General features: G+C 39.3%; 58 protein-coding genes, 1 other RNA gene and 2 pseudogenes (2 of these 61 running past the window's edge). 32 read left to right on the plus strand and 29 right to left on the minus strand.

Translation table 11 applies throughout. The annotated features are described in order from the left end of the window. The 14 genes from murE to pheA form a co-directional block, all read left to right on the plus strand. A protein-coding gene (murE, locus tag QQS40_RS06185; protein ID WP_329504330.1) for a UDP-N-acetylmuramoyl-L-alanyl-D-glutamate--2,6-diaminopimelate ligase crosses the window boundary here: on the plus strand, nt 1-363 show its end. The gene continues 1,107 nt to the left of window position 1, outside the view; only the last 363 of its 1,470 coding nucleotides appear in the window; its start codon lies beyond the left edge, outside the window; it ends in the stop codon at nt 361-363. A 9-nt stretch (nt 364-372) separates the two neighbouring features. Next, nucleotides 373-1,743: a UDP-N-acetylmuramoyl-tripeptide--D-alanyl-D-alanine ligase gene (murF, locus tag QQS40_RS06190; RefSeq protein WP_297569998.1), complete on the plus strand. Its 1,371-nt coding sequence runs from the start codon at nt 373-375 to the stop codon at nt 1,741-1,743. Continuing rightward, nucleotides 1,737-2,819: a phospho-N-acetylmuramoyl-pentapeptide-transferase gene (gene mraY / locus QQS40_RS06195; RefSeq protein WP_329504333.1), complete on the plus strand. Its 1,083-nt coding sequence runs from the start codon at nt 1,737-1,739 to the stop codon at nt 2,817-2,819. The genes murF and mraY overlap by 7 nt, the downstream gene beginning before the upstream one ends. A 62-nt stretch (nt 2,820-2,881) precedes the next feature. Then, entirely contained in the window at nt 2,882-4,195 is a 1,314-nt protein-coding gene (gene murD / locus QQS40_RS06200) for a UDP-N-acetylmuramoyl-L-alanine--D-glutamate ligase (protein ID WP_289901310.1), read from the plus strand. A 15-nt stretch (nt 4,196-4,210) separates the two neighbouring features. Continuing rightward, complete coding sequence (gene ftsW / locus QQS40_RS06205; RefSeq protein WP_049356601.1) at nt 4,211-5,395, plus strand: putative lipid II flippase FtsW; 1,185 nt, start codon at nt 4,211-4,213, stop codon at nt 5,393-5,395. An 8-nt stretch (nt 5,396-5,403) separates the two neighbouring features. After that, complete coding sequence (gene murG / locus QQS40_RS06210) at nt 5,404-6,456, plus strand: undecaprenyldiphospho-muramoylpentapeptide beta-N-acetylglucosaminyltransferase (RefSeq protein WP_329504336.1); 1,053 nt, start codon at nt 5,404-5,406, stop codon at nt 6,454-6,456. Between the two features lie 72 nt (nt 6,457-6,528). After that, a complete protein-coding gene (gene murC, locus QQS40_RS06215; RefSeq protein ID WP_289901308.1) occupies nt 6,529-7,956 on the plus strand; it encodes a UDP-N-acetylmuramate--L-alanine ligase in 1,428 nt (475 codons plus the stop codon). A 57-nt stretch (nt 7,957-8,013) separates the two neighbouring features. Further along, a complete protein-coding gene (locus tag QQS40_RS06220) occupies nt 8,014-8,934 on the plus strand; it encodes a D-alanine--D-alanine ligase (RefSeq protein ID WP_289901307.1) in 921 nt (306 codons plus the stop codon). Further along, nucleotides 8,934-9,719, plus strand: a complete 786-nt coding sequence (locus QQS40_RS06225) for a cell division protein FtsQ/DivIB (RefSeq protein ID WP_289901306.1) — start codon at nt 8,934-8,936, stop codon at nt 9,717-9,719. The genes QQS40_RS06220 and QQS40_RS06225 overlap by 1 nt, the downstream gene beginning before the upstream one ends. 27 nt (nt 9,720-9,746) lie before the next feature. Beyond that, on the plus strand, nt 9,747-11,021 hold the full coding sequence (ftsA, locus tag QQS40_RS06230) for a cell division protein FtsA (RefSeq protein ID WP_289901305.1): 1,275 nt from the start codon (nt 9,747-9,749) through the stop codon (nt 11,019-11,021). Nucleotides 11,022-11,106: 85 nt separating this feature from the next. Then, nucleotides 11,107-12,399, plus strand: a complete 1,293-nt coding sequence (gene ftsZ / locus QQS40_RS06235) for a cell division protein FtsZ (protein WP_289901304.1) — start codon at nt 11,107-11,109, stop codon at nt 12,397-12,399. Between the two features lie 46 nt (nt 12,400-12,445). Next, nucleotides 12,446-13,363, plus strand: coding sequence for a UDP-3-O-acyl-N-acetylglucosamine deacetylase (gene lpxC / locus QQS40_RS06240; protein ID WP_289901303.1), 918 nt, complete (start codon nt 12,446-12,448; stop codon nt 13,361-13,363). Nucleotides 13,364-13,484: 121 nt separating this feature from the next. Further along, the gene (gene ushA / locus QQS40_RS06245; RefSeq protein WP_289901302.1) at nt 13,485-15,125 is read left to right on the plus strand and encodes a bifunctional UDP-sugar hydrolase/5'-nucleotidase UshA; all 1,641 of its coding nucleotides are present in this window, start codon (nt 13,485-13,487) and stop codon (nt 15,123-15,125) included. Between the two features lie 8 nt (nt 15,126-15,133). After that, complete coding sequence (pheA, locus tag QQS40_RS06250) at nt 15,134-16,291, plus strand: prephenate dehydratase (protein WP_289901301.1); 1,158 nt, start codon at nt 15,134-15,136, stop codon at nt 16,289-16,291. Between the two features lie 67 nt (nt 16,292-16,358). Here the strand turns inward: pheA and QQS40_RS06255 are convergent, their stop codons facing one another. After that, nucleotides 16,359-16,685 (minus strand): zinc ribbon domain-containing protein YjdM, encoded by a 327-nt coding sequence (locus tag QQS40_RS06255; protein WP_005699889.1) that lies wholly within the window; start codon nt 16,683-16,685, stop codon nt 16,359-16,361. 110 nt (nt 16,686-16,795) lie between these two features. On the opposite strand from QQS40_RS06255, the gene QQS40_RS06260 reads away from it, so the two are divergent. Then, nucleotides 16,796-17,356, plus strand: a complete 561-nt coding sequence (locus tag QQS40_RS06260) for a YtfJ family protein (protein WP_289901300.1) — start codon at nt 16,796-16,798, stop codon at nt 17,354-17,356. A 33-nt stretch (nt 17,357-17,389) separates the two neighbouring features. On the opposite strand, the gene QQS40_RS06265 is transcribed toward QQS40_RS06260, so the two are convergent. Both QQS40_RS06265 and QQS40_RS06270 read right to left on the minus strand, forming a co-directional pair. Beyond that, nucleotides 17,390-17,557, minus strand: coding sequence for an anti-sigma factor family protein (locus QQS40_RS06265; RefSeq protein ID WP_289901299.1), 168 nt, complete (start codon nt 17,555-17,557; stop codon nt 17,390-17,392). An 11-nt stretch (nt 17,558-17,568) separates the two neighbouring features. Further along, nucleotides 17,569-18,117: a sigma-70 family RNA polymerase sigma factor gene (locus QQS40_RS06270; RefSeq protein WP_289901298.1), complete on the minus strand. Its 549-nt coding sequence runs from the start codon at nt 18,115-18,117 to the stop codon at nt 17,569-17,571. Between the two features lie 113 nt (nt 18,118-18,230). Between QQS40_RS06270 and QQS40_RS06275 the strand changes: the two genes are divergently transcribed. Next, entirely contained in the window at nt 18,231-18,536 is a 306-nt protein-coding gene (locus tag QQS40_RS06275) for a hypothetical protein (protein WP_289901297.1), read from the plus strand. Nucleotides 18,537-18,598: 62 nt separating this feature from the next. Here QQS40_RS06275 and cysS read toward each other — a convergent pair whose 3' ends face one another. Further along, on the minus strand, nt 18,599-19,978 hold the full coding sequence (gene cysS / locus QQS40_RS06280; protein WP_289901296.1) for a cysteine--tRNA ligase: 1,380 nt from the start codon (nt 19,976-19,978) through the stop codon (nt 18,599-18,601). A gap of 107 nt (nt 19,979-20,085) precedes the next feature. On the opposite strand from cysS, the gene QQS40_RS06285 reads away from it, so the two are divergent. Further along, nucleotides 20,086-20,595 carry a peptidylprolyl isomerase gene (locus QQS40_RS06285; protein WP_289901295.1) on the plus strand — a complete coding sequence of 170 codons (510 nt, stop codon included), beginning with the start codon at nt 20,086-20,088 and terminating at the stop codon, nt 20,593-20,595. Between the two features lie 59 nt (nt 20,596-20,654). After that, entirely contained in the window at nt 20,655-21,443 is a 789-nt protein-coding gene (locus tag QQS40_RS06290) for a TatD family hydrolase (protein ID WP_329504345.1), read from the plus strand. Here the strand turns inward: QQS40_RS06290 and nrdG are convergent. Then, nucleotides 21,440-21,907 carry an anaerobic ribonucleoside-triphosphate reductase-activating protein gene (gene nrdG, locus QQS40_RS06295; protein WP_329504347.1) on the minus strand — a complete coding sequence of 156 codons (468 nt, stop codon included), beginning with the start codon at nt 21,905-21,907 and terminating at the stop codon, nt 21,440-21,442. The genes QQS40_RS06290 and nrdG overlap by 4 nt on opposite strands. A 127-nt stretch (nt 21,908-22,034) precedes the next feature. Between nrdG and ffs the strand changes: the two genes are divergently transcribed. Then, nucleotides 22,035-22,133: signal recognition particle sRNA small type (gene ffs, locus QQS40_RS06300), an RNA gene on the plus strand. Between the two features lie 26 nt (nt 22,134-22,159). Here ffs and cydC read toward each other — a convergent pair. From cydC to grpE, 9 genes are all read right to left on the minus strand, one after another. Beyond that, a complete protein-coding gene (gene cydC / locus QQS40_RS06305; protein WP_329504349.1) occupies nt 22,160-23,890 on the minus strand; it encodes a heme ABC transporter ATP-binding protein/permease CydC in 1,731 nt (576 codons plus the stop codon). Continuing rightward, a complete protein-coding gene (gene cydD / locus QQS40_RS06310) occupies nt 23,890-25,650 on the minus strand; it encodes a heme ABC transporter permease/ATP-binding protein CydD (RefSeq protein WP_329504351.1) in 1,761 nt (586 codons plus the stop codon). The genes cydC and cydD overlap by 1 nt, the downstream gene beginning before the upstream one ends. Before the next feature lie 117 nt (nt 25,651-25,767). After that, complete coding sequence (gene trxB, locus QQS40_RS06315) at nt 25,768-26,721, minus strand: thioredoxin-disulfide reductase (RefSeq protein ID WP_329504353.1); 954 nt, start codon at nt 26,719-26,721, stop codon at nt 25,768-25,770. 89 nt (nt 26,722-26,810) lie between these two features. Then, the gene (locus QQS40_RS06320; protein WP_329504356.1) at nt 26,811-27,668 is read right to left on the minus strand and encodes a co-chaperone YbbN; all 858 of its coding nucleotides are present in this window, start codon (nt 27,666-27,668) and stop codon (nt 26,811-26,813) included. Nucleotides 27,669-27,787: 119 nt separating this feature from the next. Then, a complete protein-coding gene (locus QQS40_RS06325) occupies nt 27,788-29,098 on the minus strand; it encodes a nucleobase:cation symporter-2 family protein (protein WP_329504358.1) in 1,311 nt (436 codons plus the stop codon). 135 nt (nt 29,099-29,233) lie between these two features. Continuing rightward, nucleotides 29,234-30,631, minus strand: coding sequence for a DASS family sodium-coupled anion symporter (locus QQS40_RS06330; protein WP_329504360.1), 1,398 nt, complete (start codon nt 30,629-30,631; stop codon nt 29,234-29,236). A gap of 153 nt (nt 30,632-30,784) precedes the next feature. Then, entirely contained in the window at nt 30,785-31,366 is a 582-nt protein-coding gene (locus QQS40_RS06335) for a uracil-DNA glycosylase family protein (protein WP_289901288.1), read from the minus strand. 74 nt (nt 31,367-31,440) lie between these two features. Next, complete coding sequence (gene nrdD / locus QQS40_RS06340; protein ID WP_329504363.1) at nt 31,441-33,567, minus strand: anaerobic ribonucleoside-triphosphate reductase; 2,127 nt, start codon at nt 33,565-33,567, stop codon at nt 31,441-31,443. Between the two features lie 264 nt (nt 33,568-33,831). After that, nucleotides 33,832-34,407, minus strand: a complete 576-nt coding sequence (grpE, locus tag QQS40_RS06345) for a nucleotide exchange factor GrpE (RefSeq protein WP_329504365.1) — start codon at nt 34,405-34,407, stop codon at nt 33,832-33,834. 130 nt (nt 34,408-34,537) lie between these two features. Here grpE and QQS40_RS06350 point away from each other — a divergent pair, with 130 nt between their 5' ends. Both QQS40_RS06350 and recN read left to right on the plus strand, forming a co-directional pair. Beyond that, nucleotides 34,538-35,428 carry an NAD(+) kinase gene (locus QQS40_RS06350; RefSeq protein ID WP_329504367.1) on the plus strand — a complete coding sequence of 297 codons (891 nt, stop codon included), beginning with the start codon at nt 34,538-34,540 and terminating at the stop codon, nt 35,426-35,428. 75 nt (nt 35,429-35,503) lie between these two features. Continuing rightward, on the plus strand, nt 35,504-37,180 hold the full coding sequence (recN, locus tag QQS40_RS06355; RefSeq protein ID WP_329504369.1) for a DNA repair protein RecN: 1,677 nt from the start codon (nt 35,504-35,506) through the stop codon (nt 37,178-37,180). Between the two features lie 23 nt (nt 37,181-37,203). Here the strand turns inward: recN and QQS40_RS06360 are convergent, their stop codons facing one another. Both QQS40_RS06360 and QQS40_RS06365 read right to left on the minus strand, forming a co-directional pair. Next, entirely contained in the window at nt 37,204-37,770 is a 567-nt protein-coding gene (locus QQS40_RS06360; RefSeq protein ID WP_329504371.1) for an aminotransferase class IV family protein, read from the minus strand. Beyond that, the gene (locus QQS40_RS06365) at nt 37,770-38,744 is read right to left on the minus strand and encodes an aminodeoxychorismate synthase component I (protein WP_329504373.1); all 975 of its coding nucleotides are present in this window, start codon (nt 38,742-38,744) and stop codon (nt 37,770-37,772) included. Before QQS40_RS06365 ends, QQS40_RS06360 begins: the two co-directional genes overlap by 1 nt. Nucleotides 38,745-38,835: 91 nt before the next feature. Here QQS40_RS06365 and QQS40_RS06370 point away from each other — a divergent pair, with 91 nt between their 5' ends. From QQS40_RS06370 to htpG, 5 genes are all read left to right on the plus strand, one after another. Continuing rightward, nucleotides 38,836-39,411: an anthranilate synthase component II gene (locus QQS40_RS06370; RefSeq protein WP_521705704.1), complete on the plus strand. Its 576-nt coding sequence runs from the start codon at nt 38,836-38,838 to the stop codon at nt 39,409-39,411. A gap of 78 nt (nt 39,412-39,489) precedes the next feature. Further along, on the plus strand, nt 39,490-40,644 hold the full coding sequence (gene metK / locus QQS40_RS06375; protein WP_049356667.1) for a methionine adenosyltransferase: 1,155 nt from the start codon (nt 39,490-39,492) through the stop codon (nt 40,642-40,644). 56 nt (nt 40,645-40,700) lie between these two features. Continuing rightward, nucleotides 40,701-41,225, plus strand: coding sequence for a SprT family zinc-dependent metalloprotease (locus QQS40_RS06380; protein ID WP_329504378.1), 525 nt, complete (start codon nt 40,701-40,703; stop codon nt 41,223-41,225). Between the two features lie 42 nt (nt 41,226-41,267). Next, nucleotides 41,268-41,786 carry an opacity family porin gene (locus QQS40_RS06385; protein ID WP_329504380.1) on the plus strand — a complete coding sequence of 173 codons (519 nt, stop codon included), beginning with the start codon at nt 41,268-41,270 and terminating at the stop codon, nt 41,784-41,786. Between the two features lie 212 nt (nt 41,787-41,998). Beyond that, nucleotides 41,999-43,879 carry a molecular chaperone HtpG gene (htpG, locus tag QQS40_RS06390; protein WP_329504382.1) on the plus strand — a complete coding sequence of 627 codons (1,881 nt, stop codon included), beginning with the start codon at nt 41,999-42,001 and terminating at the stop codon, nt 43,877-43,879. A gap of 31 nt (nt 43,880-43,910) precedes the next feature. On the opposite strand, the gene QQS40_RS06395 is transcribed toward htpG, so the two are convergent. Both QQS40_RS06395 and QQS40_RS06400 read right to left on the minus strand, forming a co-directional pair. Then, the gene (locus QQS40_RS06395; RefSeq protein ID WP_128787560.1) at nt 43,911-44,267 is read right to left on the minus strand and encodes a hypothetical protein; all 357 of its coding nucleotides are present in this window, start codon (nt 44,265-44,267) and stop codon (nt 43,911-43,913) included. An 8-nt stretch (nt 44,268-44,275) separates the two neighbouring features. Further along, nucleotides 44,276-44,443: a hypothetical protein gene (locus QQS40_RS06400; protein ID WP_329504385.1), complete on the minus strand. Its 168-nt coding sequence runs from the start codon at nt 44,441-44,443 to the stop codon at nt 44,276-44,278. A 134-nt stretch (nt 44,444-44,577) separates the two neighbouring features. On the opposite strand from QQS40_RS06400, the gene QQS40_RS06405 reads away from it, so the two are divergent. From QQS40_RS06405 to QQS40_RS06415, 3 genes are read left to right on the plus strand one after another with little or no spacing between them, the layout of a single operon-like run. Next, nucleotides 44,578-44,922, plus strand: coding sequence for an ArsC family reductase (locus tag QQS40_RS06405; protein ID WP_329504387.1), 345 nt, complete (start codon nt 44,578-44,580; stop codon nt 44,920-44,922). A gap of 27 nt (nt 44,923-44,949) precedes the next feature. After that, nucleotides 44,950-46,083, plus strand: coding sequence for a succinyl-diaminopimelate desuccinylase (gene dapE, locus QQS40_RS06410; protein ID WP_329504389.1), 1,134 nt, complete (start codon nt 44,950-44,952; stop codon nt 46,081-46,083). Between the two features lies 1 nt (nt 46,084). Continuing rightward, complete coding sequence (locus tag QQS40_RS06415; protein WP_329504391.1) at nt 46,085-46,765, plus strand: M15 family metallopeptidase; 681 nt, start codon at nt 46,085-46,087, stop codon at nt 46,763-46,765. A gap of 40 nt (nt 46,766-46,805) precedes the next feature. Here the strand turns inward: QQS40_RS06415 and rapZ are convergent, their stop codons facing one another. The 6 genes from rapZ to yjgA all read right to left on the minus strand — a co-directional run bounded on the left by rapZ (nt 46,806) and on the right by yjgA (nt 50,673). After that, complete coding sequence (gene rapZ / locus QQS40_RS06420; RefSeq protein WP_329504393.1) at nt 46,806-47,663, minus strand: RNase adapter RapZ; 858 nt, start codon at nt 47,661-47,663, stop codon at nt 46,806-46,808. Between the two features lie 34 nt (nt 47,664-47,697). Then, a complete protein-coding gene (gene ptsN, locus QQS40_RS06425) occupies nt 47,698-48,216 on the minus strand; it encodes a PTS IIA-like nitrogen regulatory protein PtsN (RefSeq protein WP_049356693.1) in 519 nt (172 codons plus the stop codon). Nucleotides 48,217-48,218: 2 nt separating this feature from the next. Then, complete coding sequence (lptB, locus tag QQS40_RS06430) at nt 48,219-48,944, minus strand: LPS export ABC transporter ATP-binding protein (protein WP_049356696.1); 726 nt, start codon at nt 48,942-48,944, stop codon at nt 48,219-48,221. A 3-nt stretch (nt 48,945-48,947) separates the two neighbouring features. Continuing rightward, nucleotides 48,948-49,466 carry a lipopolysaccharide transport periplasmic protein LptA gene (gene lptA / locus QQS40_RS06435; protein ID WP_049356699.1) on the minus strand — a complete coding sequence of 173 codons (519 nt, stop codon included), beginning with the start codon at nt 49,464-49,466 and terminating at the stop codon, nt 48,948-48,950. Continuing rightward, nucleotides 49,447-50,055 carry an LPS export ABC transporter periplasmic protein LptC gene (gene lptC / locus QQS40_RS06440; RefSeq protein WP_126470920.1) on the minus strand — a complete coding sequence of 203 codons (609 nt, stop codon included), beginning with the start codon at nt 50,053-50,055 and terminating at the stop codon, nt 49,447-49,449. Before lptC ends, lptA begins: the two co-directional genes overlap by 20 nt. A gap of 81 nt (nt 50,056-50,136) precedes the next feature. Continuing rightward, complete coding sequence (yjgA, locus tag QQS40_RS06445; RefSeq protein WP_014065072.1) at nt 50,137-50,673, minus strand: ribosome biogenesis factor YjgA; 537 nt, start codon at nt 50,671-50,673, stop codon at nt 50,137-50,139. A gap of 88 nt (nt 50,674-50,761) precedes the next feature. On the opposite strand from yjgA, the gene pmbA reads away from it, so the two are divergent. The 3 genes and pseudogenes from pmbA to QQS40_RS06460 all read left to right on the plus strand — a co-directional run bounded on the left by pmbA (nt 50,762) and on the right by QQS40_RS06460 (nt 53,545). Continuing rightward, the gene (gene pmbA / locus QQS40_RS06450; protein ID WP_329504399.1) at nt 50,762-52,117 is read left to right on the plus strand and encodes a metalloprotease PmbA; all 1,356 of its coding nucleotides are present in this window, start codon (nt 50,762-50,764) and stop codon (nt 52,115-52,117) included. 203 nt (nt 52,118-52,320) lie between these two features. Further along, nucleotides 52,321-52,860: a hypoxanthine phosphoribosyltransferase gene (gene hpt, locus QQS40_RS06455; RefSeq protein ID WP_329504401.1), complete on the plus strand. Its 540-nt coding sequence runs from the start codon at nt 52,321-52,323 to the stop codon at nt 52,858-52,860. A gap of 47 nt (nt 52,861-52,907) precedes the next feature. Then, nucleotides 52,908-53,545, plus strand: a pseudogene (locus QQS40_RS06460) (IS1595 family transposase). A gap of 106 nt (nt 53,546-53,651) precedes the next feature. Here QQS40_RS06460 and QQS40_RS06465 read toward each other — a convergent pair. The 5 genes and pseudogenes from QQS40_RS06465 to rbsC all read right to left on the minus strand — a co-directional run. Next, nucleotides 53,652-54,301, minus strand: a pseudogene (locus QQS40_RS06465) (pseudouridine synthase). 38 nt (nt 54,302-54,339) lie between these two features. Then, nucleotides 54,340-55,341 (minus strand): substrate-binding domain-containing protein, encoded by a 1,002-nt coding sequence (locus QQS40_RS06470; protein ID WP_289901269.1) that lies wholly within the window; start codon nt 55,339-55,341, stop codon nt 54,340-54,342. Nucleotides 55,342-55,353: 12 nt separating this feature from the next. After that, nucleotides 55,354-56,289: a ribokinase gene (gene rbsK / locus QQS40_RS06475; RefSeq protein ID WP_285266989.1), complete on the minus strand. Its 936-nt coding sequence runs from the start codon at nt 56,287-56,289 to the stop codon at nt 55,354-55,356. A 52-nt stretch (nt 56,290-56,341) separates the two neighbouring features. Continuing rightward, nucleotides 56,342-57,220: a ribose ABC transporter substrate-binding protein RbsB gene (gene rbsB / locus QQS40_RS06480; protein WP_285266988.1), complete on the minus strand. Its 879-nt coding sequence runs from the start codon at nt 57,218-57,220 to the stop codon at nt 56,342-56,344. Nucleotides 57,221-57,238: 18 nt separating this feature from the next. Next, nucleotides 57,239-57,671, minus strand: the 3' portion of a protein-coding gene (rbsC, locus tag QQS40_RS06485; protein ID WP_273403741.1) for a ribose ABC transporter permease. The gene runs 533 nt beyond the window's last position; the window shows 433 of its 966 coding nt (coding positions 534-966); its start codon lies beyond the right edge, outside the window; it ends in the stop codon at nt 57,239-57,241.

A 57,671-nucleotide genomic window follows, 5' to 3' on the forward strand; every position in this document is an offset into this window, starting at 1 on the left:
CATTGCAAAGGTAAACTTTGGTGTATCTTTGGCTGCGGCGGTGATCGTGATGCAGGCAAGCGTCCATTGATGGCAAAAGCTGCAGAACAATTTGCTGATTTAGTGATCGTAACCCAAGATAATCCACGCACAGAAGAGCCAAATAAAATTGAGGCAGATATTCTTACGGGTTTTAGTCGAATGGAAGATGTTGGTGTCATTCCGGATCGCGAAGAGGCCATCAGATTTACGATTGAAAATGCCGTTGAAAACGATGTGATTGTGATTGCCGGTAAAGGCCATGAAAACTATCAGATCATTGGTGATAAGACACTTCATTTCTCCGATCAAGAAGTGGCGGAAGCCTATTTAATGAAAAAATAAAAAAACAGAATGATTAAACTTACTACCCAACAGCTTGCCCAAATATTCAATGCCAAACTGATTGGTGATGGGCAGGCCGTTGTTGAAAATATCAATACTGATACGCGCAAAGCGGTATCTAACTCGCTTTTCTTTGCGTTAAAAGGTGAGCATTTTGATGCCCATCAATACTTAGATAAAGCCGTTGAGCAAGGTGCAACAGCCTTAGTTGTGCAACAAGCCAATACTGAAATAGTAACGCCTCAATTAGTTGTTGCAGATACGCGTTTAGCGCTTGGTCAATTAGCAAAATGGTTACGTGAAAAAATTAATCCTCGTACCGTAGCGATGACGGGTTCATCAGGTAAAACCACGGTGAAAGAGATGACAGCATCCATTTTGCAACAAACGGCAGGTAATGCAGAAGCAGTGCTATTCACTAATGGTAATTTCAACAACGATATTGGGGTACCACTCACATTATTACGCTTAACCGAACAACATAAATTTGCCGTTATTGAATTAGGTGCAAATCATCAAGGTGAAATTGATTACACGACGCATCTTGCTCAGCCAGAAGCAGCACTAGTGAATAACGTGGCAGCTGCACATTTAGAGGGTTTTGGTTCCATTGAAGGTGTAGCACGTGCAAAAGGTGAAATCTACCGCGGTTTAACTCAAAATGGCGTGGCGATTATTAACAGCGAACATAATTATATTGAATTATGGCAAAAAGAAATTGGTTCCCATGCTATTCAATATTTCAATGGGCGTGATTACAAAGCTGAAAATGTCAAACATGCACCTAATGGCTCGATGTTTACGTTAGTTTCGCCAAAAGGTAGTATTGAAATTAATTTGCCTTATTTAGGTGAGCATAATGTAAAAAATGCCTTGGCTGCGACCGCACTTGCTATGAATGTGGGCGCGAGTCTTGCTGATGTAAAAGCAGGTCTTGAACATCGCTCTCAAGTAAAAGGACGCTTATTCCCGATTCAAGTGAATGAAAATCTACTTTTATTAGATGATACTTACAATGCGAATGTTGATTCTTTACAAGCTGCGATTGATGTTTTAAAAGGTTATGATGCTTTCCGTATTCTACTTGTGGGCGATATGAAAGAATTAGGCGAGGATAGCCTAAAATGTCATCAACAAGTGGGCGAACATGCAAAACAAGCTAAATTAGATTTAGTGCTTTCTTACGGAATAGAAAGTGCGGTCATTTCTGAAGCTGTTTTTGGAAAACATTTTAAAGATAAAGCTGAATTGAAAGCTTATGCGTTAGATATTATTAAACAGAAATTACAAGAAAACCAAAAAGTCGTCGTATTAGCGAAAGGCTCGCGCTCAATGAAAATGGAAGAGACGATTTATTCATTAAAGGATAGCTTATGTTAGTTTGGCTTGCTGAATACTTAGTTCACTATGAAACGGCATTCAATGCCATTTCCTATATTACCGTACGTGCGATTTTGGCATTATTGACCGCACTTTTCATTTCTTTATGGATTGGTCCGAAAGTGATCAAACGCCTTCAAATTTTAAAATTTGGCCAAGAAGTGCGTAATGATGGTCCTGAAAGTCATTTTGCGAAAAAAGGTACACCAACCATGGGCGGTGTGATGATTTTATTCTCCATCGGCGTAAGTACGTTATTATGGGCCAACTTAACGAATCCTTATGTTTGGATTTGTTTATTTGTGCTATTTGGCTATGGTGCAATTGGCTTTGTGGATGATTTCCGTAAAATCACGCGTAAAAATACCGATGGTTTAATTGCGCGTTGGAAATATTTCTGGATGTCAGTCGTCGCATTAGTGGCGATCATTTGGTTGTATTGGTTAGGTCATGATACAGATGCAACTCGTTTAGTGATTCCATTCTTCAAAGATATCATGCCACAATTAGGCCTATTCTATATTGTGTTGTCTTACTTTGTAATTGTGGGTACAGGTAATGCGGTAAACTTGACCGACGGTTTAGATGGTCTTGCCATCATGCCAACAGCATTAGTGGCTGGTGCATTTGCTTTGATTGCATGGGCGACCGGTAACGTTAATTTTGCAGAATACTTACATATTCCTTACATCAAATATAGTTCAGAAGTCGTGGTATTCTGTACTGCAATCGTAGGGGCAGGCTTAGGATTCTTATGGTTTAACACTTATCCGGCTCAAGTCTTTATGGGCGATGTGGGGTCTCTAGCACTTGGTGGCGCACTTGGTGTTGTTGCCATCCTTGTTCGCCAAGAATTCTTATTAGTGATTATGGGCGGGGTATTTGTTGTTGAAGCCTTGTCTGTGATTTTGCAAGTGGGTTCTTACAAATTAAGAAAACAACGTATTTTCAGAATGGCACCAATTCATCACCACTTTGAATTGAAAGGTTGGCCAGAACCAAGAGTGATTATTCGGTTTTGGATTATATCCTTGATGTTAGTGTTGATGGGGCTTGTAACGCTCAAACTAAGATAATTTTTGTAGGGTGCACTTGTTGCACCCTGCGTGATCCCAGAATACTAGAGAAGAAAAACAACATGACAACTCTATATCAAAATAAAACTATCACCATCATAGGCCTCGGAAAAACAGGCCTTTCTTGCGTTGAATATCTTCAATCTCAACAAGCTAATATCCGTGTGATTGATACACGTCAACATCCAGCAGGAGCAGAGCAATTACCTAAAAATGTTCCTTTACACACAGGTAGTCTAAATCAACAATGGTTACTTGAAAGCGATATTATTGTCATTAGCCCAGGACTCGCGGTAAAAACACCTGAAATTCAGACCGCACTTTCAGCTGGCGTGGAAGTAATAGGAGATATCGAATTATTCTGCCGAGCAGCAACGAAGCCAATTGTAGGAATTACTGGTTCTAACGGTAAAAGCACCGTGACAACATTGGTCTATGAAATGGCGAAAGCGGCCGGAATAAAAGTGGGAATGGGTGGAAACATTGGCATTCCTGCGTTGTCATTATTAAATGAAGATTGTGATCTTTATGTCTTAGAACTTTCCAGTTTCCAACTTGAAACCACTTATAGTTTGAAAGCGGCTGCAGCGACAGTGCTTAATGTGACTGAAGATCACATGGATCGCTATGTTGATTTAGAAGATTATCGCCAAGCCAAATTGCGTATTTACCACAATGCGGAAACAGCAGTAGTGAATTTAGAAGATAAACTCACGTTTGGCGAAGGTGAAAATCAAGCTAAGAAGGTGGTGTCTTTTGCTGAAAATCAAGCGGATTACTGGCTAAAAACCGAAAACGGTAAACAGTACTTAATGGCGAAAGAGGAAGTCATTTTACCTTGTGATGAAGCGACCTTAGTTGGCCGTCATAATTACATGAATATTTTAGCGGCGACAGCGTTAGCACAAGCAGTAGGTATAAATTTAGAGGCAATTCGTACCGCACTTCGTCAATTTAAAGGCTTAGATCATCGTTTCCAATTAGCCCATCAAGCGAATGGTGTTCGTTGGATTAATGATTCTAAAGCCACTAATGTAGGTAGCACCGTTGCAGCATTGGCAGGGTTATATGTTGAGGGAACATTACACCTTTTATTAGGTGGTGATGGTAAAGGTGCAGATTTTTCTGAACTCGCTGATTTAATCAACCAACCTTATATTTCAACCTATTGCTTTGGTCGTGATGGCAAACAACTCGCTGCACTTTCAAGTCAAAGTCATTTGTTTGAAACTATGGAACAAGCTATTTCATTTTTACGTCCACATTTAAAAGCAGGCGATATGGTGTTATTATCTCCTGCTTGTGCAAGTTTGGATCAATTTGCCTCTTTTGAAAAACGCGGCGAAGAGTTTACTCGTTTAGCAAAATTAGCTTAAAGAATTAGGGCAGTAATGGAATTTATCAATAAAATTAAACAAAATTATGAACAATGGGCGAGAGTGACGCCACAAGGGTTACTTTACGATCGCGCATTGTTTTGGCTTTTTGTCGTGCTATTGCTGATTGGTTTAGTCGCGGTAACTTCTGCTTCAATGCCTTACAGTGCACGCGTATTTAATGATACATTCTATTTTGCTAAACGTGATGCCGTTTATGTCTTACTTTCTTTAGCAACTTGCTATTTAACGCTCCAAATTTCTTCTTCTCAATGGGAAAAGTGGCACGCTAAAATTTTCTTATTAGCCATTGTTTTATTAATACTGGTTCTCGGTATCGGGACTTCTGTTAATGGTGCAAAACGTTGGATTTCTTTAGGGATTTTAAATTTCCAGCCTGCGGAATTTGCGAAGTTAGCTTTAACCTGTTTTCTCGCGAGCTATTTTACGCGTCGTTATGATGAAGTTCGAGGTAAAAAATTCAGTGCAGCTAAGCCTTTCATTGTGATGGGAGTATTAGGGGTATTCTTACTCGCTCAGCCTGACTTAGGGAGTACCGTTGTACTGTTTATTATTACTTTCGGTATGCTTTTTATTGTCGGTGCAAATTTTTGGCAATTTATTTTGCTAATTGGTACAGGCATACTTCTCTTTGTTTGGTTGGTCCTTTCAGCCTCTTATCGTTTAAAACGGTTTACCGGTTTCTTAGAACCGTTTAAAGATCCTTATGGAACAGGATTTCAGCTGACTAACTCTTTGATGGCGTTTGGTCGTGGTGAAATTAGTGGGGAAGGACTGGGTAACTCCATTCAAAAACTTGATTATCTTCCTGAAGCTCATACTGACTTTATCATGGCGATTATTGGTGAAGAGTTTGGTTTTATTGGTATTTTGGTGGTGGTGATTCTCTTAGGTTTATTGATTTTTCGTGCAATGAAAATTGGACGTGAGTCACTTATGTTAGAACAACGTTTCCGAGGTTTTTTTGCTTTAGGTATTAGCTTCTGGATTTTCTTCCAAGGTTTCGTCAATCTGGGCATGGCCTTAGGGATGTTACCGACAAAAGGTTTAACTTTCCCATTAGTGAGTTACGGTGGTTCAAGTATCATTATTATGTCGGCAACAGTAGGAATTTTATTGCGTATTGACCATGAAAATAGATTACAACGTGGTGGTCAAGCTCGTCTGAGAGATGATTAGGGATATTTATGAGTAAAAAATTATTAGTTATGGCAGGTGGTACTGGTGGACATGTTTTCCCCGCCATCGCTGTTGCTCAAACCTTACAAAAAGAAGGTTGGGAAATTTGCTGGTTAGGTACAAAAGATCGCATGGAAGCACAGCTTGTACCAAAACATGGCATTCCTATTCGTTTTATTCAAATTTCAGGGTTGCGTGGTAAAGGCATTAAAGCATTACTAGGCGCACCTTTTGCTATTTTTAGAGCAGTATTGCAAGCTCGTAAAATTATTCAAGAATATCAACCTAATGCTGTATTAGGCATGGGTGGTTATGTGTCCGGCCCAGGTGGTATTGCTGCAAAACTTTGCGGTGTGCCAGTTATTTTACATGAACAAAATGCGGTGGCAGGTTTAACTAATGAATGGTTAGCAAAAATTGCGACACGTGTGTTGCAAGCTTTCCCAACGGCATTCAAAGATGCTGAAGTTGTAGGAAACCCAGTTCGCCAAGATTTATTTGAAATGCCATCACCACAAGCACGTTTTTCAGAAAGAAGCGGAAAATTGAGAGTACTTGTCGTGGGGGGAAGCCAAGGGGCTCGCGTACTCAATCAAACAATTCCACAAGTAGTAGCGCGTTTGGCAGATAAACTAGAAGTGCGTCATCAAGTGGGGAAAGGTTCTGTTGAAAGTGTGACTGCACTTTATGGTGAACATGCAAATTCGGTCAAAATTACAGAATTTATTGATGATATGGCAGAAGCCTACGCTTGGGCTGATGTGGTGATTTGTCGCTCTGGAGCTTTAACGGTATGTGAATTAGCAGCAGTGGGGACACCAGCAATTTTTGTACCATTCCAGCATAAAGATCAACAACAATATTTAAATGCGAAATATCTTGCCGATGTAGGTGCAGCAAAAATTATTCAGCAAAATGAATTAAATGCGGATGTGTTAGTCGATTTCTTAGAAAAAACAGATCGTGAAACTTTGCTAGCGATGGCGATTAAGGCAAAAGAAATGTCGGCCCCATTGGCAGCTAAACGTGTAGCTGATGTTATTGTAGAAAACGCGAAATAAGAACAGAGAGGTTGAGAGGGTGGTAATAAACTCGCAACCTAAAAGTGCGGCTAAAAATAAAGGTGAAATAATATGAAACATATTTCGGACGAAATTAGAAAGATTATCCCTGAGATGCGTCGGGTTCAACAAATTCATTTCATTGGTATCGGCGGCGCCGGTATGAGTGGGATTGCCGAAATTTTATTAAATGAAGGTTATGATATCTCTGGTTCGGATATTGCAGATGGTGTTGTGACTCAGCGTCTTGCTCAAGCTGGCGCAAAAATTTTCATTGGTCACCAAGCGGAAAATGTGCAAGGGGCAAGTGTCGTTGTTGTATCAAGCGCGATCCATGAAGATAATCCAGAATTAATTGCCGCTAAACAAAATCGTATTCCCGTGATTCAACGAGCACAAATGTTGGCTGAAATTATGCGTTTCCGTCATGGTATTGCAGTAGCGGGTACTCACGGTAAAACCACAACTACAGCCATGATTTCGATGATTTATACTCAAGCGAAACTGGATCCAACTTTCGTTAATGGTGGTTTGGTTAAATCAGCAGGTAAAAATGCGCATTTAGGCGCAAGCCGTTATTTAATCGCAGAAGCAGATGAAAGTGATGCGTCTTTCTTACACTTGCAGCCGATGGTTTCTGTGGTGACCAATATTGAACCGGATCATATGGATACGTACGGTGGTGATTTTGAGAAGATGAAAGCCACTTACGTGAAGTTCTTACATAACTTACCGTTCTACGGTTTAGCGGTGATGTGCGCAGATGATGCAGTATTAATGGAACTTGTTCCTCAAGTTGGACGTCAAGTATTAACGTATGGTTTCAGTGAACACGCTGACTATCGTATCGAAGATTATGAACAAACGGGTTTCCAAGGTCATTACACCGTAGTTTGCCCAAGTGGTGAACTCATCAATGTATTATTGAATGTGCCAGGTAAACACAATGCGTTAAATGCGACGGCAGCACTTGCAGTCGCAAAAGAAGAAGGTATTGGCAATGAAGCAATTTTAGAAGCGCTTGCTGATTTCCAAGGTGCGGGAAGACGTTTTGACCAATTAGGTGAGTTTATCCGTCCAAATGGTAAAGTACGCTTAGTGGATGATTATGGCCATCACCCAACAGAAGTTGATGTAACAATTAAAGCGGCTCGTGAAGGCTGGGGAGATAAACGTATTGTGATGATTTTCCAGCCTCACCGTTATTCACGTACTCGAGATTTATTTGATGAGTTTGTGCAAGTATTATCTCAAGTGGATGCATTGATTATGTTAGACGTGTACGCAGCAGGCGAAACACCAATTGTTGGAGCTGACAGCAAAGCACTTTGCCGTTCCATTCGTAATCTAGGGAAAGTCGATCCGATCTTAGTTTCTGATACAGAGCAACTTGGCAATGTATTAGATCAAATTATTCAAGATGGTGATTTAATTCTAGCCCAAGGTGCGGGAAGTGTAAGTAAAATCTCCCGAGGGTTAGCTGAGTCTTGGAAAGCATAAAAAATATTTGTTAAATTTCCAAGTATTGCAATTAGTGATAATAAAATAGGATAAAAAATGAATTTAAAACAAGAAAAAATTGCGGTGTTATTTGGTGGCACATCAGCTGAACGTGAGGTTTCGCTTAATTCAGGTGCAGCCGTGTTAAATGCCTTAGTAAGCCAAGGTTATAATGCTCATGGTATTGATCCTAAAGAATATAATGTTGCGAATTTAAAAGCAGATGGTTTTGATCGCGTCTTTAACATTCTACATGGTCGCGGTGGTGAAGATGGCACTATGCAAGGTTTATTGGAACAAATCGGTTTGCCTTACACGGGTTGTGGCGTGATGGCTTCTGCGTTAACCATGGATAAAATGCGTACTAAAATGTTATGGAAAGCTTTTGGTTTACCTGTCGCGGATATGGAGATCGTGACGAAAGAAAATGCTCACGAACTAAACCCAGAAGTAGTGGTCAAAAAGCTAGGTTTACCTTTGATGGTTAAGCCATCTCTTGAAGGTTCAAGTGTGGGTTTGACAAAAGTAAAAGCAGTAGAAGAATTAAAAAGTGCGGTCGATTATGCGCTTAAATTTGATAACACCATTTTGATTGAAGAATGGTTAGCAGGGGATGAATTAACGGTGCCTGTTTTAGGTGGCAAAGTATTGCCTGCTGTTCGCATTGTGCCAGAAGGTGAGTTTTATGATTATGATGCGAAATATATTTCCGATAATACCCAATATTTTTGTCCAGCAGGACTTCCTACGGAACGTGAACAAGAGCTATCGAAATTAGTGAAACGAGCCTATGATGTGGTGGGTTGTCGAGGTTGGAGCCGTATTGATGTCATGACGGATGCTCAAGGTAATTTCCGTTTAGTGGAAGTAAACACTAACCCAGGAATGACAAGTCACAGTTTATTCCCTAAATCTGCGTCAACAGTCGGTATTTCATTTGAACAACTCGTCGTGAAAATTTTGGAGTTGAGTGCGTAATGAATGTAATCAAGCGCAAAAATACATCACCAATAAAATTGGGACGTTCATCTAACGGAGAGAGGAAATTCCGTTTTATGTTTCAGATTAAACTTGTGCTGGTGTTACTTTGTGCGGGGCTAGGTTATTTCGTTTATTCAAATTGGCAAAGTTGGCTTGAAAGCTTAGACGGTGATAGAAAAATTACAGCTTATGCATTGGTTGGACAAAATGAGTTTACCACTTATCCTGATGTGCAAGATGTGCTGCTAAAAATGGGTGAGCTTAAAGGCTTTTGGGCGCAAGACGTGAAGCAAATTCGGGAGCAACTTGAAACGATCCCTTGGGTAAAAGGTGCTGTCGTTCGAAAAGTTTGGCCAAACCGTTTAAGTATTTGGTTATCTGAATATCAACCAGTTGCAATTTGGAATAAGACGGAATTTGTTACGAAAGATGGCATAGTTTTCCAATTGCCCATGGATAAGTTAAAAGAAAAAACCTTCCCGTATTTAGGAGGACCAGATTACCAAAATCTAAAAGTGTTAGAAGCTTGGGGGCAAATTTATGCTGATTTTAAGGCCAAAAATTTAATGGTCAAGGGAGTCACGATTGACGAGCGCGGTGCATGGCAAGTTACGTTAGATAACGATATAATACTAAAACTTGGGCGGGGTGATTGGAAGCCTAAGTTGGATCGGTTTGTAACGATTTTTCCACAAATTGAAGTTCCAGAAGGAAAGCGCATTAATTATGTGGATTTGCGTTATGCGTCTTTATCTGCAGCGGTCGGATTAATAGATAAATAAGAATAATTTATTGGGTGTAATGAGAAAATGACAAAAGAATTGGAACCGAAAGTAATTGTAGGCCTTGAAGTAGGGACATCAAAAGTGGTTGCTGTTGTCGGGGAAGTACTTCCTGATGGCGTTGTGAATGTTCTTGGGGTCGGCAGTTGTCCTTCCAAAGGAATTGATCGCGGAAGCATTACTGATTTAGATGCCGTAGTTAATTCTATTCAACGAGCAATTGAAGCCGCCGAGTCAATGGCGGATTGTCAGATAATGAGTGTTACACTAGCTATTACAGGTGAACATATTCAAAGCTTAAATGAAAGTGGTTTTGTTGCTATTTCTGAAAATGAAGTCACCCAGGATCAGATCGATGATGCTTTACATACTGCAAGTTCGGTGAAATTATCAGAAGGTCTTTCTTTATTACATATTATTCCACAAGAATATGCAGTAGATAAACAGATTAATATAAAAAATCCATTAGGCTTGCGAGGCGTTCGTTTAAAAGCAAATGTACATTTAATTGCTTGTCATCAAGATTGGCAAAATAATTTGAAAAAAGCGGTTGAGCGTTGTGGGTTACAAGTGGATAAAGTTGTATTTTCAGGCTTTGCCGCTACTCATTCTGTTTTGACAGAGGATGAAAAAGATCTCGGCGTTTGTCTTGTCGATTTTGGTGCGGGCACAATGAATATGATGGTTTATACCAGTGGTTCGTTACGTTTTAGTAAAGTGATTCCATATGCTGGCAATATTGTGACCAATGATATAGCTCACGCTTGTACGATTTCTCGGGTGGAAGCAGAGCGCATAAAAGTGAATTATGCCAGCGCTTTGTATCCAGCGCGTTTACACGGTGATAAGAAAATTGAAGTGGCGAGTATTGGAGGAAGAGCGCCGCGTGCTTTAACCAAGAGTGATTTATCTTTAATTACTTCAGCAAGATATATTGAATTACTCGGAGTGGTTAAAGATGAATTAGATAAACTTAAAGCAGAATTAGAAACTAGACATATTAAATTTGAACTTATCGCAGGTATAGTGATTACAGGTGGTGGCGCACAGATGGAAGATCTGAAAAGTTGTGCCGCAAGCGTTTTTGGTTGCCAAGTGCGTATCGGCAGTCCGCTAAATATTACTGGATTAACTGATTATGTCAATCGTCCACAATATTCTACTGTTGTAGGCTTATTACAATATCATCATCAAAATAGTGATAATGATCCGATCGATAATGATTATTCCGATGAATCGATTGGTACAAAATTTTGGAAATTGCTCAAAAATATTTTTAATAAAGTGAAGTCAGAATTTTGAAAAATTTAGATTTTTAATTTAGAATAGAAACAATTCAACTTTTTTAATGTGCTAGCAAAGTATTAGCAGTAACGGAGAACAGCAAATGTTATACCCAGAGTATGGTGATTTTGAAGAGCAAACAGGAGCGCTGATAAAGGTTGTCGGTGTCGGTGGAGGCGGCGGTAACGCAGTTAACCACATGGTTGCTAATATGGTGCAACAAGAATTTAATGGTAATTTCTTGGGCGAGAATGCAATTGATAGTGATGAACACGGTAAGATCGTATTCTATGCGGTAAATACCGATGCACAAGCATTACGTAAAAGCCAGGTTCAACAAACTGTACAAATCGGTGGGGCAACAACGAAAGGTCTTGGGGCGGGAGCGAATCCTAATATAGGTCGTAAGGCGGCTGAAGACGATCAAGAAGAAATCCGTAAAATGCTTGAAGGTGCAGACATGGTTTTCATCGCTGCAGGTATGGGAGGCGGAACGGGTACGGGAGCTGCACCTGTTGTCGCTAAAGTCGCAAAGGAATTAGGTATATTAACTGTTGCTATCGTGACCAAACCATTTAACTTCGAAGGCAAAAAACGTATGCAATTTGCTGAGCTTGGTATCAAGGATCTTTCCCAATATGTGGATTCAATGATCATCATTCCTAATCAACAAATTCAAAAAGTTCTCCCGAAAAATGCAACGTTAATTGATGCTTTTGCTGCGGCTAATGATGTTTTACGTAATTCTGTTATGGGGATCTCCGATATGATCACCTCTCCTGGCTTAATTAACGTGGACTTTGCAGACGTAAGAACCGTTATGTCAGAGATGGGGCAGGCGATGATTGGTTTTGGCTCGGCTCAAAGTGAACCTGGTGCAGGTCGAGCAGAAGAAGCGGCACGTCTTGCGATCAAAAATGATTTACTAGAGAAAGTTGAGCTTTCTGATGCTAAAGGTATACTTGTTAATATTACCGCTGGGATGGATCTTGGCTTTGATGAGTTTACCGTAGTAGGGAGCACTGTTGGTAGTTTTGCTTCAGATGATGCGACTATCGTCGTTGGTACCAGCTTAGTCCCTGAAATGAGCAATGAAATCCGTGTAACTATCGTAGCAACAGGTTTAGGTGATGTAGTTGATGCAGAGCCGGTTGTAATTACTCGCCCTCAATCGGCAGTACAACAATCGGCAGCGCAAGAAACGATTCAACCAAAACCACCCGTTGGTTTACATGGCTTGGATGCATTAAGACACAATCCTCAATCAGAGCCTGCACAGGAACAGAATTCTCAATACGGCAATTTGAATAAGCCGCTTGATCCAAGTCGTTTAGAACAGTTGAGAAATAACCCTAATTTCTTTAATCCAGCATCATTTAATCGTGATGAGAAATAAATAAGAATAGTACATAATCTTGTTGTGAAACAATAAGGTAAAAAAGATGATTAAACAAAGAACATTAAAACAAAGCATTAAAGTCACAGGTGTTGGCTTACATAGCGGTAAAAAAGTAACATTAACGTTGCGTCCGGCTATGCCGAATACTGGCGTGATTTACTGCCGTACTGATCTTAATCCGCCGGTGACTTTCCCTGCAAATGCAAATTCAGTGCGTGATACCATGCTTTGTACTGCACTGGTGAATGAACAAGGTGTGCGTGTTTCAACCGTAGAACACTTAAACGCAGCATTAGCGGGTTTAGGTATTGATAATATTATCATTGAAGTTGATGCACCTGAAATTCCAATCATGGACGGTAGTGCAAGCCCATTTATTTATTTGCTTTTAGATGCAGGTATTGAAGAACAAAATGCACCGAAGAAATTTATTCGTATTAAGAAAAATGTACGAGTAGAAGACGGTGATAAATGGGCAGAGTTTAAACCTTACAATGGTTTCCGTTTAGATTTCACAATTGACTTTGCTCATCCTGCGATTAGTAAAAATGTACGCAATTACGTGATGGATTTCTCAGCACAAGCATTCGTACATCAAATTAGTCGTGCAAGAACCTTTGGTTTCATGAAAGATATTGAGTATCTTCAATCTCAAGGCCTTGCATTAGGTGGTAGCTTAGATAATGCTATCGTATTAGATGATTACCGTATCTTAAATGAAGATGGATTACGCTTCAGAGATGAATTAGTTCGTCATAAGATGCTTGATGCGATTGGCGATCTTTACATGTGTGGCTATAACATCATCGGTGATTTCAAAGCTTATAAATCTGGTCACGGTTTAAATAATAAGTTACTCCGTGCTGTACTTGCCGATCAGGAAGCGTGGGAATTTGTTACCTTTGAAGATAAGAAACAAGTTCCACAAGGTTATGTTGCGCCTGCGCAGGTACTCATCTAACAGTGTTTTGTTGAAAAGCTATACTTCTTTCGGGAGTATAGCTTTTTTATTTCCCATCTTGCTCTATTATTTTTGTTTTCTGCGAAGGTAAAGAGCGGTCAAAAATAGAGGTGTTTTTACTATGAAAAAATTATTTACCGTGCTTCCTCTTGTGCTAGCAACTTCTGCGGCAATGGCATATGAACAGGACAAAACCTATCAATTTACCATATTGCACACCAATGATACGCACGGACATTTTTGGCCGAATGCAAAAGGTGAATATGGCTTTCCTGCACACAAAACAATTGTTAATCGCGTAAAAGCTGAAGTCGAGCAAAAAGGTGGTTCACTCGTTTTATTAAATGCAGGTGATTTTAATACTGGTGTACCTGAGTCAGATATGCAAACAGCAGAACCTGACATTAAAGCAATGAATGCGATGGGCTATGAAGCAACCGTATTAGGTAATCATGAGTTTGATAATCCACTACAAATTCTTGATATGCAAGAAAAATGGGCGAACTTCCCATTCTTATCTGCAAACGTCATTAATACCAAAACAGGTAAAACCTTAGTTAAACCTTATACCATTTTAAATAAACAAGATCTTAAAATTGCCGTGGTCGGTTTAACCACAGAAGATACTGCAAAATTAGGTAACCCAGAATACCTTCATAATGTGAAATTTGAAGATCCAACAACGGTAGCAAAAGCTACATTAAAAGAGCTAAATGAAACCGTTAAGCCCGATGTAAAAATCGCTTTAACACATATGGGCTATTACTATGATGCGAAACATGGTTCAAATGCGCCTGGTGATGTAAGTCTTGCGCGTAATCTAGATAAAGGCGCATTCGATATGATTATCGGTGGTCACAGCCATGATCCGATTTGCGTGGATGATAAAGGGGTATGGATTAAAGATTATCAACCAACTCAACCATGTAAACCAGATTTCCAAAATGGTACTTGGATTATGCAAGCATTTGAATGGGGTAAATACGTTGGTCGAGCTGACTTTGAGTTCAAAAATGGTGAGTTAAAATTAGTGAATTATCAATTAATTCCAGTGAACTTGAAGAAAAAAGTGAAAAAAGAAGACGGTAAAACAGAATATGTGAACTATGCCGAAGAGATTCCACAAGATCCAGAAATGGAAAAACTTTTAAAGTCTTACCAAGATAAAGGTGATGCTTTATTAAGCCAAAAAGTGGGGAAATTAAATGGTAAGTTAGAAGGTGATCGTACCATTATTCGTTTTGAACAAACTAACCTTGGTCACTTAATTGCAGAAGCACAACGTCAAAAAGCGAAAGCAGACATTGGTATCATGAACTCAGGTGGTATTCGTGATTCTATCCAAGAAGGTGATGTAACCTATAAAGATATCTTAAAAATCCATCCATTTGGTAATATTGTGAGCTATTTTGAATTAACCGGTAAAGAATTACTGGATTATTTAAATGTGGTGGCATTGAAAGAAGTGGATTCGGGTGCCTATGCACAATATTCAGGTATCAGCATGACAGTAAATCGTGCGGATAAGAAAGTTGAAAATGTGAAAATTCAAGGTAAACCATTGGATTTAAATAAAACTTACCGTATTTCTGTCCCAAGCTATAATGCTGCCGGTGGAGATGGTTATCCAGTCATGACAAAAAATCCAACTTTCGTTAACACCGGTTTTATTGATGCGGATGTTTTAAAAGAATTTTTTGAGAAAAATTCACCTATTAGTGCTGAAAAATATATCCCTCATAATGAAGTAACCTTTAAATAAGGAATGAAATGGCATTAGAGTTATCCGAAATTCGTCAGCAAATTACGCAAATTGATCGCAGCTTGTTAAAGCTGCTTTCAGAGCGTCACCGGCTGGCATATGATGTAGTAAGAAGCAAAGAAGTGACGCAAAAAGCGTTGCGCGATTTAGAGCGCGAGCAGCAACTGTTACAAGAGCTTATTCAATTTTCTGAAAGTCAAAATTATCAGCTTGAACCGCAATATATTACCGCAGTCTTCCAAAAGATCATTGAAGATTCTGTGCTCACACAGCAAGTGTATTTACAGAAAAAGCTCAATGAGCAACGAGAAGAAACGTTACATATCGCTTTCTTAGGCAAGCGTGGTTCTTACTCTAATTTGGCTGCGCGTAATTATGCTGCTCGCTACCATCAGCAATTTGCTGAAATCAGCTGTGATTCCTTTGCTCAAATTTTTGAAAAGGTTGAAAGTGGGGAATCTGATTATGGCGTACTTCCTTTAGAAAACACCACATCAGGCGCAATTAATGAAGTTTATGATTTACTTCAACATACCAACTTATCTTTGGTAGGCGAGTTGGCTTATCCTATCAAGCATTGTGTTTTAGTGAATGAACAGGATGATTTAAGCAAAATTGATACACTTTATAGCCATCCACAGGTGATCCAGCAGTGTAGTCAATTTATTCAAAGTCTTGAGCGAGTGCATATCGAGTACTGCGAAAGTAGCTCTCATGCCATGCAGCTTGTGTCAAGCTTGAATAAACCGAATATTGCGGCACTGGGCAATGAAGATGGCGGCAAGCTTTACGGCTTACATGTGTTAAAACATAATATTGCGAATCAAGAAAACAATATTACTCGTTTTATTGTGGTAGCCAAACAAGCTCGAGAAGTTTCACCGCAAATTCATACTAAAACCTTATTGTTGATGACAACATCGCAACAAGCGGGTTCTTTGGTGGATGCTTTACTTGTGTTTAAAAAGCATGGTATTAATATGACCAAGCTTGAATCTCGTCCTATTTATGGAAAACCTTGGGAAGAAATGTTCTATTTGGAAATTGAAGGAAATATTCATCATCCTGATACCCAAATCGCCTTGGAAGAGCTTAAGCAGTTCAGTAATTATCTGAAAGTACTTGGTTGTTATCCAAGTGAAATTGTGAAACCTGCGAAGGTATAACGAAAATAAAAAAGAGCGGTCGATTTAAAACAACGTTAAAATCGACCGCTCTTTTTATCGGGAATTTTTAGGCTTTTTTCAAGAACTCTGATTTCAACATAATTTTGCCACAATCAACGTTGTGATCACCGTTTACCAGACGGATGTTTTTGAATTTCGTGCCTTTCTTCAACACTTCAGATGAACCTTTTAATTTTAAATCTTTAATTAAAAGCACATCATCACCATCGGCTAACAAGTTACCGTTGCTGTCTTTAACAATCAGTTGATCTTCATCGGCTTCAACTGTTTCGTTACCATTCCACTCATTGCCACAATCAGGGCAAACAAAATTCACAGAATCATGATAAACATATTCGCCTTTACATTTTGGGCAAGCTGGCATTTGATCCATTTCTTTTTCCTTCTTTATCTGATTTAAGCAAAGTATAATGCGCACGGAGTATAACAAAAAAGTGACTATTCGCCAAAAATGGGCAATTTCACGGAATTTATGAGGTATTTATGAAAAAAATTATGCTTTTGAGTGCAGTTATGGGGAGTTTAATCTCAGTTAATGCATTCGCTCACAATATCCAACCTAACCAACTTTTAGCTAATGTAACGGTTTCAGATAAGGGTGAAATTACTTTAAATGGCAATGATGTGGCGTATAAATCGTGGAGCGCAACGGCATTACCTGGCAAAGTCCGTGTGATTCAGCACATTGCAGGCAGAAGTGCGGCAAAAGAGAAAAATCAAGCAATGATCGAAGCCATCAAAGCCGCTCATTTTAACCAAGCTAAATATCAAACCACGACGATTATTAATGCTGATGATGCTGTTGTGGGCACAGGCATGTTTGTGAAAAGTAGTGCAGAAAAAGGCAAAAAAGAAAATGCCCACAGCCAAGTGATTTTAGATGATAAAAGTGCGGTCAAAAATGCATGGGGATTACGTGAAAAAGACAGCGTGATTATTTTGCTTGATAAAACCGGCAAAGTGCAATTTGTGAAAGAAGGTAAATTGACGGATGATGAAGTCAAGGAAGTCATTTCACGTGTAACAGCGTTAATGGTGAAGTAACAGACCTATAAGCGGAAGTTGTCTTCCGCTTTTTTATCCTTTGAAATCCAGCATTAATTTTCTCAATGTGCCACAATTTCGTTGAAATTTACGACAATGTGTACAAATGGAAAGATGCAAATTGAGCCCAATTTTTTCTTTGGTCATTAATGGGCGTTCCTGCGCATCTGAAATGAGTCGAGTCGCTTGGCGACATTTCATAAAGTCACTCCTTAAAGTTTATGAGATAAGCAGTTTTGAAGTTGTAAGCGGGCACGATAGAGCGTCGTGTGCAAGTTACTTATACTTAGTTGATTTTCTTGGCAAATTTCTTCGGAAGATAATTCCAAAAACTCTCTCATCATAAAAATCTTGGCTTGTTTGGCCGGTAGGCAAGTTAAACAAGTTTCAAAAATCAGCCAAAACTCTTCGGAATAGACCGCACTCTCGCTCTGTTCAAGATCAAGTGGGGAATGTTCAGCTTTCCAGTGTCCCCCTTCATCAAAGAAATGATTGGTTTGTTCTTCATCTTCAATTTCGGTTTCTAGCACTAATTTGCCTTTCTGGCGAAGAAAATCAATGATTTTATTTTTTAAGATAGCAAAGACCCAGGTTTTAAATGCGGCTTGTCGTTTAAATTGTTCAAGATGGTTAAATGCACTTAAAAAACTCTCTTGCACCAAATCTTCAGCCAATACAGAATCGCCCACCTGTAATGTGGCAAATTTCAGCATTTGCTCTCTAATTAGTGTCAGTTCTTTATCGGAAATTCCGGTTTCCATATTTTTTCCTTGGAAAATGTGTAAGAAAAAGGTTCCTGATTCGTCTAATGATAATGAAAGGGGAAGGCCTTTCTAGATAACGTTAATTATTCACAAATTAAGGAAGATTCAAAATGAAAAATATTACTGCAAAAACAGCCTTTACCGCTATTGCTGCACTTTTCTTCGCAACCAGTCTTTATGCGACCGATATGAAATCTAATGAAATGTCGATGGCAAAAGATCCCATGCCGATGACAAAAGACGCTATGCCAATGCAAAACGACAAAATGGCATCGGATGGAATGATGAAATCTCATGATATGAAATCTCACGACATGAAAATGGATAATATGAAATCAGAAGGCATGCAATCTAATGATATGAAAACAAAAGAAATGAAGAAAAAAGCAAAAACAATGGAAAACCCGAAAATGTAATGCTTTCTTCTTAAAAGAAAAACGGCGGTCAAATTGACCGCCGTTTTTGTATCAAAGTGAGATTATTGTTTACGCCACGTTGTGCCGTTGGCGCCATCTTCTAACACAATTCCCATCGCGGTGAGTTCATTACGTGCCGCATCCGCAGCAGCCCAATCTTTAGCTGCACGAGCTTCGTTGCGTTGTTTGATGAGCGCTTCAATTTTTGCGACTTCATCATCGTCAGAGCCAGCTTGTAAGAATTTTTCTGGATCTTGTTGAAGTAAACCTAAGATACCCGCTAACTCACGTAAACGCGCAGCAAGACTATTGGCTTTTTCTGCATCTTCAGTTTTCAATTTATTGATTTCACGCGCCATTTCAAATAGGACAGAAAGGGCATTAGGCGTATTGAAATCATCGTCCATGGCTTCACGGAAGGCTTCCACAAAATTTTCACCACCAAAAGCGACCGCACTTTGATCAGTGCCACGTAAAGCGGTGTACAAACGTTCCAATGCACCTTGTGCTAAATTCAGGTTTTCTTCACTATAATTGAGTTGGCTACGATAGTGTGCCGTTAGTAAGAAATAACGTACCGCTTCTGCATTGTAGTGGTTTAATACATCACGAATAGTGAAGAAGTTGCCGAGGGATTTCGACATTTTTTCTTTATCTACCATGATCATGCCAGAATGGATCCAATAATTCACATATTGGCCACCGTGAGCACAACAAGATTGCGCAATTTCATTTTCGTGGTGCGGGAACATTAAATCAGAACCACCGCCGTGAATATCAAAATGTTCACCAAGTTGTTTGCAGTTCATCGCCGAACATTCAATGTGCCAACCTGGGCGACCTGCGCCCCATGGGGATGGCCAGCTTGGTTCGTTTTCTTTCGACATTTTCCAAAGCACGAAATCCATTGGATTTTTCTTGATTTCATTAATTTCAATACGTGCACCCGCTTGTAATTGGTCAAGATCTTGGCGTGATAATTTGCCGTATTCTTTAAAGCTTTCTACATCAAACATCACGTCACCATTGTCTGCAACATAAGCATGACCACGTGCAATCAGTTTTTCCACAATCTCAATAATTTCAGGGATATGATGCGTCGCACGAGGCTCAAAATCAGGGCGTAATACGTTTAACGCATCAAAATCTTTATACATTTCTTGTACCATACGATCCACAAGTTGATCGCAGGTTTCTTTGTTTTCTAATGCACGTTTAATGATTTTATCGTCCACATCCGTGATATTACGCACATAAGTTAAATCGTAGCCTAAAGAGCGTAAATAGCGAGCAATCACATCAAAACATACAAAGGTACGGCCGTGGCCAATATGGCATAAATCGTAAACGGTCACGCCGCACACATACATACCCACTTTTCCTTCATGGATAGGTTTGAACACTTCTTTTTCACGAGTGAGGGTATTAAAGATCTTTAACATATTTTTTCTCTTCTGATTGGAATCCGACCGCACTTTTTCTGCTCATGGTGGCACTTTCTCGCCATTTGTGGAATAATGAATGCCTTAATTTTCAAGAGGAAAACAACATGGTTACATTACACACAAATTTTGGCGATATTAAAATTCAACTTGATTTTGATAAAGCGCCAATCACTGCAGAAAACTTTTTAAATTATTGTAAAAACGGTTTCTATAATAACACAATTTTTCATCGTGTTATTGATGGATTTATGATCCAAGGCGGTGGTATGGAAAGCGGAATGCGTGAAAAAGCAACAAACGCACCGATCCAAAATGAAGCTAATAATCGTTTAAGCAATAAACGTGGCACAATCGCCATGGCGCGTACCTCTGATCCACATTCTGCAACGGCACAATTCTTTATTAACGTGGCAGATAATGACTTCTTAAACTACCGTTCAAAAGAGATGTTTGGCCGTGAAGTCGTGCAAGAATGGGGCTATGCCGTATTCGGTGAAGTGGTAGAAGGCATGGATGTGGTTGATAAAATCAAGAAAGTAAAAACTGGTAATAAAGGTTTCCACCAAGACGTGCCAACAGAAGATGTGGTGATTACATCAGTGTCTGTTGAATAATGAATTCGGTGTGTGGATGCGTAATCTACACACCTTTTTTTCTTAAGCGAAATAACATTATGCCTTTCTTCGATACTCATACCCATCTTGATTATCTTCATCATGATACTGGTGAGCCATTGGTTCAGCTGGTGGATAACGCTAAGCAAGCTGATGTGCAAAAAATTCTAATTGTGGCGGTAAAAGAGTCGGATTTTAAAACAATCCAAAATATGATCGCACTTTTTCCTGAGCATCTTTATTGTGGGCTTGGGTTGCATCCTCTTTATATCAAAGAGCATCAAGAGCATGATTTAGAGATATTGGATGCGGCATTATCTGTTCGTAATCAAAATTGTACAGCCGTAGCAGAAATTGGCTTAGAATGTGCGATTCCCGATTTATTGACGGATGAATTATGGCAAAAACAACAGCACTTTCTGGAGAGTCAGCTTTATTTAGCGAAGAAATATAATCTGTCGGTCAATTTACATAGCCGAAAATCCCATGAGCAATTATTCCGTTTTTTAAAACAAGCCAATTTGCCAAAATGTGGTGTGGTGCATGGTTTTTCTGGAAGTTATGAGCAAGCAAAACGATTTGTGGATTTAGGCTATAAAATTGGCGTAGGCGGTACTATTACTTATGAACGCGCGAATAAAACGCGTCAAGCGATTGCGAAGTTGCCATTAGAGGCGTTGGTGTTAGAAACGGATACACCAGATATGCCGGTGTTTGGCTTTCAAGGGCAACCTAATCGACCAGAGCGGATTGTTCACACCTTTGAGGCGTTATGCCATTTAAGAAGTGAAAATGCTGAAGAGATTAAAGAAATGGCTTGGCAGAATAGCTTAACCTTATTCGGTTAAACCTTAAAACGGTAAATCACTTGATTGGCTGAACCGCGCCAAACCAAGCTTGGGTCAGCCTGTTCTTGTATAAATTTCCCATCAATAAGCACGTTAATATAAGGCAACATTTGACGTTGATAATCATTAAGTTCATTCAGTTTATATCCCGTCCACACCCAAATATCCTTATCAGGACATTCTTTTTTGACACGCTGTACAAAAGGAAGTAAGGCTTCAACATTACGAGGATGCATCGGATCTCCACCAGAAAGCGTGAGCCCTTGACGTTTAATGCGCGTATCTTTTAAATCATTGATGATCTGTTGCTCCATTGCTTCATCAAATAATACGCCATTATCAAAAGACCAACTCTTTTGGTTGTAGCAACCACGGCAACCATGCGTACAACCGCTAACGAAAAGGGTACAACGCGTGCCTTCGCCATTTACAACATCGGTAGGGTAGTATTGGAGATAGTTCATGGTTTTACCTCAAAAGTGCGGTTGATTTTCTCGTCAAATTCACCGAATTGATAAATTAACCTTTGCAATACCGGGCCAATTCTTGCATAATAGCCCACCTAATCGCATTGCGATATCAATGGAAATCTTCTCAGTCTCTCGCAACGGTGTCCGGTTTACTCGGTCAGGTTCGGAAGAAAGCAGCCAAAGTCGGAATTTCTGTGTGCCGAGAATAAGCTGGGAAGATTTCCACCCAACTTATCCTTCCTTGTTTTACACACGCTCCACTAATTGTTTGAAGAACCCTTTTTCTAATTGCAATAATTCTGCATAAGTGCCTTTTTCAATTAGCTTTGCTTCATCAATCACATAAAGCTCATCAAATTGCTCAATCGCCGTTAAGCGGTGAGTCACCATAATTAAGGTTTTATTTTCAGCATGGGCAAGAATTAAACGCAGAATTTGGCGTTCCGTTTCTCGGTCTAAACCTTCAGTTGGCTCATCTAATAATAAAATTGGCGCATCATTAAGCAAAATACGCGCTAAGCCTAAACGACGTTGTTCTCCACCAGAAAGTGGACGGCCGCCATCACCTAACCAAATATCTAAACCTTGTTCTTGTTCCAACAATTTGCCTAAACCAACTTGATTTAACACCTCGATCATTTTTTCATCTGAAATCTTGACCGCACTTGCAAATTGCAGATTTTGACGAAGTGTATCGCTAAATACATGAACACGTTGCGTTAAAAAGCAGAATTGGTTGCGTAATGTGTCTTCTGAATAATCAGCAATGGGTTTTCCAGCAAGGAATAATTCTCCTTGATTAGCATCATAATTACGCACTAAAAGCTGTAATAACGTGGATTTTCCGCTGCCTGTTTTACCTAAAATTGCGACTTTTTTGCCTTTTTGAATAGTTAAATTCAAATTCTCTAAAGCACGATTTTGACGTTCAGGATAAGTAAAAGAAAGATCTTTGGCTTCAATTAATGTTGTGGCGTTTTGATCGAACTCCGCTTTGCCATTAAAAGCCACTAATGGTTGTTGTTCGATAATATCTGTCAGGCGTTCAGCTGACGCAATGACTTGCCCGATATGTAAGAATGCAGAACCTAATGGCATTAAGATTTCAAATGAAGCTAAGGCCGCAAAAGTGAAGAGCGCAATAAATGCCATGCGATATTCATCGTTACCAAACTCCGCTTGTGAGCTAAACCACAACATTGCGGCAATAATTAAACCATTTAAAAAGAGTGAAAGTGCGGTTGAAAATCCGCTTAAATTTGCTTCTTTTTGCTGGTCTGCTTGCCAGTTAGCTTCAGTTTTAGCCATGTTATCTTTCAATTTATCTTCAGCATTAAAGAGCAATAATTCCGCTTGTGCTTGGATAAATTCTAAGAATTGCGTGCGATAAAGTGCGCGTGAATGCACGAGTTTATCGCCAAATTTTTTACCCAGTTGGTAGAAAACGGTTGGAATAACGAATACCAATATAAGCAGGCTCACACCTAGACCTAAGGCTAAAGGAGCATTGACAAAACTTAGGCCAATACACATGGTTAGAATCACAAAAATAGCCGTAATAAATGGCGCAATTAAGCGAAGATAAAGGCTATCGAGGGTATCTACATCAGACACTAAGCGGTTTAGCAAATCGCTGTTACGGTAGCGATTTAACACAGCAGGGCTTAATGGAATAATTTTCTCAAAAACTTGTACCCGTAATTTAGCCAATATGCGGAAAGTCGCATCGTGTGTCACCAACTTTTCAAAATAACGGAAAAGGGTACGGCCAATGGCAAGCCCACGCACAGAGGCAGAAGGATAGAAGAAATTAAATAACGTGCCAAGACCCGCAATGGCCGTTGCCGCTAAAAACCAACCCGATGTGGTCAGCAAGCCTATGCTAGATGCAAGACCCGTAATCATTAAAACCAAGCCTAAAAATAAAGGCAACTTGGCAAATTTAAATAAACGTAAAAAGGGAAGTAAAGCACGCATTATTGAATGTCCTCTTTTCGTTGAGCCAATAATTCGGCAAAGAAGCCTTGATCTTTTAATTGGTTGAAATGCCCTTGTTGAACAATTTGACCTTCTTGCATCACAAAAATATTGTTACATTGTTTTAGATCTTCAATACGGTGTGTGATCATTAAGGTCGTTTGGTTATGGCTCATTTCTGCAAGGGCAGCAAGTACCAGATTTTCAGACTGAGCATCGAGGCTAGCCGTTGGCTCATCGAGTAATAATAAATTGCCTTTGCGTAGTAAAGCGCGTGCGATAGCTAAGCGCTGAGCTTGGCCTACAGATACACCAATGCCGCCATCTTTAATTTCGCTATCCAAGCCTAATTTGTCGGTAAACTCTTTCGCTTGCGCAGAAATCAAGGCTTGCTCAATTTGCTCATCAGTTGCTTGAATATCACCTAAAAGTAGATTTTCTTTGATGCTGCCTTGTAGCAGTAATGGGTTTTGACCTACCCACGCAATTTGTTTACGCCAGTCGCTTAAACGGCTTTGATTAAGTTCTACACCGTTAATTTTTAAGCTACCTTCATAAGGCAAGAAACCGAGTAATACATTGATTAAAGAGGTTTTTCCTGCGCCACTTTGGCCGACAAGGGCAATATGGCTTTCTTTCGGAATATGGAATGAAAGTGGCTTAGTTAATGGTTGACCTTGTGGAGAAAGTGCCACTAAATTTTCAGCCTGAATTTCGACCGCACTTTGTGCTGGAATTTGTTCATTGCTTTGATGTGCAATTAAATAATCTGCCTCTAAGAAATCGACAATGGCATCAGCAGCACCAATGCCTGCTGCACGATCGTGATAGTAAGTCCCGAGATCACGCAATGGCTGATAAAACTCTGGTGCTAGAATTAAGCAGAAAAAGCCGGTAAACAAGGTCAGCGTGGTACCATAAGTACCAAATTCGACTTGGCCTAAATAGCTAAAACCAAAATACACCGCCATTAAAGCAATGGAAATGGAGGTGAAAAACTCTAACACAGCGGAAGAGAGAAACGCCATTTTAAGTACGTCCATGGTCGTTTCACGGAAGTCTTCCGTTGTGTTTTCAATATGTTGTGTTTGTTTTGAAGTGCGGTTGAAAAGACGCAAGGTTTCTAAACCGCGTAAGCGATCCAAGAATTGTGCACTTAAGCGAGAAAGGGTTGCCATATTTTTTTGGCTACTATCTGCTGCTGCAATCCCTACTAGAATCATAAAAATTGGCACAAGTGGTGCGGTCACCATCAAAATCAGTCCAGCAGCCCAGTTGAGTGGGAATACAGCAATTAAAATCACCATTGGTACAATGGCAGACAAACTTTGTTGTGGTAAGAAACGCGCATAGAAGTTATGCAGATTTTCCACTTGTTCAAGCATGATACTTGCCCAGCTTCCGGCTGGTTTATTATTGATGGTGGCCGGCCCAACTTGATGGATTTTATCTAAGATCTTTTGACGCATATGATTGCGCAGTAATCGACCTGCTTTAAAGCCAATTTTTTCGCGTAGCCATAAAATGACTGCACGCAAAGCAAAAGTCATGATTAATGCAATAAAATATGGAACTAGCTCAGCGCGATCGATGTTTTGCATAATGAGCTTGTCGAGCAATGTCGCAAGAAAATAGGCTTGAGCCACAAGAATTAAGGAAGAAAGTGTGGCAAGGGCAATATTGGTGCGCATTAATTTTTTAACAGGTTGCTGTTGCGCACGAAGCCATTTTTGTAAATATTTTTGGCGAAGTTTGTCCATTGTTTTTATTTATCCTAGGATAGGATGAGTTGGCTGGAGGATTAAAAAACCTACCTTTGAAAAATAATAGGTGCGTGAAACCTTGTTTTACGCACCTTACATGAGAATTTAGCGCACTTATTCTTGTGCATCTAAATAACGTTCAGCATCTAATGCTGCCATACAGCCTGTCCCCGCTGAAGTAATGGCTTGGCGATAGTTGTGATCCATCACATCACCTGCAGCAAAAACACCTTCTACAGAGGTCGCTGTTGCATTGCCTTCAAGACCAGATTTAACAACGATATAACCGTTGTTAAGCTCAAGCTGACCTTGGAAAATTTCAGTGTTTGGCGCATGACCGATAGCAATAAATAAACCGTCTAATTTCACGTCTTCTTTTTCGCCAGTTTTTACGTTTTCTAAACGTACACCTGTTACGCCCATGTTATCGCCTAACACTTCATTCAAAGTGCGGTCAGTATGAAGCACGATTTTGCTTTCTTCGACTTTTTTGTATAAGCGATCGATTAAGATTTTTTCCGCACGGAAGCTATCGCGACGGTGGATTAAGTGCACTTCAGACGCAATATTCGCTAAGTAAAGTGCTTCCTCAACGGCGGTATTTCCACCACCGACAACGGCAACCGGTTTATTGCGATAGAAGAAACCATCACAGGTTGCGCAAGCTGAAACACCACGGCCTTTATAAGCGGTTTCTGATTCTAATCCGATATAACGTGCGGATGCCCCTGTTGCGATGATTAACGCATCACATGTGAAGGTTTGCATATCACCATAAAGTTTGAACGGGCGAGAAGATAAATCGACTTTATTAATATGATCAAACACGATTTCGGTTTCAAATTTTTCGGCGTGTTGCAACATACGTTGCATTAAACCTGAACCAGTGGTGATTTCAAAATCACCCGGCCAGTTTTCAATTTCATCCGTGGTAGTAAGTTGTCCGCCTTGTTGAAGACCGGTCACTAAAACAGGTTTTAAGTTCGCACGTGCGGCATAAATAGCCGCGGTATAACCCGCAGGGCCTGAACCTAAAATTAATAATTTACTGTGTTTAACGTCTGACATAAAGAATCCTTTGTTTATAAAATAAAGCATGAGGTTTTTGGAGTTCGTCCATTATAAAGCCTTCATGCATAAAAAAATAGTTGATCGTATTAGTAAAGCAATGCATACAGCAATCGGCGATATTTATTGGTGATAGGATCTGCATTGCCAATGGCTGATAAAATAGCTAAAAACTGTTGCTTCACTTCACCGTTTTCCGCAGAAAGATCTTGTTTAAGAATGCTAAATAATAAATCTAATGCTTCTTCGTTTCGATTGGCTTGATGTAGCTGAACTGCCAATTTCAACGCAATTTCAGGCGTTGGATTTTTCGCATAATCCGCTTGTAATTGCTGAATTTCTGGCGTATCGGCCGCTTTAATTAAAAGCTCAATCTGCGCTTGTAAGCCATGCCAACGACTGTCGCGATCCTGAATCGGAATTTGCGCTAAAATATCTGATGCAGGCTCCGTTTTTTTCATGGCGATATAGGTTTCCGCATAAAGTAATGCCACATCGCTGTTTTTCTTATCCGAAAGCTCCCAGGCTTCTTTCAGTAATGGAAGAGCAGAGTCGTAATCTTCCACTTGTAAAAAATCCAAGGCTTTTTGGAATTTTAAATCTTCTTCTTTTGGCAAAATGGCGCTTAAACGTTGTAATAAGCTGGTTTCATCTAATGTGCCAGGGAAGGCATCTAATGCTTGTGCCTCTTTAAAAAGGTAGGTCGTTGGCAACGCTTGAATACGAAATTGTGCGGCAAGCATTTGCTCCGTTTCACAATTGACTAAGCCGAGAATAAATTGCCCTTGGTGTTGTTCTGCAACACGTTTTAGGACTTTTGCAAAATCAGCTGATTCTTTATGGCTTAGTGCATAAAAGTTAATGACAAGCGGGGTTTCAACAGAACGTTGCAACGTTTCGGTAAGATTTTGTTCGTTGAGTTCAACTAAAAAAGGTAAATCTGCCATTTTTATTCCTTGATAAATGGAAAATGATGCCTGATTTTAACAAAGTGCGGTCAGTTTTAGAAATATTTTACAGGAAAAGAAAAGGGCAGTGTTAATCTGCCCTTATTCGCTATCTATTTTTATTCTTTTGTTTCTTCCACTTTATCTTCTGGAAGCACGAGGTTAAGAATTAAGGCAAGTAATGAGCCTACGGTAATGCCTGAACCGAGCACTTCTTTGAAAAAGTGCGGTAATTTATCAAGCAATTCTGGACGAGTTGTCACGGCTAAGCCACAGCCAATGGAAATGGCAATAATTAAACCATTGCGTTTGCTACGTGCGACTTTGTCTAACATTTGGATACCCGCAGCGATAATCATCGCGAACATCATTAAGCCTGCACCACCTAATACAGGCAATGGAATTGAAACAATTAATGCGCCAAATACAGGGAATAAGCCCGCTAGCGCTAGAAGTACACCGGTTAGCGCAACCACGTGACGGCTTGCCACGCCCGTTAGAGAAATGACGCCAATGTTTTGTGAGAATGAAGAGAATGGTGTGGTGGACATTATGGCAGCTAGGGCAGATCCTAAACCATCGGCTAAAACGCCACCACGTAAATGTTTGCCGGTAATTTCTGTTTGGGTTGCATTACCTAGTGCTAAGAAGTTACCGCTTGATTCAACGATTGTCACTAAATAGGCAATGGACATGCCGATAATACCTGAAATAGGGAAGGCTAAACCAAAGTGTAGCGGTTGTGGAATTGCGAAAGTTTGCGCTTGTTTTACGCCTTCAAAGCTCACCCAGCCCATGGCTAAACACACAAGATAGCCTGTCATCATACCAATAACGATTGCTGCGGCAGAGAAAATTCCTTTGCCCCATTGTACGAGCGCAACCACGATCACCAATACAAAGCTCGCCATCATTAAATTTTCTGGTGTAGCATAATTCGCATCACCACGTTGACCACCTGCGAACCAGTCAACGGCAACAGGAATAAGGCTTAAACCGATCATCATAACGACAGTACCTGTTACAATCGGTGGGAACAATTTACGAATATACGGCATAAAGAAACTGCCGATAATCATCACTAAGGAACCAATGAGAGAGGAACCTAATATACCGGCGATGCCATATTCACTGAAACCAATGGCCAGTGCAGCGGCAACGAAAGTAAAACTGGTTCCCATCACACTTGGCAAACGAATGCCCACAGGTCCCAAGCCTTTGCATTGAATAACGGTCACCACGCCAGAAATCAAGAGTGCAGCATTCACTAGCGTAATGGTATCTTCGGTAGGTAATTTTAAGACGTTACCAATGACCAATGGTACGGCAATAATCCCCCCGAGTGCGGCAAGTAAATGTTGTGCCGCAAGGAGTAAACTCAATCCGAAAGGTGGTTTGTCTTCCACGGTATAAAGTAGATTGTTATTCATTAGGTTCCCTTAAATAGAAAAAATTGCGCGAATTATACGTTAATTTTCACCTATGGCAAACGTTTGCGTAATGAAAGGTAAAAAAGTACAGTTGAAAATAACGTTATTTTCAACCGCACTTGTTTGATTTTAAAGCTACATCCAGAACAGATAAGCAATGGTTGCAATAATAACTATACAGGTTAAATCAATAAACTTACCGACACGAACCATCTCTGACTGTTTAACAAAACCAGTGGAGTATACAATTGCATTAGGCGGCGTTCCCACTGGCATCATAAAGGCACAAGATGCGCCTAAGCCAATAATCATCGCAAAACCCAGCGGAGGCATATTGAGTGCTTGAGCGATAGATATAAAGATTGGGACGAGTAAGGCTGCACTTGCCGTGTTTGAAGTAAACTCGGTCAAAATCACAATAAATGCTGCAACAATTAATGCCATCACATAGTAGTGGCCCCCCTCAATAATGAAGACTATACCATCCGCCATGATTTTGCTTGCACCAGAATGGGTAAGAACCGAGCTTAATGTTAAACCACCACCAAAGAGGAAAAGTACGCCCCATTCTGTATTTTCTTGTACTTCTTTCCAGCTTGCGATGCCTGTTACACAAATAACAATTGCTGCAGAGAGTGCGACCATACTATCAAAACTGCCGATTGGTTTAGGGAGTCCTAATAATTGAGAAATAATGGGATTGAGATAGCCGCCAAAAATCCAAAGAATTGCCACCGCTACAAAAATCGCTAAAGTTAAAATACGTTTTTTATTCATATGGATTTTGGCAAATTCGGCTTCAAAATGAAGGTTTAATTTCGGTTTAAAGACGATGTATAACCAACCGATGATAATTGGGAATAAAATTAACATCACTGGCGTGCCATACATTAACCAGTCAGCAAAACCTAAATGAAGCTGAGAGGCAGCGATGGCATTAGGAGGGCTTCCTACCAAAGTCCCCATACCCCCAATAGTGGCACTATAGGCGATGCCTAATAATACAAATATATAAGTGTTATGTTCTTTATTACGATCTAATTGGCTTAAGATCGTCATGGAAAGTGGTATCATCATTGCCGCTGTAGCCGTATTACTCATCCACATAGATAAAAAAGCCGTGGCTAAGAATAGATAAAGAACAGCAATGAATAATCGACCTTTGGCTAATTGCATAATTTTATTGGCAATCATTTGGTCAATTTTTTGCACATTTAATGCGGTCGCAAGCGCAAATCCGCCAAAAAATAAGAAAATAGTTGGATCGGCAAAAGCCACCAAGGCCTCACGACTATTTACCAATCCTAATAATACGGACAGGATAGGAACAAATAGCGCTGTAATCGTGACATTTACTGCTTCAGTAAGCCATAAAATTGCCACGAATGCTAATAATGCTAAACCTTTATTGACTGCTAGCTCAAAAGGAAGCGTGTTTAATAAAACAAAGAAGAGCACGACATCGACGAGGAATATAATCGCATTTTTATTCCAAGCTTTGGCTCTTGAGTTAGTAACAGGGGTTTGTTGCATATTTTTCCTCATATTTGTTAATAGTCGCCGATTGTAGCACAAGAAAGATTAATCAGAAAAGAAGACATACTCAAAACGGATTAGTATCATAATAAAGAAGTATTATTAATATATTGAATTTATTAAAGATAACCTTATAAATCAGATGTTAAACTAATAAGATAAAATCGCTTTCACTTGCTTTTGTAATGTTGGAACTATCTCTTGCTCAAACCATGGATTTTTCTTGAGCCAAATTTGATTGCGTGGAGAAGGGTGAACAAGCGGAAGAAAGTGGGGAAGAAAATCACGGAAATGGTGAACCGTCTCAGTCACATTAAGCTCGTTTTCAGGTAAATAATATTTTTGTGCATATTGCCCGATAAGAATGGTGAGCTCGATATTGGGCAAGTTAGCGAGAATTGCTGGATGCCATTTTTCCGCAAAGCCTTTGCGCGGTGGTAAATCACCCGATTTTCCTTTCCCAGGGTAATAAAAATCCATCGGGATGACTGCAAACATACCCGAGTGATAAAAGGTATCGCGATCCACACCTAGCCATTTGCGTAGGCGATCACCGCTTTTATCATTCCAATATAAACGACTTTCTTGCGCTTTAATTCCGGGGGCTTGTCCGACAATATTAATACGAGCTGTCGTTGGTGCCGCAAAAAGCGGTTCAATTCTTTTTGCTGTGAATGATTGATTATCGGGATCTTGCATAATGGATTGCGTGATTTGTGTCAGTGTTGGCATGGTACTTCCTTATTTATTGAAATAAAAATAGCTCACTTTTGATGAGCTATTTTATCATAATCAATGCTGCGACATTATAGGTGTTTCACTCGACGTTTTACTTCTTCTTGTTTGCCAGCGTTGAATGGACGAGCATCAGGGCTGCCGAGATAACCACAAACTCGTCGGGTCACGGAGACTTTTGCACTGTCATGGTTGCCACATTTCGGACAAACAAAGCCTTTACTTGTGCAATTAAACTCTCCCGTGAAGCCACATTCGTAACATTCATCAATTGGCGTATTGGTGCCGTAATAAGGCACGCGATCGTAGCTATAATCCCACACATCTTCGAGTGCTTTGAGGTTATGTTGAATGTTAGGGTATTCGCCATAACAGATAAAGCCGCCACTTGCTAGTTTAGGATAAGGCATTTCAAAGTCTAATTTATCGTATGGATTGACTTTTTTCTCTACATCTAAGTGATAGCTGTTAGTGTAGTAGCCTTTATCGGTAACGCCGTCAATGACACCAAATTGTTTGGTATCTAAACGGCAGAAACGATCGCACAAGTTTTCACTTGGTGTGGAATAAAGGCTAAATGCATAGCCGGTTTCTTTCTGCCATTGTTTTACCGCTTCGCTTAAACGACGCACAATCGCGATGCCTTTTTCACGCAGTTGCTCATCGTCAAAAATATGTCCCTTTTTATACAGTGCATTGATGGTTTCATGAATGCCAATATAGCCTAAAGAAATTGATGCTCGTCCATTTTTGAAAATATCCGCAACATTATCATCGGCTTTTAGTCGAACGCCGCAAGCGCCTTCCATATAGAGAATTGGCGCGACACGAGCTTTGGTATTTTCTAGGCGCGCAATACGGGTAAGTAAGGCTTTCTTCGCGAGGACTAAGCGTTCATCTAAAGTGCGGTAGAATTTTTCTTCATTTCCTTGTGCTTCAATGGCAATACGGGGCAGATTCAAACTCACCACACCTAAATTATTGCGACCATCATGCACTTCATGACCGTTTTCTTTATAAGCGCCTAAGAAGCTACGACAACCCATTGGCGCTTTGAATGAGCCTGTGACTTTAACCACTTGATCATAGTTTAAAATATCTGGATACATGCGTTTTGAAGCGCATTCTAATGCCAGTTTTTTAATGTCATAGTTCGGATCTTGTTCGTTTTGGTTCACGCCTTTTTTAATAGTAAAGACCAGTTTAGGGAAGACAGGTGTTTTGTGATTTTTACCCAAACCACGAATACGGTTTTTCAAAATTGATTGCTGAATCAAACGTTCTTGCCAACTTGTGCCTAAGCCAAAACCAAAGGTAACAAACGGCGTTTGGCCATTTGACGTATGGAGCGTATTGACTTCATATTCGAGGGATTGAAACGCATCAAAACATTCTTTTTCAATTAGTGCTTTTGCATAACCTTCAGCATCAGGAATTTGCCATTGTGCGGCATTTTTTAAATGTTTTTCGAAACTGAGTTGAACATAAGGCGCAAGCACTTCATCAATGCGATTAATGGTTGTACCGCCATAAATATGGCTGGCTACTTGAGCAATAATTTGTGCGGTAACCGCTGTTGCTGTACCGATAGATTTAGGCGGCTCAATTTCAGCATTACCCATTTTAAAACCATGAGAAAGCATGCCTTTTAGATCAACGAGCATGCAGTTAAACATCGGGAAAAATGGTGCGTAGTCTAAGTCGTGATAGTGGATTTCCCCTTTTTCATGGGCTTCAACAACATCTCTTGGCAGAATATGACGTTTGGCATAATGTTTTGCCATAATACCCGCCAGTAAATCACGCTGAGTTGGGATAACTTTCGCATCTTTATTCGCATTTTCATTGAGCAATTCCACATTGCTTTGCTCAATCAGTCCTTCAATTTCTTTGGTTAATTGGCTGCGTTTTTCACGGGCAAGATCACGATCATGACGATATTCAATATAAGCACGTGCAATTTGTGGATACTTACTTGTCATTAAGTGATTTTCAACAATTTTTTGAATCTGGTTGATATCAATTTCATGCTGATAATGACTAAAAATTTCAGTATTAATCTGCTGGCTCAGATCATGAATATAAATTTCATCAACAATATTGACCGCACTTGCTGCTTTTTTGATTGCATTAGTAATACGTTGTAGGTCAAACCCAATTCGTGAACCATCACGCTTAATCACAAAGAAAGCGTTCATTTTATGACTCCTGTAAGGTAGCTATGAAAAAAATCGAAATTACTATATATAGTTTTGTTTAATAGATCAACACACAATATGTAGTGTTGTTTGTCGGTTTTTGATGGCTGAAATTGAGTTGAAACCTTGATAAATCTGGAAAGCAAGAGTATTTTATTGAGAATTATTCTCAAATTATTTTTTAATAAATTTGACCTGAATCAAGTTTTTTGGCAATAAAAAACGGACGAAAAATCGTCCGCTCTTTAAGTCATAGAAAAGAAATTAAGCTGCAACCATTACCATAGCTGGGCGAATCACACGACCATTTAAGGTATAGCCTTTTTGTAAAACGGTGGTGATTTGGTTGCTTTCAAACCCTTCAGCTGGTTGCATAGAGATGGCTTGGTGGAGATCCGGGTTAAAGGTTTCACCCACTGCGCCAACAGGTTCCACACCAAAGCGAGACACCGTTGAGAGTAACTCTTTTAAGGTTAGCTCCACACCATCGAATAACGCTTTGATGCTTTCATCTTCCTTATTGGCAGGTGTTGAAAGCGCACGCTCTAAGTTATCAATGGTATTTAAAATGTCTTTTGAAAATTTTTCTAATGCAAATTTATGTGCTTTTTCAACATCTTGTTCGCTACGGCGACGCATATTGTCAATTTCTGCACGAGTACGAAGCAATAAATCTTGTTCTTTTTTAGAGGTTTCTTCTACTTGTGCTTTTAATTGCTCTTCAAGCTCTTGCACACGAGCGATCGCTTCTTCTAACGGATCTTCCGTCGAAGTGGTTTCCTGTTGAACTTCTTCAACAAGTTCTTCATTTTCATTTAAGTTTTGTGCTTGTTCTGACATCTTTTTCTCCATTAATCAAAAATTAGCGCTATTTTAGCAAAACTGAATTGCTATGTAATATAATGGCTAAAATTTTAAATTCAAGTGCGGTCAGAAATCGGTGAGTTTGCACTTGGGAGCAATCATAGTTATGGATGAATTAGTTAAATCATTTAAAACCATCGCCTTGATGGGAAAACCGCGTCGCGATCTTAATTTGCAAATGCATAAAAACTTGTATCAATGGCTGAAAGAGCGAGGATATCGAGTTTTAGTGGAAAAAGATGTCGGTGAAAAATTTGGTTTACCCGAAGAGGTGTTAGCGACAGTTGAACAAATCGGTGAGCAAGCACAGCTTGTGATTGTGATCGGTGGTGATGGCAATATGCTAGGACGTGCTCGCATTTTGGCTAAATATCATATTCCAATGATTGGTATTAACCGAGGTAACTTGGGCTTTTTGACCGATATCGATCCGAAAAATGCTTACGCACAGCTTGAAGCTTGTTTGGAACGCAGCGAGTTTTTTGTCGAAGAGCGTTTTTTATTGGAAGCTAAAATTGAACGCAATGGCGAAATTATTTCTAGTGGTAATGCAGTAAATGAGGCGGTGATTCACCCGGCTAAAATTGCGCACATGATTGATTTCCATGTTTATATCAATGATAAATTTGCCTTTTCTCAACGTTCAGACGGCTTGATTATTTCCACGCCAACAGGTTCAACGGCTTATTCGCTTTCTGCTGGTGGCCCGATTTTAACGCCAAATTTAAATGCGATTGCCCTTGTGCCGATGTTCCCGCACACACTTTCTTCTCGACCATTAGTCATTGATGGCGACAGCAAAATTTCCATTCGCTTTGCCGAGCATAATACTTCTCAGTTAGAGGTTGGCTGTGATAGTCAAATGGCACTCGATTTTTGTCCGGATGATGTGGTGCATATTGAAAAAAGTCCGCATAAACTGAGCCTATTGCACCTGAAAAATTATAATTATTACAATGTATTAAGCACGAAATTAGGCTGGCTTAAAAATTTCTAATTCAAAAAGTTAAAAATCTCTTTACTGTATATTATATCAGTTATAATATATGGATATACAGTTAAGGAGATTTTTATGCTAACCCAACTTACCATCAATAATTTTGCAATTGTTCGTCAATTAGAAATTGAATTGGCGAAAGGAATGTCTGTAATTACGGGTGAAACTGGCGCAGGAAAATCTATTGCTATTGATGCGTTGGGATTATGCTTGGGACAACGTATTGAAACCTCTATGGTTCGAGAAGGGCAGGAAAGAGCCGAAATCTGCGCCACATTTTTTATTGAACCAACTAACCCCGCTTATCAATGGTTGCAACAGCAGGAATTGCAAGATCCTGATAATCCCTCCGATTGTATTTTACGTCGTGTTATTAATGCAGATGGACGTTCTAAAGCCTTTATCAATAGCACGCCCGTATCGGCTTCTCAATTAAAAGAAATTGGTCAATATCTTATTCATATTAATGGGCAGCACGCTTCTCAGTTATTATTGAAAAATGATTATCAGCTTCAGTTGGTGGATACATTTGCACATCACAATGATTTACTCGCTCAAATGCGAGAAGATTATCGAGCGTGGAAAAATCTTCAAACACAAGTTAAAAACTTCCAACAACAAGTCGCCGAGAATGAAGCGAAGAAGCAACTTTTACAATACCAGGTAGAAGAATTGGATGAGTTTGCCCTTCGTCCAAATGAGTATTTAGGATTAGAAGAGGATCAACGTCGTCTATCAAATAGCGAACAGCTAACACAGTTATCACAATCAGCCTTACAGTTACTCAGTGAAAATGAGACCGTGAGTATTGATTCTATGCTTTATCGTGCGACACAGTATATTGATGAATTAAGTGAGTTAGATCCCCGATATGTTTCTGTTCAAACAATGTTGAATGATGCGCTTATTCAAGTGCAAGAGGCGACAAATGAAGTCCAACATCTTACTTCTCATATTGAGCAAGATCCGATGTTATTACAAGAGATTGAACAACGTTTAGGTCAAGCTTTACAACTTGCACGCAAGCACAATGTGAAACCTGAAGAGTTGGTGGTATGGCATCAAAAATTAAAAGCAGAATTGACCGCACTTTTAGATTTTTCAGAAAGTGAAGAACGTCTGATTCTGGAAGAAAAAGCTGCCTTTGAGAAAATGCAACATACGGCAAAACAATTACATGAAAGTCGTAGCCAAGCTGCAGAGAAATTAGCACGACAGGTGACACATTCTATCAAATGCCTTGCAATGGAAAATGCCGAGTTTTTCATTGAAGTGAATTCGGATTTAGCTAAAGTAGCGGCAAATGGGGCAGATAATATCGTCTTTACTTTACGCAGTAATCTAGGACAACAAGCGCAACCACTAGCAAAAGTGGCATCAGGTGGTGAATTGTCTCGTATTTCATTAGCGATTCAAGTATTAACATCAGATCAATCAGCGATTCCAACGTTAATCTTTGATGAGGTTGATGTTGGGATTAGTGGGAAAACCGCGAGCGTAGTGGGTAAATTATTGCGCCAATTAGGTGATAAATGCCAAGTGCTTTGTGTGACTCATTTACCACAAGTGGCATGCCACGGACATCATCAATTTAATGTTGAGAAATTTACCGTTGATGATAAAACAGAAACTAAAATGACCGCACTTTCTCAAGAAGAGCGTATTCCTGCTCTTGCAAGATTACTCGGAGGCAGTGAAATTACGGATCTTGCTTTAGCAAATGCGCAAGAAATGTTAGATTTAGTCAAATAGAATGAAGTGAATGAATGGGCATTTTATAGCCCATTCAAGGCATTAATAACTCGAATTTCGTCAAACTGTTCAAGTTGTTCTTGTCTAATTTCAATTTCTTGAAGTTGACCGGATTGCAATAGATATGTCCGTTGTGTGCCTTGTAATAAAGGGGTATTGGGGGTGAACCATTGACCGCCTTTTCTAAAGGCGAGATTGCCAATAGAGCAGTCTGTCACAAAGCCCTCTTTAATAATAATAATTTCATCAGCCTTTCCCTTTTGTGCAAATAATGCATTGATAAGTTCACGATCAACATATTTGAGCGAATAGTCAATTTCATTACAGACTATGGGCTTGAATACACGATGTGTTTTCGGTATATATTCAAGGTATGAAATTTTAGTTTGATGAGCGTTGTAGTCAATTCGACAGCGAACAAGCTTATTATCTAGCTCCTTAGGGACTTGAATTAGATCTAAAAGATTAAAAAAAGTGACCGCACTTTTTCCATAATAAGTGATAAGGCTACGCTCATAGCGAGCTTGATGCAGAGCAATATTTTGAATTTTACCGTTTTCAATGGCGATGGTTTCAAATAAAGGGAACATTACTTTTCCTTTTGAATTGGAAGGTAAACTTTGGCAATCAACTCTTGATATTCATCTTCAAGTTGGCTTTGAATGGTAATGCCGCCACCACTACGAAAATAAAATTTATCATTTTTTTGTTCAATAAAGCGAATTGCGACGGCGCTATTTAGGTTTTCGCCATCAAAAATACCGAAAATTCCCGTGTAATAGCCTCGAGTTTGTTTTTCAGCTTGTTGAATAATGGAAACCGTTTTTTCTTTAGGCGCACCGCTAATCGAACCAGCGGGTAAAAGTTCAGCTAATATTGAGCCAATTGTATTTTGCCAATTATTTTCCAGTTCACCACAAATTTCTGAACTGGTTTGCAGTATTTCGCCTCGTTCTGTGTAAATACTATCGATGTAGCGAAAACGAGATACTCTGATGTTTTTTGCGACCATTGAAAGATCATTACGCATTAAATCTACAATGGTGTAATGTTCTCGTTGCTCTTTTTCATCATTTAACAAATTCGCTTTGGCATTAGGCTGGTTCGCATCAATCGTTCCTTTCATGGGATACGTATAAATTTTGTTTTGTCGAATTTGTACAAAGGATTCAGGAGAAAAGCAGACAAATTGATCCTTAAAAAGTAATTTATAAGGCGCTTCAACCGAATGAAAAATTTGGCTTAGGTTGCCATTTAATTCGATTTCACTAGGATAAGTGAGATTGAGTAAATAGGAATTTCCTTTTTGTAATTCGTGTTGAACAAGATTAAATCCTTGTTTATAGTGATTTAACGAAATAGGCTTTTTCGTAATGAGAGATAAACCAATGTGCGGTTGATTTTCAACGATATTTTGGGCCTTTTGAATATTCCAATATATCCCTTGTTGAGTGGCAACGTTGAGAGGATAAATTAAAGGTTTTTTCTGTTCAAAATCAATTAAGAAGAAAAAAGGTTGGCGTAATGCGCCATAAGCATTAGCTTGATGAATAAAAGTTTGCATGAGTTGTAGATAAAAAAATAAAAAGGATTTTAACGCAGAATCGCTATAATGTTGAAATGAATTTAGTCACCGAATTATGGCACTAGCCCGTATGAAAAAAATTTTAGTTATCAATAATCATGATTCTTTTACTTATAATTTAGTGGATCTCATTCGCCAATTACAGGTGAGTTTTGATGTGGTCAGTGTTGAAGATTTATCATTAGATTGTGTGGAAAATTATACACATATTTTAATTTCTCCAGGACCAGATGTTCCAAGCGCATATCCACAATTATTTGCGATGTTAGAACGATTTTATCAAACAAAGTCCATTTTAGGTGTTTGCTTAGGACATCAAACCCTTTGTGAATTCTTTGGCGGAGAGCTTTATAACTTGCCAAGTGTGCGTCATGGGCAAAAACGACTCTTAAAAGTGCGGTCAAATTCAGGCTTATTTTTAGGGCTTCCTGCTCAATTTGAAATAGGTCTTTATCATTCTTGGGCAGTACAAAGTGAGAGTATGCCTGAGGTATTAGAAATTACAGCCGTTTGTGATGATGAAATCTTGATGGCAACACAGCATAAGAATTTACCTATTTTTTCAGTGCAATTTCATCCAGAGTCTTATATGTCAGAATTCGGTGAACAAATCTTACAAAATTGGTTAAATTTTAAAAATACTTGATGGAAATACTTGAAGATTATCCTAAAATACGTATTATAGACGTCTATACGTCAATACATCCAAAAAAGAAGAGAACTTATGTCTAGCTATTTATTTACTTCTGAATCTGTTTCAGAAGGACATCCAGATAAAATTGCCGATCAAATTTCTGATGCAGTACTTGATGAAATTTTAAAACAAGATCCTAAAGCACGTGTGGCTTGTGAGACCTATGTCAAAACAGGGATGGCGTTAGTCGGTGGTGAAATTACCACATCAGCATGGGTTGATATTGAAAACCTTACTCGACAAGTGATTTGTGATATTGGTTACAAACATTCTGAAATGGGTTTTGATGGTAATTCTTGTGCTGTATTAAATGCGATCGGTAAGCAATCATCAGATATTAATCAAGGTGTGGATCGTGAGAATCCATTGGATCAAGGTGCGGGTGATCAAGGGATTATGTTTGGTTATGCGACAAATGAAACCGAAGTTTTAATGCCAGCGGCGATTACTTATGCACACCGTTTAATGGAAAAACAAGCCGAAGTGCGTAAAAGCGGAAAACTCGCGTGGTTACGCCCAGATGCGAAAAGCCAAGTGACCTTAAAATACGAAGATAACAAAATCGTGGGTGTGGATGCGGTAGTGCTTTCTACACAACATAGCGAAGAAGTCTCACAAAAAGAAATTTATGAAGGGGTGATGGAAGAAATCATCAAGCCAATTTTACCAAGCCAGTGGTTATCTCAACAAACAAAATATTTCATTAACCCAACCGGTCGTTTTGTAATTGGTGGTCCAATGGGTGACTGTGGCTTAACGGGGCGTAAAATCATTGTCGATACCTACGGTGGCGCGGCTCGTCATGGTGGCGGAGCCTTCTCAGGTAAAGATCCATCAAAAGTAGACCGTTCAGCCGCTTATGCCGCACGTTATGTGGCCAAAAATATTGTTGCAGCAGGTCTTGCAGATCGTTGTGAAATTCAACTTTCTTATGCAATTGGCGTGGCTGAGCCAACTTCTATCATGGTAGAAACTTTCGGTACAGGAAAAGTATCAAACGAAGTATTGGTTAAGTTAGTACGTGAATTTTTTGATTTGCGTCCTTATGGTTTAATTAAAATGTTAAATTTAATTCAACCAATCTATCGCCAAACTGCAGCGTATGGACACTTCGGCCGTGAACAATTCCCATGGGAAAAAGTAGATCGCGCTGAAGAATTGCGAGCAGCAGCGGGTCTAAAATAAGTGAATTAAATGTATATAATAAAAACCGCTAATTTAGCGGTTTTTGTTTACTAAACATGATGATGTCATCTCAAACTCAGTTTCGGCATTTAAAAATGCAGGTACAGCGCAAACTTGCAGAAACATTACAATTGGCTGAAAATCACTTTCAACGGAAATTTCCTATTCCGACAATCAGTTATGACTTGCGAGGTGTAAAAGCTGGCGTTGCATACTTGCAGAAAAATCAGATTAAGTTTAACCGCACTTTGCTACTCGAGAATTCAGATGAATTTATTCGTCAGGTAGTTCCCCATGAATTAGCTCATCTTATTGTGTATCAAGTATTTGGTCAGGTGAAACCGCATGGACGGGAATGGCAAGCAGTGATGACACAGTTATTTAATCTCTCTGCTGATACTTGTCATCAATTTGATGTGGAAAGTGTACAAGGTAAAATGTTTACTTATCAGTGTGAATGTCAGACGCATTATTTAACGATTCGTCGGCATAATCGTATTCAGCGCAATAAAATTATCTATTTATGTCGAAAATGCCAAGGAAAATTATTTTTTCATGGTGAAAATAAGTCAGTGATGTGATATATTTTTGAGTATTTTCAATCAAATAGCAGGAGTTATCCAATGAAAAAGTCATTATTAGCTATTGTTGTCGGGGCATTCGCAGTGGCTTCAACAGCAAATGCAGGTTTATATGCGGAAGGCGATATAGGTCTTTCAAAAACTAAATTGAGCCATGGTGGTTCAAGCAAAACGAAAGTTGAGCCTCGTGTAGCAGTAGGTTATAAATTAGGTAATGTGAGCGTAGCAGGTGATTATACTCATCATGGCAGCTTTCAAGGCACTAAAGTTCAAGGCGTCGGAGCAACAGTATTTTATGGTTTTGATACTAACTCTCAAATTGAGCCTTATGTTGGCGCTCGTTTAGCGGCAAACCGTTTTAAATTTGAAGAACGGGCAGATCAACGCTATAAAAGCTCTTCTGAAACTAAAGTAGGCTATGGTATCGTAGCGGGGGCTAAATATAAATTAGCCGAAAAGGTGTATGCAAACGGTGGTTTAGAATATAACCGTTTAGGTAGCTTTGACGACACTAAAGTGAATAATTACGGTGCAAAAGTAGGTGTAGGTTACGAATTCTAATTTTTAGAGTACCCAAAACCTCCTTAAGAAAACACTTTTGGTTTAACGGTGATTGCTTATAGTAATCACCGTTATTCATTTCTAAATATTTTAGGAAAATGTTTGAATAAAATACGGTGAAAATTCACCGCACTTTGCTTTTCCCCTTGAAATCTTTCTTTTTATTCTTATATCTGTAACGTTCAATTTTTATCTTTATGAAGGAAAAAATTATGTCACAAAATCAAGAAACTCGCGGCTTCCAATCTGAAGTCAAACAACTTCTCCAATTAATGATTCATTCTTTGTATTCCAACAAAGAAATTTTCTTACGTGAATTAATTTCTAATGCCTCTGATGCGGCAGATAAATTACGCTTTAAAGCACTTTCCAACCCTGCTTTATATGAAGGCGATGGCGACTTGCGTGTGCGCGTTAGCTTTGATGCGGATAAAGGCACTATCACAATTAGTGATAACGGCATTGGTATGACTCGTGAGCAAGTCATCGATCATTTGGGGACGATTGCAAAATCAGGAACAAAAGAATTTTTAACCGCACTTGGCCAAGATCAAGCAAAAAACAGCCAGCTTATTGGGCAGTTTGGTGTGGGTTTTTATTCAGCTTTTATTGTGGCAGATAAAGTGACTGTAAAAACTAGATCGGCTGGCGAAGAGGCGGATAAAGCAGTACTTTGGGAATCTGCTGGCGAAGGCGAATATTCAGTGGCGGATATTGAGAAAAAAAACCGTGGCACAGATGTGATTTTGCACTTACGTGAAGATGAAAAAGAATTTTTAAACGAATGGCGTTTGCGTGAAATTATCGGTAAATATTCTGACCATATTGGCTTACCAGTGGAAATGCTGACGAAAGAATACGATGATGAAGGCAAAGAGTGCGGTGAAAAATGGGAGAAAATTAATAAATCCGATGCACTTTGGACGCGTTCTAAAAATGATGTCTCCGATGAGGAATACAAAGAGTTTTATAAGCACTTAAGCCATGATTTTGCAGATCCTGTGACTTGGGCGCATAACAAAGTTGAAGGAAATCAAGCATATACTAGCTTGCTTTATGTGCCAGCTAAAGCACCTTGGGATTTATTTAATCGCGAACATAAACACGGTTTAAAACTTTATGTTCAACGTGTATTTATTATGGATGATGCTGAACAATTTATGCCGAATTATCTCCGTTTTATGCGTGGTTTAATCGATAGCAATGACTTGCCATTAAATGTATCTCGTGAAATTTTACAAGATAACAAAATTACGGCTGCATTACGCAAAGCATTAACTAAGCGTTCATTACAAATGCTAGAAAAATTAGCAAAAGATGATGCAGAAAAATATCTTCAATTCTGGAAAGAGTTTGGTTTAGTCTTGAAAGAAGGCCCAGCAGAAGATTTTTCTAATAAAGAAACTGTTGCGAAGTTATTACGTTTTGCTTCAACGCATAATGATAGCAACGAACAAACTGTCTCTTTAGAAGATTACATATCGCGTATGAAAGAGGGGCAAAAAGCTATCTATTACATTACAGCTGATAGTTATGTTGCAGCGAAAAATAGCCCGCACTTGGAATTATTCAATAAAAAAGGCATTGAGGTTTTATTGCTTTCCGATCGCATTGATGAATGGATGTTAAGCTATTTAACTGAATTTGACGGTAAACCATTACAAAGTATCACAAAAGCCGATTTGGATTTAGGCGATTTAGCGGATAAAGAATCTGAAACACAAAAACAACAAGATGAAGCCTTTGGTAGTTTTATTGAGCGTGTGAAAAACTTGCTTGGTGAACGCGTAAAAACGGTGCGTTTAACTCACAATTTAACGGATACACCAGCGGTAGTTTCTACGGATAATGATCAAATGACGACCCAAATGGCGAAATTGTTTGCAGCCGCAGGGCAGCCTGTACCAGAAGTAAAATACACCTTTGAACTTAATCCAGAACACTATTTAGTAAAAAAAGTGGCTGATATTGCAGATGAAACTGAATTTGCTGATTGGGTGGAATTATTACTTGAACAAGCTATGTTAGCAGAGTGCGGATCGTTGGAAAATCCAGCTGTGTTTATTAAACGCATAAATAAATTATTAGGCTAACTAAAAATAAATAAGCCCGATTAAATCGGGCTTATTTATTGGGATAGTATTTAGGATAATCCTCAATCCATTTTTTCATTGTTTTTTGTTGCTTGAGTGTATTCGCAAAATTAAATGTTTTTCGTTTATTATTAAATTTAGCACCTAAAATAATGACTTTTCTTTCGTCTTCGGCCACTTCATATAAAAAATAGATATTATTTATTGTAATGTATTTATAGCCAGTTTTTCCCCAGAACGGTCTAAGTTGCGGGATATTCGTTAAAATCATTTTTAGTTTATCAAGATCATCTTGAGTTAGATAAGTCACGATAAATTGTTTTAGAAGATCTTTTTCAAGGCAATCCTCTGATGTTTCAGCAATATAAACATCGTATGTTGGCAGCATAATCAACCCTATTTTTTAAAATTGAATGGCTCAATTTTATGATTTAAAATAGCTTGCCAAGCTTCCGAACTTGCTTTTGCAGCTAATTGTCGTTCTTCCAAACTAAAAGCGTATTCTTCCTTGTCTTTTTTTTGCGTTTTGAGTAAATCAGAAATTTGTTCAAAAGTGAGTTCCATTTGAGACTCCTTACTGTGAATATTGACAATATTATGCCTGACTAAGTGACTTTTTTCATCTGTTTTTTCATCGAATTGTTGCTCGTTTTTCAGGTATAATGCTGTAATTAAATGGCGAGAAAAGAGAGAAAAATATGATTACAGTTTACGGCATTAAAAATTGCGATACAGTGAAGAAAGCATTGAAATGGTTGGCGGATCACAATATTGAACACAAACTTCATGACTACCGTGTTGATGGGTTAGATTTGAATTTTTTAACTCAAGCGAAAGCTCAATTTGGCTGGGAGGTATTGGTCAATAAACGCAGTACAACTTGGCGTAATTTGGATGAGCGAGTTAAAAATTCTCTTGATCAAACGACCGCACTTTCCGTGTTGGAGGAAAATCCAACCTTAATTAAACGCCCAATTATTTTACAAGATGGAAAGGCATTAATTGGTTTTAATGAGAAGGAATATCAGGCTGCTTTTGCCTAGAGTGCGGTTATTTTCTTAGGAGTTTTTATGAGAGAAAAAGTGATTTCGTTGGCGCAAGATTTAATTCGCCGCCCGTCTATTAGCCCGAATGACGAAGGCTGTCAGCAAATTATTGCCGAACGTTTAGAAAAATTAGGTTTTCAAATTGAATGGATGCCTTTTAATGATACGTTGAATTTATGGGCAAAACACGGAACGGGTGAGCCAGTTATTGCTTTTGCAGGTCATACGGATGTTGTGCCTACTGGTGATGAAAATCAATGGTCGTATTCTCCGTTTTCTGCTGAGATTATTGATGGCATGCTTTATGGGCGTGGTGCGGCGGATATGAAAGGATCCCTTGCAGCAATGATTGTGGCGACGGAAGAATATGTAAAAGCAAATCCTAATCATAAGGGCACAATTGCATTATTGATCACCGCTGATGAAGAGGCCGCCGCGAAAGATGGTACAGTACGTGTTGTCGAAACCTTAATGGCACGCGGTGATAAAATTACTTATTGCATGGTAGGCGAGCCGTCTAGCTCGAAAACATTGGGTGATGTGGTTAAAAATGGCCGTCGTGGGTCGATTACAGGTAATCTCTACATTCAAGGTATTCAAGGTCATGTAGCTTATCCTCATTTAGCGGAAAACCCAATTCATAAAGCCGCCCCTTTCTTGCAGGAATTAACCACCTATCAATGGGATAATGGTAACGAATTTTTCCCGCCAACCAGTTTGCAAATTGCGAATATTCATGCAGGCACAGGGAGTAATAATGTCATCCCAGGTGAGCTTTATGTGCAATTCAATTTACGTTATTGTACGGAAGTTACAGACAAAAGCATTAAGCAGAAAGTGGCAGAAATGCTCGAAAAGCATGGTTTGAAATACCGTATTGATTGGAATTTATCAGGTAAACCATTTTTAACTAAACCAGGCAAATTATTAGATGCATTAACGACGGCAATTGAGCAAACAACCGGTATTACGCCACAATCAGAAACTGGCGGTGGTACCTCTGACGGACGTTTTATTGCATTGATGGGCGCTGAAGTTGTGGAATTTGGACCGCTTAATGCAACGATTCATAAAGTAAATGAATGTGTAAACGTTGATGATCTTGCCAAGTGCGGTCAAATTTATCATCAAATGTTAATGAATTTATTGGATAAATAAGATGAAATTAACGCCAGAAATGTTAACCGGCAAATCTCGTAAACATTTGATCAATTTGCCTACACCTCATTCTCCGAATCATTTTTTGCAAGCAGAGGCAATGAAAGCGTTTCAGGGATTGCAGCAAAGTGCGGTCAAAAATGGCTTTAATTTGCAGCCTGCGAGTAGCTTTCGTGATTTTGAACGTCAACAACGCATTTGGAATGGTAAATTTAACGGTGAACGCAAGGTTCATGATGATGCAGGAAATCCATTAGATTTAGCGTTATTAGATGATTGGCAAAAAGCACAAGCGATTTTACGCTGGTCAGCGCTTCCAGGTGGCAGTCGTCATCATTGGGGAACAGAAATCGATATTTTTGATCCTGATCTTTTGCCTCAAGGTCAATCTTTACAACTTGAACCTTGGGAATATGAAAAGGGGGGCTATTTCTTTGAACTTAGTGAATTTCTCACTGAAAATCTACCGCACTTTGATTTTGCTTTGCCATTTATCAGCCAACCAGAAGGTAAAAAAATAGGCCGAGAGCCTTGGCATATTAGCTATTTACCGTTGGCAGAGCTGGCATCACAATTATTTACGCCAGATGTGCTATTGCACGTTTGGCAGAATGAAAAGGTAGAAGGAAAAGAAACGTTAATTACTCACTTGCCTGAGATTTTTGAGCAATATGTGGTTTAACAAAAAACGCAGCAAGTCGCTGCGTTTTTTTATAGTTTGATTAATTCTTTTTATTCTTTTCCAAGGATTTATGTTGAATTTTTACATTCTTGCCTTTGGCTTGGAAATATTCACCAATTTGTTGAGCAATGTAAACAGAACGATGTTTACCTCCTGTACAGCCGATGGCAATAGTGAGATAGCTTCGGTTATTTTGCTCTAACATCGGTAACCACGTTTCAATGTAATTGCGTGTTTGGTAGATAAAATTATTCACTTCATCATGCGCAAGTAAAAATTGTGCAACGGGTTCATCAAGCCCTGTCATTGGACGAAGTTCTGGATTCCAGTGCGGGTTAGGTAGAAAACGCACATCAAAGACATAATCGGCATCAAGTGGAATGCCATATTTAAAGCCAAACGATTCAACCACGATCTTAAGTTCTTTATCTGTATTACCACGTAAAACTTCTCTTAAACGTTTAGATAACGCATGGGTAGAAAGTTGTGCGGTATCAATAATAAAATTAGCATGTTGAATTAAAGGCTCAAGTTGTTGATATTCTAAATCAATCGCTGATTCAAGCGGGAGATCTTGTGCTGAAAGTGGATGAAGACGACGTGAATCGCTGTAGCGACGAATAAGTGTACTACGATCGCTGTCCAAAAAGATGATTTTGACGGAATAAGTAGCTTGAATATCTGTCAGAATCTTGTCTAAATCAGCACTTGAATGAGGAAGATTTCGAATATCAAGACTGATTGCAACAGCTGTTTGAGTTTTGGCGAGAATATTGGTGAGTTGAGGAAGTAAATCGAGAGGGAGATTATCCACGCAATAATAGCCTATATCTTCCAAAGATCGTAATGCGACAGATTTCCCTGCGCCGGAGCGACCGCTGATAATAATAATTTCCATCTGCGTGATTCCTTATGGTGGTTAGTAGGTTAGGTTATACCTCTTGAGGTTCAATATTATCTAAATTTGTGTCGTCTTCAGATTCTTCTGAATGATCGGCATATTCAAAAATTTGCCAAATTTCATCCGCACTTTGTGCAGAGCGAAGTTGTTTAATTAAGCTTTTATCGGTTAATTTTTTAGTGAGCTTAGCCAAAACAGGGATGTATTCTTGGCAGAGATTTTCTGGTACGAGCACCGCAAAAACGATATCTACCGGTTTGTTATCTGCAGAGTCATATTCAACAGGACTGTCTAACTGCATAAATATGGTTAATATTTTATCTAAAACATTTTTAGGTAATTTGGCTTTAGGCATTGCGACGCCATTACCTAATCCAGAATTGCCTAATTTTTCTCGTTCAAATAAACATTCAAAACAAGCCTGCTCGCCATTTTCGCCATGAAGTTTCTCCACAACGAAAGCTGCAATGGATTCAAATAATCGTTTCTTGCTAGAAAAAACAACCCCCTGACGAATATCATCAGGGGAGAGGAAGGTCGTAAATTTCATGGTTATAATTTAAATTGCTCACCTAAATAGACACGCTTAACGTGCACATCATTCATGACTTCTTCTGGTGTACCCGTGGCAATAATTTTCCCTTCGCCAACAATATAAGCACGTTCACAGACATCAAGAGTTTCGCGTACGTTATGGTCGGTAATTAACACGCCTAAGCCACGATTACGGAGATCCGTGATGATTTTCTTAATATCCGTGACCGAGATAGGATCCACACCAGCAAAAGGTTCATCTAGTAAAATAAATTTTGGATTTGCTGCTAAGGCGCGCGCAATTTCCACACGACGACGTTCGCCACCTGAAAGCGATTGTCCCAGGCTATCACGAATATGGCTAATATTGAACTCATCAATTAACTCATCCGCTCTCTCTCGGCGTTCCTCAGCAGTGAGATCTTTACGAATTTCTAATACCGCCATAAGGTTTTCATACACCGTTAAACGACGGAAAATAGAGGCTTCTTGTGGTAAATAGCCAATTCCTCGACGAGCACGTTCATGCATAGGTAATACGCTAATATCATTGCCATCAATGGTGATTTTTCCCTGATCGTGACGCACTAAACCAACGACCATGTAGAAAGTAGTGGTTTTACCTGCACCATTTGGACCAAGTAGCCCAACAATTTCATTGGAGTTTACGGTTAAACTCACATCAGAAACCACTTTTCGACTTTTATAGCTTTTTGCGAGGAATTCAGCTTGTAATACAGACATCGGTTATTTTTTACCTTTTTGTTGTAATTGAGTTGGAATTAAGATGGTTTGTACTCGCGATTTTCCATTACCATTGGCTTTTAATTGTTGTTTTTTTACATCATAGGTGATACGTTCACCATTGATTTTACTATCTAATTGTTTTAATTCGGCCTTACCGGTTAATGTTAAGAATTCAGTACCTAAATCATAGTGAACTTTATTTGCTTTACCATCAACGGGTTTACCGTCATCAAGTTGTTGATGGAAGCTAACTGGGGTGCCAAATGCTTCAACAGTTTCTTTTTTACCTGAATTTTCTGGTGGACGAGTAATGACCACTTTATTGGCTTTAATCAAAATGGAACCTTGTGTAATCACAACGTTATCGGTAAAGGTTACCACGCTGTTTTCCATATCTAAAGATTGATTATCTGAGACAATATTAATTGGTTTATTGGTATCGTCTTTTAATGCAAAAGCAGATAAAGACGTCATCATTAATGCGGTTAAAAGCAGAATTTTATTGTTTGTTGATTTCATAATATGTTTTTACCTGTTCCTTTAGAGTTGCTACTTGCTGACGTAAATTTCCGACGAGCTTTAAACCACTTGAGTTAAAGTTTAATCCATTAATTTTTACTCGCTTATCAGAAGTAATGTCTTGTGTTTTTAAATTAATCACTGCTGCTTCTGTTTCAACACGTTGTAGGCGAGATAAAGGGTTAAGGCTCTCAGCAACTACACCACCTTCAAGATAGAGCATTTGATCTTTTGTTAATTTTGCCTTTTTGGCACTGAGCTTCCAATTTTGTTTTTCTAATTGAATTTTATCGGTTTTATCTTCTTTGTCTTTATTGTCCAAAGAAACATCAAAAAGATAGACTAACGGTGAAATAAAATCCGTATGACCGTCTTGTGTGTAATATTCCACTTTGTCGGAAATCGCAAGATATTGCTTTTTGCCTTCTGGCGAGAATACAGTCGTTTCCATTTTATTACCAACGTATTCTGGGCTATCAGGCTTTTTAATGAGGCTTTGTAAATCGCTATGATCTTGATTAAGCGAATAATACCAGCCTAATAAAGCCAGGGCGATGACACCTAAAATAATATTCCAACGAATATTCATAAATAACGTTTTTTCCTTCTTAAAAGGGCAGCTAATCATAGCACTTTTTTGACACAAAGTGCGGTCAAAAATAGCCGTATTTTAGTCTTCTAAAATGAGTGTTTTTAAGATCTGATAAATCTCGCGATAAGCTTTTGATGGCTTATTTTGTTCCTTCTCTTTCTGTGCTGCACGAATCAAATTACGTAATTGTTGGCGATCTGCAGAAGGATGCTCATTTAACAAATCAGTCAGTGCTGCATCACCTTTCGCAACCAACTCATCACGTAAGATTTCCAACTTATGCAACATGGCTTGCTGTTGATTATGTTTGTTTTCAATTTTTTCTAACGCTTCACGAATAGGCTCTGCATCAATTGAGCGTAAGAGCTTACCGATATATTGTAATTGGCGACGACGCGCCTCTTTTTGCAGGCGTTGCGCTAATTCAATAGCATCTTTCAAGCTATCGTCTAGTGGAACCTTAGTCAGATTTGCTTTGGTTAAGTTCACCAATTTCTCGCCGAGTTGTTTTAAATCCTCAGCGTCGCGTTTGATTTCACTTTTACTTACCCAAATAATCTCTTCTTGGTCTTCATCTTCCCAATCAAAGGCTTCTTTTTTCTTACGTTTTGCCATTCTATTACCTTATGAAAAATTTGGTGCATTTTAGCATAAACTTTCAAAATAAGATAAAATGGCGCAAATTTTTAATAGGATTATCATCATGAAAACAGCAGAAAATTTAACCGCACTTTTAAAATCTCAAGAGCAAACATTGCGTGATGCAGTTAGTTTTGCGATTGAAACTGCACAGAAAGCAGGAGCCACCGCTGAAGTTGGTGTGACAAAAGTGAGTGGTTTATCAGTTTCAACTCGTCTGCAAGAGATTGAAAATGTTGAATTTACTAATGATGGGGCATTAGGCATTTCTGTTTATTTAGGCCAACAAAAAGGCAATGCATCCACCTCAGATTTAGGCGAAGAAGCCATTAAAAATACTGTTGAAGCAGCGCTTGCTATTGCAAAATATACCTCGCCAGATGATTGCACAGGGCTAGCGGATAAAGAACTAATGGCTTTTGAAGCGCCTGATTTAGCGCTTTATCATGGGGCAAGTATCGATGTCGAACAGGCTACAAAATTAGCTTTAGAAGCTGAAAAATCAGCGTTGGAATACGATGATAAAATTGTGAATAGTAACGGCGCAAGCTTTAATTCGCATACCGGTGTTCGTGTTTATGGTAATACACATGGCATGCTACAAAGTTACTTATCTAGTCGTTATTCTTTATCTTGTTCGGTGATTGGTGGCGAGCTAGATCAACTTGAAAATGACTACGAATACACGGTTTCACGTGAGTTTGATGCCCTTTCTTCAGCGGATTGGGTAGGACAGAATTGTGCAAAAAAAGTGATTGCGCGTTTAAATCCACAAAAATTAACGACACGTGAAGTACCGGTGATTTTCTTAAATGATGTGGCAACAGGATTAATCTCTCATTTAACGGGGGCGATTAGTGGCGGCAGCTTATATCGTCAATCCAGTTTCTTGCTCGATCATCTTGGAAAACAAGTATTGCCAGATTGGTTCCAGATTAGTGAGCGTCCGCATTTGTTAAAACGTTTAGCCTCCACACCTTTTGACAGCGAAGGAGTTCGTACACAGGATCTTGAAATTATTCAAGATGGCGTATTGCAAACCTATTTACTCACCAGTTACAGCGGTAGAAAAATGGGTATGAAAAGTACCGGTCATGCTGGCGGTATCCATAACTGGCTCGTGAAACCAAATTTAACGGGCGGATTGACCGCACTTTTACGTCAAATGGGCACCGGTTTATTGGTGACAGATGTCATGGGGCAAGGCGTAAATATTGTGACGGGGGATTATTCCCGTGGCGCAGCAGGCTTTTGGGTGGAGAATGGCGAGATTCAATATCCAGTTGCTGAAATTACGATTGCGGGCCAATTGCAGGATATGTTAAAAAATATTGTGGCAGTAGCAGATGATATTGAACATCGATCTAATATCCAAACAGGTTCAATCTTGTTAGATAAGATGAAAATTTCAGGAAATTAATGAACTCCTTAAAAATGATAATAATTCTTATTGACATGTAATTTCTTTCTGCTATTATACGCACATCTGTTTAGCAGCGATTGCAGATTGCTCCAACAGGTAGAGTAGAAATTAAATTCGTTAGGGTTAAAAAGGCTGAAGGTTTAAACTTCAGCCTTTTTTATTGTAGAATACGCAAACGATTAGATTAAAAAGGAAAGACCATGAAAAAACACCACGTTGATATTATGATTTCAGAAGCGGATGTCCGTAGTCGCATAGCTGAACTTGGCGAGGAAATTACGCATTTTTATCAACAAAAAGCCATTGATAAACTGATTGTTGTTGGGCTTTTACGTGGTTCATTTATGTTTATGGCCGATCTGGTGCGTGAATTAAAATTACCGGTAGAAGTAGAGTTTATGACGACTTCAAGTTATGGTAGCGGGATGACGAGTAATCACGATGTGAAAATTACGAAAGATCTTGAAGGGGATATTCGTAATGAACACGTGCTAATTGTTGAGGACATTATTGATACAGGTTATACCCTCGAAAAAGTACGTGGCATTTTAAATTTACGCGATCCTGCAAGCTTGGCGATTTGTACCTTATTAGATAAACCTTCTCGCCGAGAAGTAGAAGTACCGGTTGAATGGGTTGGTTTTTCTATTCCGGATGAATTTGTTGTCGGCTATGGTATTGATTACGCTCAACGTTATCGTAATCTAGGCTATATTGGCAAAGTGGTTATAGACGAATAATTTATTTTTGGGCTGACGTAGATTAGCAAGTGTGCTAGTCTATAAAAATGAAGATAACTCATTGTAAATTAAAGAAGTCTATATGAAATAAGCTCCTTGAATTTTTTGTATTAGAAGTTACAGCCCGAGCAGGACTGATTTACTCCGTATCCAAGCCAATTCAGCGATTTTTTTACAGAAAAATTCGTGAAGTCATTAGCTATCATTTAGCCTTTGAAGCCGATGAGGTTTTTGATGGTCAAATTGAGCTTGATGAAAGCTATTTTGGCGGTCCTCGTAAAGGAAAACGAGGTCGAGGCGCAGCAGGAAAAGTTGCTGTATTCGGTTTGTTAAAGCAACAAGGAAAAGTATTTACGGTAGTGGTAGAAAATACCAGAACAGAGACATTAATGCCTGTTATTGCGAGGAAAATCAAGACTAACAGCTGGGTTCATACCGATACTTATCGAAGCTATGATGCTCTTGATGTGAGCAAATTTTACCACTAACAGTCAATCATTCCGAACTATTTGCGGTGAAACAAAACCACATAAATGGAATAGAAAATTTCTGGAGTCAGGCGAAGAGAATACTCCGAAAATATAATGGCATCGACCGAAAAAACTTTCCTTTATTCTTGAAGGAATGTGAATTTTGGTTTAACTTTGGAGCACCCAAAGAACAACTTAAAACATTGCGAAAATAGTGTGGTATTTAGGGCTAATCTACGTCGGCCCCAAACATAAACTAAACGAGTTATATTGTACTTGATTTTACTTAGGGTTAAAAGAAAAGTGCGGTTAATTTGATTATTACATCTTCATCAATTTAAAAACACGTTCAATTTTCACCGCACTTAATTCGCGGTATTTGCCGTTTTCAATGTCATCTATGGTTAAACCTGCTGTGGCATAACGCACTAAACTAAACGTAAAGTCGGAAAACCAATATGTGCGGTCATCCGGCGCACTTGGCGATTTTTGCCTTCACTGATTTTGATTTCTAATCAACTTGTTGGGATTTGCTTACGTTCGCGAATAGGGGGATTTCGTTCCCATAAAGTTGGTTCGGAAATTAACCGCACTTTAGTAGGTTGCGTTAAGCCATCTTTCAGTTCTACGCCGTGACGTAAAAAATCTAAGTCTCGCTCGGTGGGAACGCCTTCTACTTGTACCCAATAGGTTTTCTAGGTTTTAAATTTGGGATCCGCTAAACGGTGTTGTAATGTACCGTTGTTGGTTAAAATCAATAATCCTTCGCTGTCGCGATCAAGACGACCGGATGCATAGATATTAGGAATAAAATCTTTGAGAGTGGCACGTCCATTTTCATCGGTGAATTGAGTTAACACATCAAAGGGTTTGTTGAACAAAATAATTTTGGTTTCCGCTAAAGAAAGGGGCATAGAACGAGCTTTTGTCAGTGTTTTTTTATGTTGGCGATAAAATGTTGGCGTTTTCATAATAAGCTGAATAAGAAATTTAAACGCCAATATAGCAATTATTCGCTGAGTCTGGCAACTGAACTGCGCGAGATAACTTGGGGTTTAAGAATTAAAGTGCGGTTCGTTTTTTCAGGGTTTTTGATACGTTCCAATAAGGTTTCCACTGCTAATTTGCCCAATTCTATTTTAGGCTGGTGTACGGTAGTTAACGGCGGGGCAAGGTATTGAGCAAGATCGATATTATCATAGCCAATAATGGACATATCTTTTGGAACACTTAATTGATGTTTCCAAAGAGTTTGATATGCCCCCACGGCAATAGTATCACTACAAGCAAATACAGCGGTCGGGCGTTCTTTTTGTTGCAACAGTTTCTCCATACCTACGATACCGCCCTCAAAATCAAAATGGCTTTCCACAATCCAATTGTGATTTAAGGGAACTTGCGCTTCAGATAAGGCTTTTTTGTAACCATTTAGACGATTTAAAGCGAGCGGTTTCTGTAAGTTCCCTGTGATAATACCGATTTTTCGGTGTCCCTGTTCAAGCAAATATTGGGTGGCAAGATAACCGCCCAGCTCAGAATCTTCTAAGATTTTGTCCGCACTTAATGCCGTTGGCCACCAATCCATTACCACCGCAGGAATACTGAGCTCAAGAGAAAGCTGTTCCGCCAAATGAGTTTCTGTACTCATCAGCAACAAACCGTCCACCTGTTTTTGGATTAACATCTGCAAACTGCTTTGCAAACGTTGACTGTCGCCATTGGTATTCGTCAAAATGAGATTGTAATCATTTTTGGCACAATAGCCTTCCACCGCCGCCACCACTTCAGCAAAAAATGGGTTATTGCTGGCAGTGACTAACATACCGATAGTTTGTGTTTTTTTAAGCTTAAAACTACGCGCTAAAGCAGAAGGTTGGTAATTCAATTCACGCACGACTGCCATAATTTTTTCACGCATTTCATCACTCACAAAGCGTGTCCCATTAATCACGTGGGATACGGTTGATGTGGAAACTTGCGTGATACGCGCGATGTCTTTCATTGTCGCCATGGCTTGAAAAATCTAATTTTGCTGAGTGAATAAAAAATCTAAGGTTTCCTGTCTTGACGGGATGGACGGTTGCGCCCCTTTGCGCGTCACGCTAATTGCAGCAGCAGCATGGGCAAATTTAATGGCATCGAACGTGTTTTTTCCGTCTAAAAGTGCGGTTAAAAATGCGCCGTTAAAAGTATCCCCTGCCGCCGTGGTGTCCTCTGCATTAACACGAAAACCTGACACTATTTCGCCTTTTCCGTTTTCGCTCACATACACGCCTTTTGAGCCTAAGGTAATCAGCACCATCGCAATGCCTTTTTGGTGAAAAATCTGTGCCGCGTTGACCGCACTTTGCTCATCAGTTACGGTAATACCCGTTAAAATTTCCGTTTCTGTTTCATTCGGGGTAATAATATCAATTTGGCTTAATAATTCATCCGGTAAGCTACGCGCTGGTGCAGGATTTAACACGACTTTTGTACCATGGGCTTTTGCTAATTGTGCCGCCTTAAGAATGGCTGGCGACGGCGTTTCAAGTTGCATTAACAAGGCATCCGCTTGAGTGATTTCATCAGCAAACTGCGCCACTTGCGCTTCATCCAAACACGCATTGGCACCCGCTGAAATCACAATGCTATTTTCACCACTGGCTGCCACTTGGATCATCGCAATCCCTGTGGTTTGCCCTTGTTTTTCCAAAATAGGCGCAACATTAATGCCATCATCCGCAAAGGCTTGTTTCATTGTGCGACCAATACCGTCTTCCCCAATGCATCCAATAAAGCTAATGGATGTTGTCGATTTATCACACAACCGCGCTGCCGCTACCGCTTGATTTGCCCCCTTACCACCATAAGCAATATGATAATCAGAGCCAGTTAGGGTCTCCCCCGGTTTAGCAAAGTGCGGGACAGAAATCACATGATCTGCATTAATACTGCCTAGAATTGTGAGTTTTTTCATAATATAGCCTTGGTAAAATAGGGCGTAAATATACGCCCTTTGAGTTAAATCATTATTCCGTTACGACTTTTAATGCCACTGGAATTTTCGCTTCAACTTTTTCGCCTTTTAGGATTTTATCCGCAGTTTCTACCCCAAGGCTACCGATTAATTCAGGTTGTTGTGCCACAGTTGCTGCAAGTTTGCCACTTTTCACCGCTTTTACGCCATCATCGGTACCATCAAAACCGACGACAAGGACTTTTTTATTTGCTGCTCCAATCGCACGTAATGCCCCTAACGCCATTTCATCATTTTGTGCAAAGATAGCTTGAACATCGCCTTTGCTTGCCAACAGATTTTCTGTCACATTCAAACCTTTAGTTCGGTCAAAATCTGCAGGTTGGCTGGCAAGTACAGCAAATTTATGTTCATCAACCGCTTGTTTAAAACCTTCACCACGTTCACGTGCAGCTGATGTACCGGCTAAACCTTCTAGTTGGATAACTTTCGCGCCATTTCCTAATTTTTGCGCAATAAAATCACCAGCCATTTTACCGCCAGCCACGTTATCTGACGCAATATGGCTGACTACATCGCCTTTTGCCGCACCACGGTCTAAGGTAATAACAGGGATTTTGTTTCGATTAGCAATCGCCACCGCATTGCCTACCGCTGCGCTATCTGTCGGATTGATTAATAATACTTTTGCACCACGAACCGTTAAATCTTCCACATTTGAAAGTTCTTTCGCAGGGTCGTTTTGGCTATCTAATACCACTAATTTATAGCCTAATTCATCCGCTTTTTTCTGTGCGCCATCTTTTAACGAAACAAAGAACGGATTATCAAGGGTAGATACCGTTAATGCAATGGTATCTTGTGCGAGAGCAGTACTGCTTAAGGTGAAAGATAATGCTAACGCTGATGCGATTGTTGTTAATTTTTTCATAGGAATCTCCTGTGATTGTTATGCTTTTTTACTACCAAGGTAATTGTCTGCGAGTACTGCCACTAAAATCACTAACGCTTTGGCAATCATTTGGTAATAAGATGAAATATCTAATAAATTTAATGCGTTATTTAGGAAACCAATAATTAAAGCACCGATAAGTGTTCCCATAACGCGCCCTTTACCGCCCATTAAACTTGTCCCGCCGACAACGACTGCTGCAATGGCATCTAATTCATAAGAAACGCCAGCCGTGGGTTGGGCTGATGATAAACGTGAAGTCACGATCAAACCCGCTAATGCAGACAAGAAACCACTGACAGCAAAGACAAAAATTTTGATTTTATTGACATTAATCCCTGAAAGTTGAGTGGCGGCTTCATTGCCCCCTAAGGCGTAAATATAACGTCCAATTCGAGTGTGTTTTAAAATGTACCACGCCACCGCAAAA

It is taken from the genome of Haemophilus parainfluenzae (assembly GCF_036288925.1).
Lineage (GTDB): Bacteria > Pseudomonadota > Gammaproteobacteria > Enterobacterales > Pasteurellaceae > Haemophilus_D.

Bases quoted from the DNA above. Each gene is read 5' to 3' on its own strand.
- nrdD (WP_329504363.1), bottom strand. From the start codon at position 33,567: ATGAACGCTTTCTTTGTGATTAAGCGTGATGGTTCACGAATTGGGTTT.
- trxB (WP_329504353.1), bottom strand. From the start codon at position 26,721: ATGTCAGACGTTAAACACAGTAAATTATTAATTTTAGGTTCAGGCCCT.
- rbsK (WP_285266989.1), bottom strand. From the start codon at position 56,289: ATGAAAAAACTCACAATTCTAGGCAGTATTAATGCAGATCATGTGATT.
- htpG (WP_329504382.1), top strand. From the start codon at position 41,999: ATGTCACAAAATCAAGAAACTCGCGGCTTCCAATCTGAAGTCAAACAA.
- ftsW (WP_049356601.1), top strand. From the start codon at position 4,211: ATGGAATTTATCAATAAAATTAAACAAAATTATGAACAATGGGCGAGA.
- dapE (WP_329504389.1), top strand. From the start codon at position 44,950: ATGAGAGAAAAAGTGATTTCGTTGGCGCAAGATTTAATTCGCCGCCCG.
- QQS40_RS06255 (WP_005699889.1), bottom strand. From the start codon at position 16,685: ATGGATCAAATGCCAGCTTGCCCAAAATGTAAAGGCGAATATGTTTAT.
- QQS40_RS06360 (WP_329504371.1), bottom strand. From the start codon at position 37,770: ATGTTCCCTTTATTTGAAACCATCGCCATTGAAAACGGTAAAATTCAA.
- lptB (WP_049356696.1), bottom strand. From the start codon at position 48,944: ATGTCTGTATTACAAGCTGAATTCCTCGCAAAAAGCTATAAAAGTCGA.
- QQS40_RS06380 (WP_329504378.1), top strand. From the start codon at position 40,701: ATGATGATGTCATCTCAAACTCAGTTTCGGCATTTAAAAATGCAGGTA.
- rapZ (WP_329504393.1), bottom strand. From the start codon at position 47,663: ATGGAAATTATTATTATCAGCGGTCGCTCCGGCGCAGGGAAATCTGTC.
- murD (WP_289901310.1), top strand. From the start codon at position 2,882: ATGACAACTCTATATCAAAATAAAACTATCACCATCATAGGCCTCGGA.
- QQS40_RS06260 (WP_289901300.1), top strand. From the start codon at position 16,796: ATGAAAAAAATTATGCTTTTGAGTGCAGTTATGGGGAGTTTAATCTCA.
- QQS40_RS06265 (WP_289901299.1), bottom strand. From the start codon at position 17,557: ATGAAATGTCGCCAAGCGACTCGACTCATTTCAGATGCGCAGGAACGC.
- lptA (WP_049356699.1), bottom strand. From the start codon at position 49,466: ATGAAATCAACAAACAATAAAATTCTGCTTTTAACCGCATTAATGATG.
- ftsA (WP_289901305.1), top strand. From the start codon at position 9,747: ATGACAAAAGAATTGGAACCGAAAGTAATTGTAGGCCTTGAAGTAGGG.
- yjgA (WP_014065072.1), bottom strand. From the start codon at position 50,673: ATGGCAAAACGTAAGAAAAAAGAAGCCTTTGATTGGGAAGATGAAGAC.
- ftsZ (WP_289901304.1), top strand. From the start codon at position 11,107: ATGTTATACCCAGAGTATGGTGATTTTGAAGAGCAAACAGGAGCGCTG.
- QQS40_RS06270 (WP_289901298.1), bottom strand. From the start codon at position 18,117: ATGGAAACCGGAATTTCCGATAAAGAACTGACACTAATTAGAGAGCAA.
- recN (WP_329504369.1), top strand. From the start codon at position 35,504: ATGCTAACCCAACTTACCATCAATAATTTTGCAATTGTTCGTCAATTA.
- QQS40_RS06285 (WP_289901295.1), top strand. From the start codon at position 20,086: ATGGTTACATTACACACAAATTTTGGCGATATTAAAATTCAACTTGAT.
- mraY (WP_329504333.1), top strand. From the start codon at position 1,737: ATGTTAGTTTGGCTTGCTGAATACTTAGTTCACTATGAAACGGCATTC.
- cysS (WP_289901296.1), bottom strand. From the start codon at position 19,978: ATGTTAAAGATCTTTAATACCCTCACTCGTGAAAAAGAAGTGTTCAAA.
- QQS40_RS06325 (WP_329504358.1), bottom strand. From the start codon at position 29,098: ATGAATAACAATCTACTTTATACCGTGGAAGACAAACCACCTTTCGGA.
- grpE (WP_329504365.1), bottom strand. From the start codon at position 34,407: ATGTCAGAACAAGCACAAAACTTAAATGAAAATGAAGAACTTGTTGAA.
- QQS40_RS06275 (WP_289901297.1), top strand. From the start codon at position 18,231: ATGAAAAATATTACTGCAAAAACAGCCTTTACCGCTATTGCTGCACTT.
- ptsN (WP_049356693.1), bottom strand. From the start codon at position 48,216: ATGAAATTTACGACCTTCCTCTCCCCTGATGATATTCGTCAGGGGGTT.
- QQS40_RS06385 (WP_329504380.1), top strand. From the start codon at position 41,268: ATGAAAAAGTCATTATTAGCTATTGTTGTCGGGGCATTCGCAGTGGCT.
- cydC (WP_329504349.1), bottom strand. From the start codon at position 23,890: ATGCGTGCTTTACTTCCCTTTTTACGTTTATTTAAATTTGCCAAGTTG.
- QQS40_RS06365 (WP_329504373.1), bottom strand. From the start codon at position 38,744: ATGCAAACTTTTATTCATCAAGCTAATGCTTATGGCGCATTACGCCAA.
- QQS40_RS06405 (WP_329504387.1), top strand. From the start codon at position 44,578: ATGATTACAGTTTACGGCATTAAAAATTGCGATACAGTGAAGAAAGCA.
- QQS40_RS06330 (WP_329504360.1), bottom strand. From the start codon at position 30,631: ATGCAACAAACCCCTGTTACTAACTCAAGAGCCAAAGCTTGGAATAAA.
- ushA (WP_289901302.1), top strand. From the start codon at position 13,485: ATGAAAAAATTATTTACCGTGCTTCCTCTTGTGCTAGCAACTTCTGCG.
- murC (WP_289901308.1), top strand. From the start codon at position 6,529: ATGAAACATATTTCGGACGAAATTAGAAAGATTATCCCTGAGATGCGT.
- pheA (WP_289901301.1), top strand. From the start codon at position 15,134: ATGGCATTAGAGTTATCCGAAATTCGTCAGCAAATTACGCAAATTGAT.
- hpt (WP_329504401.1), top strand. From the start codon at position 52,321: ATGAAAAAACACCACGTTGATATTATGATTTCAGAAGCGGATGTCCGT.
- QQS40_RS06395 (WP_128787560.1), bottom strand. From the start codon at position 44,267: ATGCTGCCAACATACGATGTTTATATTGCTGAAACATCAGAGGATTGC.
- QQS40_RS06350 (WP_329504367.1), top strand. From the start codon at position 34,538: ATGGATGAATTAGTTAAATCATTTAAAACCATCGCCTTGATGGGAAAA.
- QQS40_RS06335 (WP_289901288.1), bottom strand. From the start codon at position 31,366: ATGCCAACACTGACACAAATCACGCAATCCATTATGCAAGATCCCGAT.
- QQS40_RS06320 (WP_329504356.1), bottom strand. From the start codon at position 27,668: ATGGCAGATTTACCTTTTTTAGTTGAACTCAACGAACAAAATCTTACC.
- murF (WP_297569998.1), top strand. From the start codon at position 373: ATGATTAAACTTACTACCCAACAGCTTGCCCAAATATTCAATGCCAAA.
- QQS40_RS06220 (WP_289901307.1), top strand. From the start codon at position 8,014: ATGAATTTAAAACAAGAAAAAATTGCGGTGTTATTTGGTGGCACATCA.
- pmbA (WP_329504399.1), top strand. From the start codon at position 50,762: ATGAAAACAGCAGAAAATTTAACCGCACTTTTAAAATCTCAAGAGCAA.
- metK (WP_049356667.1), top strand. From the start codon at position 39,490: ATGTCTAGCTATTTATTTACTTCTGAATCTGTTTCAGAAGGACATCCA.
- QQS40_RS06415 (WP_329504391.1), top strand. From the start codon at position 46,085: ATGAAATTAACGCCAGAAATGTTAACCGGCAAATCTCGTAAACATTTG.
- QQS40_RS06370 (WP_521705704.1), top strand. From the start codon at position 38,836: ATGAAAAAAATTTTAGTTATCAATAATCATGATTCTTTTACTTATAAT.
- nrdG (WP_329504347.1), bottom strand. From the start codon at position 21,907: ATGAACTATCTCCAATACTACCCTACCGATGTTGTAAATGGCGAAGGC.
- QQS40_RS06400 (WP_329504385.1), bottom strand. From the start codon at position 44,443: ATGGAACTCACTTTTGAACAAATTTCTGATTTACTCAAAACGCAAAAA.
- QQS40_RS06470 (WP_289901269.1), bottom strand. From the start codon at position 55,341: ATGGCGACAATGAAAGACATCGCGCGTATCACGCAAGTTTCCACATCA.
- lptC (WP_126470920.1), bottom strand. From the start codon at position 50,055: ATGAATATTCGTTGGAATATTATTTTAGGTGTCATCGCCCTGGCTTTA.
- cydD (WP_329504351.1), bottom strand. From the start codon at position 25,650: ATGGACAAACTTCGCCAAAAATATTTACAAAAATGGCTTCGTGCGCAA.
- rbsB (WP_285266988.1), bottom strand. From the start codon at position 57,220: ATGAAAAAATTAACAACAATCGCATCAGCGTTAGCATTATCTTTCACC.
- murG (WP_329504336.1), top strand. From the start codon at position 5,404: ATGAGTAAAAAATTATTAGTTATGGCAGGTGGTACTGGTGGACATGTT.
- lpxC (WP_289901303.1), top strand. From the start codon at position 12,446: ATGATTAAACAAAGAACATTAAAACAAAGCATTAAAGTCACAGGTGTT.
- QQS40_RS06290 (WP_329504345.1), top strand. From the start codon at position 20,655: ATGCCTTTCTTCGATACTCATACCCATCTTGATTATCTTCATCATGAT.
- QQS40_RS06225 (WP_289901306.1), top strand. From the start codon at position 8,934: ATGAATGTAATCAAGCGCAAAAATACATCACCAATAAAATTGGGACGT.